Raw genomic sequence first — 56,360 nt, forward strand, 5'->3', positions numbered from 1 at the left:
CGACAAAGCCGAAGGCTTTGCGCTGGCGCGGGGTGGAGCAGCCCGGTAGCTCGTCAGGCTCATAACCTGAAGGCCGCAGGTTCAAATCCTGCCCCCGCAACCAAATCCTTATCTCCCAAAAGCACAACAAACCTAAGCCCTGTCGGCTCTCGGACTTATCCTGTAAATAAGACAGCATGAGCACGTCCTTCCTGTTTTCCGGTCCAGAGAATGCCCCTGTGACGATCCTTCTCGCGCACGGCGCCGGCGGGGCCATGGATTCGGCGGGTATGCAGCGGTTTTCCGAGGCGCTGGCTGCGGCCGGAATGCGGGTGGTTCGGTTCGAGTTCGGTTACATGGCCGAGCGGCGGCTGTCCGGTCGGCGTCCGCCGCCGCCCAAGGCGGAGACGTTGATCCCTGAATATCTGGCGGCGGTGCGTGACCTTGGCGCCAGCGGTCCGCTTGTCATCGGCGGCAAGTCGATGGGTGGGCGGATTGCCAGCATGGTTGCCGATGATCTTTATCGCTCGGGCGATATCGCGGGATTGCTTTGCCTTGGCTATCCGTTTCATCCGATGGGAAAGCCGGCGCAGTTGCGCACGGCGCATCTGAGCGCGATCGAGACGCCGACGCTGATCTGCCAAGGGACGCGGGATGCGTTCGGGACGCGCGAGGAAGTCGCGGGCTATTCGCTTTCGCCCACGACCGACATCTTCTGGCTCGAGGATGGCGACCACGATCTGAAGCCGCGCAAGGCTTTCTCCGGCTTCTCGGGGGCGGATCATATGGCGGCGATGGCATCGCGCGTCAGCGCCTGGGCTTCTGGCCTGCGGCGTTGATCTATCTTTCCTAAAACACTCTACGCTTGACTAACTGCGCCCGCTTCTGCATCTTGGCGTTGTAATATCAGCATGCGATCCGATCAGTGTCTGCCGAGGGGGAACATTGTGAGAGATGGTGCCGGTTGCGGCGTGTTCGTCGTTTTATTGTCCGTCTTGTTCTCCGTATTGGGGGCTGGGACGCCCGTCCTTGCGGATGACCTCAAGATCGCCATGCCGAACTGGCCGTCCGGTCAGGCTACGGCCTTTATTCTCAAGGTCGCGATCGAGAAAGAATTCAAACAGCCTGCTCTCGTCCAGGAAATGGGCACGCTCAACGCCTTTGCTGGGCTGGAGAAAGGCACTGTCGACATCCACCCGGAGGTCTGGCAGCCCAATCTCACCGATGTCATCGAAAAATTCGTGACCGAGAAGGGCGTGGTCGTTCTGGCCAAGCACACGGTTCCCGCGTGGCAGGGCATCTGCGCGACGCCTGAAGCGGCGGAGAAGGGGATCACTGATATCGCCGATCTCAGCGATCCCGACAAGACCAGTCTTCTCGATACGGATGGCGACGGCAAGGGGGAGATGTGGATCGGCGCGCCGACCTGGTCATCGACGGGGATCGAGCGTGTGCGGGCCAACAGCTATGGTTACGCCAAGGCGATGACGCTCGTGGAGGCCGAGGAAGAGGTGGCGATGGCCGGCATCGATGCCGCGGTCGCGACCGGCCAACCGGTGGTGTTCGCCTGCTACGCGCCGCATTTCGTCTTCGACCTGCACAAGATCGTCCGGCTTGAAGAGCCAAAGCATGATGCGGCCAAATGGTCGTTGGCAAGTGCGACCGATCCTCTCTGGATCAAGAAGTCGTCGGCTTCGACGGGCTGGGACACGGCGACCTTTCGCATCGCCTATTCAACAGCGCTTGCCAGCAAGCACCCGGAGATCGCGGCCTTCCTCGAAAAGGTCGATCTGACGCCGGAGGAGGCGACGGCGATGAGCTATGCGCTCGAGGTGGAGCGGCAGGCGCCGCTTGGCTATGCCAAGGCGTGGGTGGAGCGCAATGCGGCGCGGATCGATGGGTGGGCGAAGCCATGAGGGCGCGGTCTTCTTCTCTGATGAAATTCGGTTGGGTGACGCGGCGTTTGCGCAAGGGGCTGCCGGTTGCGGCGGCCGCGTTGCTGCTTGCGCCTGTTATCGTGCTGGCGCAGACGCAGATCTATGACGCCAAGACGCGAACATGGATCGATTATGACAGCAAGAAGGCCCGGCAATATTACGCGCGCAACAAGCAATCGCCGGAGGCCTTCCGCAGGCAGATCGTGACGTTCCGCACCGCGGAGCCGCCGGGGACGATCATCATCGACGGCAACCAGCATTTTCTCTATCTGGTGCAGCCCGGCGGGCAGGCGATCCGCTACGGCATCGGCGTCGGCCGTGACGGGTTCGGCTGGGCGGGGATCGTCCGGGTCGGGCGCACGGCGGAATGGCCGGTGTGGACGCCGCCGGCCGAAATGGTGGCGCGCGATGCCAATGCCGCCAAATGGGCGGCCGGCATGCCGGGTGGACCGGACAACCCGCTCGGGGCGCGGGCGCTTTATCTATACGCCGGCGACCAGGACACGATCTACCGCATTCACGGCACGGCCGAGCCGTGGACGATCGGTCTCGACGTGTCATCGGGGTGCATCCGGCTCAACAATGACGACGTGACAGACCTGCATTCTCGGGTGCAGATCGGCGCCAAGGTCATCGTGCTCATGCAGGGGGCCGCGCTCTACAAGGGTATCTGATCGATAGCGCCCGCATTTGGCCGGGGATTGATCAGGCCTGATATCATCAACGTCTGGAGGGGACAGATGTCGAGAGAAGAGTTGAAGCGAGGCGGTCGGGCTCTTCTGGGCCTGGCCGGACTGTTGTCGTTGGGCGCCTGCACACCGGCGCCGCCGCCACCTGAAGCGATGGCGCGCACAACGCTGATGACGGCGCCGGCCGATCTGCAATTGCTTTGCGCCAATGCGGTGACGAGCAGCGCCGGAGCCGGTGTCAAGGTCTTGCCGACCGGCTCGCGGCTGCAGCCGGATGGGACGTTCGCCGTTGATCTAGATGCAGGGGGTAAGAAATACTCCTGCATCGTCGACAACAACGGCAGCGTTCGCTCGGTGGCACCCGTCTGAGCGCCATAGGGAACGCGTCGAGCCTTGGCCTGTGAAGACCAAGGCTCTGGCCGCTGTCACACGGCGGCGAGCGTCAGCGTGACTTTACCGAAGCGGGGACAGGTGGCCTCGAGCGTGATCTCGCCGGTCAGGCCGGTGGTCTCGATCCAGAGACCGGCCGTGCCGCCCTGGAGCGGGATGGTGCTGGGGCCGACGATCTTCGCCGGGCCGGTGAGAGATATCGTCACCACTTCGTTCAGGAAGGGCAGGCGCTGGCCCTGCTGGTCAAGCGCGCGCAGAACGACGCGAGTGGTGTCGCGTTCGCGTGCCTTCAGCCGGGTGCTGTCGGCCACTACCTGCAGCGTCGTCGGCAGCGGATCGGCGACCAGCGTCAGCTGCGCCACAGGCGCGCCGTCGACATAGCCGGTGAAGCTGCCGTCGATCCATTTCTGGCCCCAGATGCCGAGTTCGTCGGCGGTGAAGTGGCGGTGGTCGAAGACGACAGGCGGATGCGGCAGGTGTGGGAAGTTCTCGTAGTCGGGGCCGACGCGCTTGGTCACCGAGCCATAGGTCAGCTCGACCTCGTCGCAATTGGTCAGCACGATCAGCGGGAGCACGCCGCCGATATTGCGTTCGCCGCGTGCCCAGAAAGTCACCGGCTTCATGATGACGTCTTCGGACGGTTCGCACTGGCTGGCATAAGCGTAAGCGGCGAATTTCGGTTCGCGGAACATGTCCATGACGCCGTGATAGCAGATGCGGTCGCCGGAGCCGAAATCCTTGTGGGTGTTGTAGTCGAACATGCACCAGCCGATGGCGCCCGCTATGTCGGGATCGCCATAGGCGGCGTTCAGAACTTCGAGGTGGCGGCGCACATGTTCGGCCTGGCGCGCTTCCTGGTCGTAGATCTTGGTCGGGTACATGTGACCGCCGAATTCGGTGATCATGTACGGCACCTTGTAGGAGAGGCCGGTGCTTTCCTGCTGCGGGCGCAGCGGCGTGCGCGGGCGGTTGGTGCCCGGCAGCTCCTCGTTGCCGAGGATGAAGTCGTTCATCGTGTAGACGTCCTCGAGCAACTCGCTATCGGTGATGTAGCGAACGCCGCCGGTCGGGCGGGTAGGGTCTAGCTCGCGGGCGAGCCGGTTGGTCTCGGCGTAGAAGTGGTGGCTGTCCTGGCTCTCGTTGATGCGCACGCCCCAGATGACGATCGACGGATGGTTCCAGTCGCGCTCGATCATCCGGCGGACGTTGCGGATCGATTCATGCTGCCATTCCTGGTCGCCGATATGTTGCCAGCCGGGAATCTCCTCGAACACGAGCAGGCCGATCTTGTCGCAGCGGTCGAGAAACCACTTCGATTGCGGATAGTGCGAGGTGCGGACCATGTTGCACTTCAGCACGGATTTCATGATGTCGGCGTCGCGTTCCTGCGCGGAGCGCCCGGCGGCGTAGCCGACATAGGGGAAGGATTGGTGGCGGTTCAGGCCGCGCAGCTTCAGCGGGCGGCCGTTCAGCCGGAAGCCCTCAGGGGTGAACTCGGCGGTGCGGAAACCGAAGCTGGTCGTCAGCCTGTCGGAGCCGTGGCTGGTCTTGAGCTCCACCGTCATCTGGTAGAGTTCCGGATTGTCGATATCCCAGAGCGCGATACCGGTGAGGCCGCTGAAATCAAGCGTGGCGTCGTCTCCGGTCGTGTCCGCTGATGCGGTGGCGAGCACGTTTCCATCGATATCGGCAAGCGAGGCCGTCAGCGTTCCCAGGAATTGCACGTTGCGGGGGTTAGAGAGATGGACGCGGACGGAGGCGGACTTCTCTTCCGAGAGCACATCAGTGGTCTCGATCTTGACGTTGTGGATCGAGACGGGATCGGTGACTTTCAGCCAAACCTCGCGGTAGATTCCGGCGTAAGTCAGGTAGTCGATGGCGCCGCCGAAGGGCGGGATGGCGGGGTTCTCGCTGCCATCGATGGTGACTGATATCAGGTTGTCGCCGCGTTGCAGGCCGTTGGTCAGGCGCGCCTCGAAGGGCGTGTAGCCATCCTTGTGGGCGATGACTTCCTCGCCGTTCAGATAGACCACGGCGTCGGCCATGGCGGCGTCGAACACGAGCGAGACCTCGCGGCCCTCGAATTCCGGCATCCAGCGCAGCAGTTTCTGATAGGTGAAAGCGCGCTGGTAGCTCGCTTCATCGAAATAGTTGAACGGGAGTTCGACCGCCGTATGCGGCAGGTGGACGGTGACCCGGCCGTCGAAATCGCGCAGCAGATGCTGGCCGGCACCCTCATGGAAAGCCCAGGATTCGTTATAGGGAACGATGGAACGCATGTCAGTCTCTCACGGCGGTAACGGTATCGGGGAGGGAGGCGCAACGGGACGCAGCAAGTGGCCCGACTGCGCTTTCAATGTCAGTTTTGGCTTACGGGTACTGGGCGCCGTTGGTCGTCGTGTAAATGGCGTAGACCGATTGCGTCGCGGTTATGAACAGGCGGTTCTTCTTCTGGCCACCGAAGGTGATGTTGGAGACCGTCTGCGGAACCTTGATCTTTCCGAGAAGGGTGCCGTCCGGCGCGAAGCAGTGAACGCCGTCGGCGGCACTGCTCCAGAGGTTGCCGGCAACGTCGAAACGGAAGCCATCGGGCACGCCGTTGTCGATCGAGCAGAAGTAGCGGCTGTTGGTCAGCTTGCGGTCGTCGACGACGTCGAAGACGCGGATATGGCGGGGCACCTCGTGGTTCGAGGAGCCAGAATCCGCGATATATAGCTGCTTTTCATCCGGCGAGAAGGCGAGGCCGTTGGGCTGGATGAAGTCGGTGGCGACCGCTTCGATTTCGCCGGTTCCGGCATCGATGCGGTAGACGTTTCTGGTTTCCTGCTCGGGCTCGGCCTTGTGGCCTTCATAGTCGGACATGATGCCGTAGCTCGGATCGGTGAACCAGATGGAGCCGTCGGAGCGGACGATGACGTCGTTGGGCGAATTCAGCCGCTTGCCCTTGTAGCGATCGGCAAGCACGGTGATGCGGCCATCAGGTTCCGTGCGGGTGACACGGCGGCCGCCATGTTCGCAGGATACCAGCCGGCCCTGGCGATCGCGGGTGTTGCCGTTGACATAGTTGGACGGGGAGCGGAAGACCGAGGCGCCGCCATCGGGCACCCAGCGCATGATGCGCTCGTTGGGGATGTCGCTCCAGAGCAGGCAGTTGAGATCGGAGAACCAGACGGGGCCTTCGGCCCAGCGGCATCCGGAATAGAGCTCTTCCAGCCTGGCGCTGCCCGCGATCAGGCGATTGAAACGATCATCACGGACGTCATCAAGCGCATCTTGCGACACAGGCTGCTCCTCCCAAAGCGATTTGATCTCCTTCGTAAACGTAAACGAAGCGACGTGCCAGAGCCCGGCCGCGCAAAAGGCCGAGGCTCCCGTATTTTTGGACCTGGCATGTTTCAGAGTGGGGCTTGCGGGTGCGGCGAGCCGTCGTAGGCGCCCCAGATCGATTGGTCGAAGCAGATCATCGAGCCGGTCATCAGGCCGGATTCCGGCGATGAGAGATAGGCGCAGGCGCGGGCCACTTCCGCGGGGTCGACGAGGCGACCGAAGGGCTGGGCGGCGGCGGCTTCGTCCAGCCAGTTGGCGGCGGCGCCGTGGAATTCGCGTTGAATGCGGTCCTCGCCTTCCGAGGCCATCCAGCCGATGTTCAATCCGTTGACGCGGATACGGTTGCGCAGCAGGGCGTAGGCGGTGTTCTTGGTCAGCGTTTCCAGCGCGCCCTTGGAGGCGCAGTAAGCGGCGATGAAGGGCTGGCCCGCCTTGGCCGACATCGAGCCGATATTGACGATGGTGCCCTCAGTCTTTTCGCGGCGCATGATTTTCACGCTTTCCTGGATCAGGAAGAAGGGCGCGCGCACGTTGATCGCGAACATGGCGTCGAAGAGCTCGGGGCTGGTGTCGAGAATGGTGCCTCGATCGGTGGTGGCGGCGGCGTTGACTAGCGCATCGACGCGGCCGAAAGCCCTGTCGCAGGCCTGTACGACCTTGCTGGCATCCTCCACCTTGGAGAGATCGGCCTGGACATAGACCACCTCGGCGCCGGTCGCGCTTGATATCTCCTCGGCCTTCGCGCGGCCCTTTTCGGCGTTGCGACCGCAGATGACGATGCCCTTGGCACCGCGCTCGGCAAAGAGCCGGGCGATGGTGGCGCCGAGGCCCTGCGTGCCGCCGGTGACGATGGCGATCTTGCCGTCGAGGCGGCTGTGGTCTGTGCTCATATATGTTCCTCCCTATGATCTGTGACTGATGATGCGCGAATGGCCCCTCGCGGTGCGAGAGGCCTTTTGTCGTTGTCGTTATTGAGTGCCGCGCTGCGTGCTCAGCTCAGCTTCTTCTCCGCCTGCTTCGCCAGCGCCTCGGCGAACATCTCGTCGCTCCAGCCAGCGGCCAGTGCCTCGTGCATCAGCTGCGCCTGCGTCTTCGGCGCGAGGCCGCCGAGCGGCGGGTCGCGGTCTAGGTTGGTGGGGAAGGAATAGCCTTCAGCGCAGGCCGCCACCGCATTGGCGATTTCGGCTTTCGAGAGCGTATCGGAAAGCCGCTTCAGCGCCGGGAAGAGGGTGGCGCTCATGCGCTGGCGGTCGACCGTTTCCATGGCGCGGCCGAAGGCGGAGGAGACCTGCAGCAGGTTGGCGACGCGCTTGATGTCAGCCGAGCGGTTTGTGCCGGCGGCATGGAAGAGCGCCGGGTTGAAGAAGACGACGTCGCCCTTCTTTAGCGGCAGCTGCACGTGGTGCTTCTCGAAATAGTCGCGGAATTCCTGGCGCTTGAGGGCGAGATATCCCGGCACATAGGTCTGGCTGTTCGGCAGGAAGAGCGTCGGCCCGCTCTCAAGCGGCATGTCGCAATGGGCGACCGCGCCCTGCAGCGTCAGCACCGGCGAGAGCCTGTGGACGTGGACGGGAAACTGCTCGATCACCTGAGAGGACTGGAAGCCGAGGTGATAATCGCGATGCGCGGATTGGGCGGCACCACCGGGGTTCACGCGGTTGACCTGCGCGGTCATCTGGTAGCTCGGGCCGAGCCAAGCCTGGCTTGCCAACGCCACGATCGGGTTGGCGTAGTATTCGGCGAAATTGTCGGCGTCGGCGAGGCAGTGCTTTTCGAGCGAGTTCCAGATGCGGTCGTTGGCGCCGGCCTTGGCGAAGTGATCGCCGCCGCCCGTCGATGTGCGGTGCTGCTCGGTAATGATGTCGTCGAACATCTTGCTGGCGCGGTCGATGACGCCGGTGTCCTCATAGGCGCCGGTGAAGACGACGACGCCGGGGCCTTCGGCGAAGGCTTCGCAGATCTCGGCCAAGAACGCGCGCTTGCCCTCGGGATCCGCGATGACAGCCCTGACATTGCGGCTGTCATAGATCAGCACGTTTTTCTCGACGGCGGCGGCGTTCGGATAATCGGCGAGCGACGTCGTCTTTTCGGCCAGCGCCCGGAAGTTGTCGAGATCGCAGGCATCCTCGGTGAGCCAGACGCGGTCGGCACGCAGCTTCTGCAGATTGTCGGTTTTCATCAGATGCTCCTCCATTCCTGATGAAGGCACTATACGGCGCGGCGAGGGCCGTGATAGATCAGAAAACCATCAAAAATACATCAGATTGGATCGGAAACTCACGGCATGGCGCATGTCTTTCTCGTCAAGGATATCGCCTTTCAGGCGGGCTTGAGCACGGCCACCGTGGACCGGGTGCTGAACGGCCGGCCCGGCGTGCGGCGGCAGACGGAACTGCGGGTGCGGGCGGCGATCGCCGAGCTCGAAAAGCAGCAGACGGAGGTGGCGGCAGGCGGGCGGACGATCGCGATCGATATCGTGATGGAAACGCCCGAGCGCTTCAGCACGACGGTCCGCGCCGCATTCGAGGCCGAAGTCGCGACCTTTCTGCCGACGGTGTTTCGCTGCCGCTTTCACTTCGCCGAGGTAATGAAGCCGGCGGAAATCGTCCAGCTTCTCGACCGGATACGGCTGCGTGGCACCAAGGCGGTCGTGCTGAAGGCGCCCGATGTGCCAGAGGTCGACGCCGCCGTGTCGCGGCTTGAGGAGGCGGGCATGCCCGTGGTGACGCTGGTGACCGACCTCCCCAATTCGGCGCGGATCGCCTATGCGGGAGCGGATAACCGGGCAGCGGGCGAGACCGCTGCCTATCTGATCGGCGAGCGGTTTGCCGGCGCGCCCGGGCGGGTGTTGGTGACGCTCTCGAGTGGGCGGTTTCGGGGGGAGGAGGAGCGCGAGATCGGCTTTCGCCGTGTCATCCGCGAGCGATACCGTGAGATAGGTATCACCGAGATCAGCGAAGGGCATGGAACGGATGCGGCAACCGGCATTCTGGCTGCGCGGGCGATTGCGGCCGACGAGACGATCGACGCGGTCTATTCGATCGGCGGCGGAAATCGCGCGGTGCTGGCGGCCTTCGAGTCGGCGGGGCGGCCGATCCGGGCGTTCGTGGCGCATGACCTCGATGCCGATAACCGCGCGCTCTTGAAAGCCGGCAAGATCGGCTTCGTGCTTCATCACGATCTGCGCTCCGATGCGCGCACCGCATTCCGGGCGGTGATGAGCCGTGGTGTTTCCGGACGTATCGCGCCGACGTCCTTGTCGGCGGTGGAAATCATCACACCTTACAATATGCCGGCATGAGACAATATGCCGGTATGAGATTGCGGCGGGACATGACGTTTGTCAGCTTTGCCGTTCCGCTGGCCGTCAAATCACGGTAAGGCTTGCGTATCAGACAAGGTGACTATGGCATGGAATACAGTGATATCGGTACGGTTGCGACGTGGCTGACGGAGCAGGGGCTGAATGGCGCGACTGAAACCGAGTTGCTGACCGGCTTCTGCGATACCTGCCGCAGGCTTGGCCTTCCGCTCGACCGCAGTCTGGCGCTGATGGATACGCTGCACCCGGTGCATGAGGGGCGCGCTTTTCGCTGGGATAGCGAGCAGGATGTCGAGCCCGAGTTTGCCTATGGCCCGATGGGCGGCGATGGGAACTCGCTGGAAAACTGGCAGCGCTCGGCATTCTACCATCTTTGGACGGGCCCCGAGAACGAGGTTCGCCGGCGGCTGGCGTTCGGTGATCCCGCCGATTTCTACATGCTGGATACGATGCAGGCCGAAGGCCATACCGATTTTGTCGCGATGGTGCGCAAGTTCGACAAGGCCGGGACGATCGGCGAGATGGATTGCTTTTTCGTGCATTTCGCCACGCGCCATCAGGAAGGGTTTTCCGATCATCACATGATGGTCCTGCGCAAGCTGGCGCCGGTTCTGGCACTGGCGATCAAGTGTATCGGACTCGGGCGTATCGCCCGCACGATCGCCGAGGTCTATCTCGGCGAGGATGCGGCGCGCCAGGTGCTGGATGGCAAGATCAGCCGGGGCAAGTCGGAGCGGATTTCGGCGGTGCTCTGGTTCTCTGATCTGGTGAACTACACGAAGATCTCCGACAGCGCCTCGCCCGAAGAAATCCTGCCGATGCTGAACGCCTACAGCGATCTCGTCATCACGGCGGTACATGAGGCCGGCGGCAATGTGCTGAAGCTGATCGGGGACGGGGTGCTGGCGATCTTCAAGGCCGACGCGCCGGCCGATGCCTGTTCGGCGGCGCTGAAGGCCGAACGGGTGTTGCACGAGAGACTGGTGACGCTGAACAACGAGCGCGCCTTCGAGGAGCGACCGACCACCGACGTCTATATCGGCCTGCATATCGGCGACGTTTTCTATGGCAATATCGGCAGCCAGGAGCGGCTCGACTTCACGGTCATCGGCCCCGCCGTCAACGAGGTCAGCCGCATCGCCTCGCTCTGCCGGTCGGTCGATTTCAACGTGCTGATGTCGTCCGATTTCGCCGCTGCCGTTCCCGAGGCCGAGCGTGGCGCGCTGGCCTGCGTCGGGCGCTACGCGCTGCGCGGCGTGCAGCGGCCGCAGGAGCTCTTCACGCTGGAGACCGCGGGCACCATCCGCTGATCAGCGCAGCACGGATGCAATCAAATTTTACAAGACTGTCGCCTTCCTGAATTAGAGACTTATATGCTCGGGCGAAGGGGTTTTTGCGCCTCTTGACCGGATGACGCGGCGGGTCGCTGCGTTGGAGAACACTCAGTCCAACAGGAGAACGGCATGCAGATCAATCGCACAGGTTCCGCACAGTGGTCGGGCGGCATCAAGGACGGCAAGGGTCAGATCTCGACGCAGAGCGGCGCGCTCAAATCGTACCCTTATGGCTTTGCCAGCCGCTTCGAAGGTCTCCCGGGCACCAATCCCGAAGAGCTGATCGGCGCCGCCCATGCCGGCTGCTTCACCATGGCGCTGTCGCTGATCCTCGGCGAGGCCGGCTTTACCGCAACCAGCATGGAAACGACGGCGAAGGTGACGCTCGAGAGCGTCGAGGGCGGCTTCGCGATCAGTGCCATCCTCTTGACGCTGCGCGGCACGGTTCCGAATTGCGACGAGAAGACCTTCATCGAGCTCGCGGGCAAGGCCAAGGCGGGTTGCCCGGTTTCCAAGGCGCTGGCCGCGGTGCCGATCACGCTGGATGCGCAGCTGGCGTAAGCGACTAATTTATCGATGGTTTGAGATGCCGCGGTGCTTTGTGCCGCGGCATTTTTTGTTTGCGGGTGTGGGAAGACCCCTCCCCAACCCCTCCCCACAAGGGGGAGGGGCTAAGCCGTGGCACCCACAGCGCCACCCTCTCTCGTTGGCGATTGTTGAGAGGCTTCAACTTGGCTGGGAGGGTGCGCCCAGCAAAGCCCCTCCCCCTTGTGGGGAGGGGTTGGGGAGGGGACTTTTGCAAAAGCGAGGAGGGGACTTCGCCGCAACGCAAAAGATTGACTTTCGCCTCCTGATGTCTTACGACTGACGAAATTCAAAAATCGTCAGTCGTAAATCAACACGGCAGAAATCATGAGCGACACCGCTGAAAGCATTCTCGAAGCGACAAGACAGGAGAATGCGACGCGCATTCTCGATGCGGCCGAGCGGCTGTTTCGTCACTATGGCTACGCCAAGACCACCGTCGCCGATATCGCCCGCGACCTCGGGATGTCGCCGGCCAATGTCTATCGTTTCTTCTCTTCGAAAATAGAAATCCACCAGGCGATCTGCGGGCGCATGCTGGCTGCGAGCTACCAGCAGGCCTATGAGATCTGCCATCTCCCGCTCAGCGCTTCCGAGCGGCTTGGCCGCTACGTGCGCGGGCAATACGAGATGACGGTCGAGACCATGCTCGATCAGGAAAAGGTGCACGAGATGGTGGTCGTCGCCATCGAGCGCGACTGGCATGTCATCGAGAGGCATGTCGACAGCATTCACGATCTGCTGGCCGAGGTGATCCGCGAGGGTATCGATTCAGGCGAGTTCGTCGATCAGGATCCCGCCGCCGCATCGCGCTGCTTTGGTGCCGCCACGGTGACGCTCTGCCACCCGATCATGGTGGCGCAATGTCTTGCCAAGACCAATCGAGCGACGGTGGACGAGCTGATCGACTTCTCCATCAGGGCTTTGAAGAGATAATCGGCCCGCGCGGCCGCCAACAATTCAACACACAAACATACCGGGAGTGCGAAAGATGATTTCGCTGAAGACAGTCAAGTTGCCGTCCGTTGCCAGTCTGGCCCTTGTCGGCGCCGTTTCGCTCGCGCTTTCGGGCTGCAGCGAGGAGAAGAAAGCGGAGACCAAGGAGATTCTGCGGCCGGTCAAGGTCGTGGAGATCGCCAAGGCGGGCGATACCCGCGCGCTTGATTATTCCGGTGCGGTTAAGGCACGCGTCGAGATGAACCTCGGCTTCCGCGTCGCCGGCAAGATCACCGAGCGCCGCGTGAATATCGGCGACCGCGTCCAGCCGGGCGATGTGATCGCGCGCATCGACGCGACCGACTACGAGCTCGCGACAAAGACGGCGGAAGCCAATCTGGCGGCGGCCGAAAAGGGCGTCGGCACGGCGGACCTTGCCAACAAGCGCGCCCAGCAGCTGTTCGACAAGAGCGTGACGGCGAAGTCGCAGCTCGAGCAGGCATCGCTCAGCTATGACCAGGCCGTCTCCACGCGCGATGCGGCTCGCTCCTCTCTCGACCAGGCGAAGAACCAGGTGAGCTATGCCGAGCTGAAGGCCGACCAGAGCGGGATCGTGACGGCGATCAGCGCCGATACCGGCACGGTCGTTGCCGCCGGCACGCCGGTTGCTACCGTCGCGCTCGACGGCGAAAAGGAAGTGCAGATCGCGGTGCCTGAGAACGACATAGCCGAGTTCAAGCCGGGCAAGACGGTCAAGGCGAGCTTCTGGTCTTCGGCCAAGCTGGTGCTCGATGGCAAGGTGCGTGAGGTCTCCGGCAGTGCCGATGCGCAGTCGCGCACTTTTGCCGTTCGTGTGAGCCTGCCGCATGACGATCGCGTCCTGCTCGGCATGACGGCGACGATCGAGGCCAGCGTCAGCAACGCCAACACCCATGTCGCCATCCCGCTAGCCGCACTTGCCGAGAAGGACGGTAAGAAGATCGTATGGGTGGTCGATCGCGACCAGCAGACCGTGCATGCCCGCGACGTCACGATTGCCGATTTCACCGGTGACGGCGTCAATATCGTCGACGGGCTGAAGACCGGCGATCTCGTGGTTGCCGCCGGCACGCAGTTCATGACCGACAATCTCAAGGTCAAGCTGCCGGGCCAGCAGTCGGCATCCGCCGAAACTGCGGCCGAGACCGGCGACGTCGTTCGCTAAGCGGTCAGGAGAGGGAACGGGACAATGGACAACTCCACCACCGAGAAGAAGCCCTTCAACCTGTCGCGCTGGGCAATCGGCCATCCGAGCATCGCGCGCTTCCTGTTCGGCCTGATCCTCATCACCGGCGTGCTTGGGCTGATGCGGATGGGGCAGAAGGAAGACCCCGATTTCACCTTCCGCGTCATGGTCGTGCAGGCCGTGTGGCCGGGCGCCTCGATCCAGGAAATGCAGGACCAGGTGGTCAACAAGATCGAGCGCAAGCTGCAGGAAACCCCGCATATCGACTGGGTGAAATCCTATACGCGCGCCGGCTCCGCCGTCATCACGCTGCAGATCAAGGGTGACACCAACGGGGCTGACGTCGCCGACGCCTTCTACCAGGTGCGCAAGAAGGTCGGCGATATCTCCAACGAGCTGCCATCCGGCCTGCTCGGTCCCTATTTCAACGACGAATTCGGCGATACCTTCATCACGCTGCAATCGATCAGCGGCGATGGCTACAGCTATCCGGAACTGAAGAAATTCGCGATCCAGGCGCGCGACATGCTGTTGACGACGCCGGGTGTCGAGAAGGCCGTAATCATCGGCGATCAGCCGGAGAAGATCTACATCGACGTGTCCTCGCAGGCGCTTGCCGAACGCGGGCTGACGATCGTCGGCTTGCAGAACGCCATTAAGGGCCAGAACAGCGTCGATCCGGCCGGTTCCGTCGATACGGGCACCCGCTCGGTGCGCATCGCCGTGGAAGGCGACGTGACCAAGGCCGCCGATATCCGCGAGCTCCGCCTCAAGGCCGGCAACCAGGTGACCCGCCTCGGCGACATCGCTACCGTCTATTCCGGTCTTGAAGATCCCTATCAGCGCAAGTACCGCTTCAATGGTCATGAGAGCGTCCAGGTCGGCGTCGTCATGGCCAAGGGCTACAAGGTCACCGATGTCGGCAAGGATGTCGAAGCGACTTACAAGCGCTTCGAGGAATCGCTGCCCTACGGCGTCTCGGTCGATCAGATCTCCAACCAGCCGGATGTCGTGACCGATGCGGTCAGCGAGTTCATGCATGCGCTGGGTGAAGCGCTGGCCATCGTTCTCGTCGTCTCGTTCCTGTCGATCGGCTGGCGTTCGGGCCTCGTCATCGCGATCGCCATTCCGCTGGTGCTGGCTGCGACCTTCGCCATCATGTACGAGCTTGGCATCGACCTGCAGCGTATTTCGCTCGGCGCGTTGATCATCGCCCTCGGGCTGCTCGTCGACGACGCGATGATCGTGGTCGAGTTGATGGAGCGAAAGCTTGAGGAGGGGCTCGTGAAGATCGAGGCGGCGAGTTTCGCTTATTCATCCACCGCCTTCCCGATGCTGACGGGCACGCTGATCACCACTGCCGGGTTCATTCCGGTTGGCTTCGCGGCCTCCACGGCCGGCGAGTATGTCCGCACGCTGTTCTACGTCGTCGGCATCGCGCTCGTGGTCTCGTGGTGCGTCGCGGTGTATTTCACGCCATGGCTCGGCTACATGATCCTGAAGCAGCGCCAGCATGCCGGCGGCGCGCATCATGATGCCTTCGACACCAGCTTCTATCGCCGGCTGCGGTCGACGGTGGGCTGGGCGGTGCGCCACCGGATCATCGTCGTCGCCATGACGTTGGTGACCTTTGCCACCAGCCTCTGGGCCTTCCAGTTCATTCCGCAGAACTTCTTCCCGCAGTCCTCGCGCCCCGAGATCCTCGTCGATCTCTGGCTGCCTGAAGGCACCAGCATCAAGGAAGTCGAGACGCAATCGAAGGCGCTCGAAGCCAAGATCATGGATGACAAGGACAAGAAGTTCGTCGCCACTTATATCGGCGAGGGCGCGCCGCGCTTCTTCCTGCCGCTCGACCAGCAGCTTCCGAACCCGAATTTCGCGCAGCTCTTGATCATGGCCAATGACGAGCCGGCCCGCGAACGGCTGATCGTCAAGCTCCGGACCATTCTCGCCGAAGACTTCCCCGATATCCGTGGGAAGGTCGATCGTCTGTTCCTCGGTCCGCCGACCGGCTGGCCGGTGCAGATGCGCGTCATGGGTCCGGATCGCCAGGAAGTCCGCAGAATAGCCGACCAGGTGAAGGCGAAGTTCCAGGAGAATCCGCTGCTCGGCGCCATTCATGACGATTGGCTGGAGCAGGTGCCGGCGATGAAGCTGGTGATCGACCAGGACCGCGCCCGTGCGCTCGGCGTCACTTCGCAACGCGTCCGCCAGATGCTGCAGACCGCGATGTCCGGCGCGCCGCTCGACGATTTCCGTGATGGCGAGGAGACAGTGTCGATCGTCGCCCGCGAACCGGAAGCCAATCGCTCGCTGCTGTCGGCCGTCAATTCGGTCTACGTGCCGACGGATTTCGGCGGCTTCGTCCCGGTCTCGCAGATCGCCAAGGTGGTGCCGGTGCTTGAACAGGGCATCGAATGGCGGCGCGACCGCCTGCCGACAATCAGCGTGCGCGCAACGCTGCCTGACGACGTGCAGTCGAACGACGTGGTCATGAAGATGTATGCCGACCTGCAGCCGCTGCGCGACAGCCTGCCTGCCGGCTACAAGGTCGAGATCCAGGGCGGTGCCGAGGATTCGGCCGAAAGCCAGGCCTCGATCGCCGCCAAGGCGCCAATCATGCTTGTCGTGATCGTGTTGCTTCTGATGGCGCAGCTGCAGCACTTCGGCAAGGCGATGCTGGTGTTGGCAACCGGTCCGCTCGGGATCATCGGTGCCGCGGCAGCCCTCCTGATCTCCGGCGCGCCCTTCGGCTTCGTCGCGATCCTCGGCGTCATCGCGTTGCTCGGCATCATCATCCGCAACTCGATCATCCTGATCGACCAGATCGACCAGGACATCAAGGCGGGCATGCACCGGCAGGAAGCGATCGTCGGCGCGGCCGTGCGCCGTTTCCGCCCGATCATGCTGACGGCGCTGACGGCTGTGCTCGCGCTGATCCCGATCTCGCGCGGCGTCTTCTGGGGCCCGCTCGCCTACGCCATGATGGGTGGCATCCTGGTCGCCACGGTGCTGACGATCCTAGTTCTGCCGGCGGCCTATGCGTTGTTCTTCGGCAAGGAGCCGAAGGGCAAGGAGGATGAGGCTGTCTCGTCCGGTGAGGATGACGCGGCAGATCACCGGCATCCGCCGGCGATTGCGGCGGAGTGAGAATGCAGACGGCGCGGTGAGAACCGCGCCGTTTTTGTGTAGGGTTATCTTTATAGGACTATCGATGAGAACTGAGGGTGTGCCCCCCTCATCCGACCCTTCGGGCCACCTTCTCCCCGTAGGGGAGAAGGGGAGGTTGAGCGAGCGGCCAGCTCCAGGTCTCTTCTCCCCAACGGGGAGAAGGTGCCGGCAGGCGGATGAGGGGGCCTCACCCGCTGACCTATCGAAAGCCGCGAGCTCCCCCAGCCACACTCAAGCGTGCGCCGACTCCCAGCCCAACATCGCCCGCTTGCGCGTCAGCCCCCAGTGATAGCCCGTCAGCGCGCCGCTCTTGCCGAGCGCGCGGTGACACGGCACCACGAAGGAGATCGGGTTGGCGCCCACCGCCGCCCCCACCGCCCGCATCGCCGTCGGGCGGCCGATGTCGCTGGCGATGTCGCTGTAGGTGACCGCCTTGCCGAAGGGGATCTTCAGCAGGCTCTCCCAGACCTGAACCTGGAAATCGGTGCCAATAAGCACCACACGCAACGGCTGCTCGGATGTCCAGCGTCCCGGCTCGAAGATGCGCGCGGCGTAGCCGACCGTCGCCTCCCGGTCCTCGACGTATTCGGCATTCGGCCAGCGGCAGGTCATATCCTCGAGGCAGGCCGCCTCGCCGCCGATATCGGCGAAGGCAAGGCCGGCAAGGCCGCGGTCGGTCGCCATGACCAGCGCGATGCCGAAGGGTGACGTGTGAAAGCCGTAGCGGATCGTCAGCCCGCCGCCGCGCGCCTTCCATTCGCCGGGCGACATCGCCTCGTGCGTGACGAAGAGATCGTGCAGTCGCCCGGGGCCGGAGAGACCGACCTCGAAGGAGGTCTCCAGCAAGGGCAGCTCTTCCTTGCGCAACAGCCGCTTGGCATGATCGAGCGTCACCGCCTGCAGGAAGGCCTTGGGCGAAAGCCCCGCCCAGCGGGTGAAGGTCTTTTGCAGCTGCGTCGGCGATTGATTGAGGCGCATGGCGATCGCTTCCAGCGACGGCTGCTCACGGTAATCCTCGGTGATCAGCTCGATCACCTGGCGGACAGTCTCGTAGTCGGGACCATCGGGCGTGATGTCTTGGTTCAGCTTGGCTACCATGTTCATGATCTTTCTCCTTGTCACAAGGAGATAGTCAAGCGGCTTCGCTGAAGCCACCCGATTCTTGCACCTGAATTAGATGATTGTCAGATACGCTGCTTGACCGTCGCCAGCGCCCGCTTGAACGCCTTGGCGAAACTTTCGCGATCGTCGGGGTTGAGAAAGCCGCCGATATCCGTCGCCCGCCCCTGTCCGTAAATATGCATGGACAGGATGCCGATCTCGTCGTCGCGGCGCACGGAAAAGCGTGTCCAGAACGGATTGAAGTGATGCTCGACCGTGCGCCCCGAAGGCGCGATCTTGCGCACCGCGATATCGGTGCGCGACACGGTCACCATCTCGCGTGCCCTGGCCGAGCGATAGTTCAACCGAAAGGCGCCGTAGAGCAGCAAGAAATCGAGGCCGAAGAAGAAGCCGATCGGCCAGGCGCCGGTGGCGATGAAGAACAGGCCGTAGAGCAGGCAAACGCCACCCGTCAGCAGCAGGAGCACCCTGAACCCCTTGCGGCCGAGAGACCGGTGGGGAAAGAGCTCGGCTGAAAACACGGGCTGGTCCAAAACCGCCGGCTGACCAGCGCTGTCGGCGTTGCTTTCCATCATGGCTGCCGAGTATAGATTGTCCATGTCCAGTCCGAAACTCAAATCCTCCGCCACATCGTCGCAGCCTGAAAAACCCGTCGTTCGCCGCAAGAAGAAAACGAGCGTCCGCTCCGTCTATAGCGAGGCCGAGCGCGAGGAGATGTTCCGCCGCTTCTCCGTGCAGCGGCCGGAGCCGAAGGGCGAGCTGGAGCACTCCAACCCGTTCACGCTCGTCGTCGCCGTGGCGCTCTCGGCGCAAGCGACCGACGCCGGTGTCAACAAGGCGACGCGCGCGCTCTTCAAGATCGCCGATACGCCCCAGAAGATGCTCGATCTCGGCGAGGAGAAGGTGCGCGACTACATCAAGACGATCGGGCTCTATCGCAACAAGGCGAAGAACGTGATTGCCCTGTCGCGCATGCTGGTCGATGTCTTCGGCGGCGTGGTGCCTCAGACGCGCGACGAGCTGGTGATGCTTCCTGGTGTCGGCCGCAAGACCGCCAATGTCGTGCTCTCCATGGCCTTTGGCCAGGCGACCATGGCGGTCGATACCCATATCTTCCGCATCGCCAACCGCATCAAGCTGGCGCCGGGCAAGACGCCCGACGAGGTGGAGGAGCGGCTGATGAAGGTGGTGCCCAAGCACTACCTCTACCACGCCCATCACTGGCTCATCCTGCACGGCCGCTACACCTGCAAGGCCCGCCGCGCCGAATGCGAGCACTGCGTCATCGCCGATCTCTGTCGCTCGCCGGAAAAGAGCTGCGACATCCCGGCGCCGCTCGTCGAGCTGCCGCCGCAGGTGATCGGCGAAGCCGTCGAGTAGGAAGGATCAGACCCGAACGCCGAGTTCCCTGCGCGACAGCAGCTTGTGCAGATGCACCATCATCCCCGCGGCAAACAGTGGCGTCAGCAGATTGACGATCGGGATAGCCAGGAAAGCGGTGATCACGAGGCCGGCGAGAAACACCGTCGGCGCATGTTTCTGGCGGAAGAGCCGCGCCTCGGCGGGCGGGCGGAAGCGCATGGCGGCGAACTCGAAGAATTCCCGGCCGAGCAGATAGCCGTTCACCAGGAAGAAGGCGACGAGGTTGACGCCGGGAATGAACAATAGGAACAGCGCCACGATGTTGCCGACGATGACGACGCCGAGGAACTTGATCGAGCTCAGCATCGCCGGGCCGAGCGGCATGGCGGTGCCGGGCACGTCTTCGGGATAATCGCGCTTTTCCACCACGTCGGCGACATCGTCGAGAAACAATCCGGCGATCAGCGCGGTGACTGGTGACAGCAGAAGCGCCAGCCCCAACGCCAGCCCGATTCCCGCCATGATGGCGAAGACGAAGCCCAGCCAGCCTGCCCAATCAGGCATCGCGGGAAAGAAGCTGGCGATCCAGGGAAAGACGAAAGCCATGAAAGCGCTGCGCAGCGCCAGCCACAGGCCGATCAGCGCGAGCACGGTCAGCCCGAGCACTTTCCAGAATACCGATCGCGTTTCCGGGGCGAAAAGGTTGGTGATGGAAAGGCGCGCCGCTTCGAGGATCATGGTGACGTCTCCGGTTGTGGCGATGATGTAGGAATCTGATCTTTGAACGGCAAGGCTGAAATTATTTCGCCGGATTGAGGGAATTGTTGTTCAAAAGCCTTTCATAATATATATTTAAATCAGCATCTAAGATTACTTGCAGGGCGCTCCGAATATTTGCGGACGCAAGGATTTGTTTCAAGCAGACAGGAAACATCACCCAAAATCGGGACAGCTGCCGTGGAAGACTTTGTTCAGAAGCTCCGCCAATACGCGAAATCCGGCACGCCCGCCGAACGTCGCATCGCGAAATATTTCACCGAACACTTGAGTGATCTTCCGTTCGAAACGGCAGCCTCGGTGGCCGACCGGCTGGACTTGAGCCCGATGACCGTCGGCCGCTTTCTGCGGGCGCTTGGCTATCAGGGGCTCGACAGCGTCAAGGTGCAGATCCGCGACGTCGCCGGCGTTTCGGCCACGCAGATGCAGGCCTCGATGTCGGAACTGCAGGTCGATGCCGCCGATGGAAAGCCGCTCGCCGTGCTCGTTGCCGAGCAGATCCAGGCGCTGCATCACATCTATCATCTCACCGGACAGCAGCACTGGACCGACGCCGTGGCGATGATCCGCGCGGCAAGCGAGGTGTTCATCGCCACCCATGTCTCGCAGGCAAGCTTCGCCACGCATTTCAGCCAGCGCCTGACGCAGGCGCGCGATGGCGTGCATGCGCTCGACGGCAGCGGAAATCGCTTCGCCGAACTCTTCGCGCGCGTCAGCGGCGAAGGCGCGCTGCTTGTGATCATCGACAGCCAGCGGTTCAAGAAAGCCCGCCTGCTGGCGCGCATCGCCCGGCGCTACGGATACAAGGTCGTGCTCATCAGCGCCCAGAGCGCCAACTGGGTGCTCGACCAAGCCAATCTCATCCTGCCGCTCCCGCCGACCCGGCCGGGAGAGCAGGACAACCTGCCGCCGGTGATCGCGCTTCTCGACTGTCTGTCCTCGGCGGTTGTCAGCGCTGTCGGCGACGAAGCCGTCGCGCGTGCGAGCCGCATGACCGAATTCAGCGTCATGCTGGGCGAAGAGCCAAACCGGTAGCGATCCGAAATCTATTCCATCGCCTCGAGCTCGGCGCGATGGCGATACATGGCGAGCAGCCGGCGGTAATCACGATCGTAAAGCGCGCGCTTGCTCTCGTCGGGAACATGCACGTCGCCACCGGGATACATCGCCGAACCCGCCGTGGCGAGATCCGCATGCAGGCCGCAGGCGACGGAAGCCGCCATCGCGGTGCCGAGAAGCACCGCCTCGTTCATCTTCGGCACCACGACCTTGCAGCCGGTCGCATCCGAATAGAGCTCCATCAGCACAGGGTTCTTCACATGCCCACCCGCCACATGCAGCGTGTCGGGCGCGTATCCATATTCCTTCATCCGCTCAAGGATATGGCGGATGCCGAGCGCGATCGCCACGCCGGTGCGCCAGTAGAGAGCGCAGAGCCCATCGAACGAGGTGTCGAGCGTCAGGCCGCTGACAGTGCCGACCGCGTGCGGGTCGGCAAGCGGCGATCGGTTGCCGTGAAAATCGGGCAGCACGAAAATCCGGGCGCCGAAGGCATCGCCCTCTTCCGCACGCAGCTGCGATATCCGCGACACGATCTTCTGGTGCAACGCCGCCGTCGGCTCGCCGCCGGCCGCATGCATCCTGACGACATGGTCGAGCAAAGCTCCCGTCGCCGATTGCCCGGCCTCTACCAGCCAGGTGCCGGGAAACACGGCTTCGTAGTACGGTCCCCACATGCCGTGGCTCGGGCGCCGCTTGCGCGAGAACGAGACGATGCAGCTCGACGTGCCGGCGATCAGCGCCAGCTGCCGTTCCAGCCGTTCCGGATCATGCGCGTCGCCGCCGAGCGTTCCGAGCGCGCCGGCATAGGCGTCGATCATGCCGGAAGAGACGTGACAGGCCGTGGTCAGCCCGAGCGCCGAGGCGGCCTCCTTCGTCAGCGTGCCGACGCTGCCGCCGACCGCAACGGTGTCATCGGGCAGCTGCCCCCGCGCTTGTAGGTCATCGAGGCCGATCTGCTCGAGAAAATCCTTGCGCCAGCCATCCTGGAGATGGGCCAGATAGTTCCACTTGGACGTCAGCGTGCAGCGCGATCGCGCCAGCGAGCCGGTGGACTTCCAGGTCATGAAATCGGCGAGGTCGAAGAGATAGCCGGTGTTCGCCCATGTGCCCGGCAGCTTCTTCTTCAGCCACATCAGCTTCGGCATTTCCATCTCGGGCGACATGAAATGCCCGGAATGCTCCAGCACCTCGTGGCCGGTCGCGGTGCAGAAATCCGCTTCCTTCAGCGCCCGGTGATCGAGCCAGACGATGGTGTCGAACCGGCGCTCGCCGCCGGTCGACACGCTGATCTGCCCGCCATCGATATCCCGGACCACAAGCGAACAGGTGCCGTCGAAACCGATCGCGCCGACGCTCTCGGGCGCGGCGCCCGATTGCTCCATCGCGCGGCGCACGGCGATGCACACCGCCGACCATATATCCTCGGAATCGTGCTCGGCGTGGTTTTCGCGGGGCCGGTTCATGATGATCGGATGATCGGCCTTGCCCAGCAGCTGGCCGCGCGCATCGAAGACGCCGGCGCGTGCGCTGCCCGTGCCGATATCAACAGCAACCACATGCTGAGGCATTAAAGGTCGTTCCCGTCCCGCTGATGTTTTTTGATAAGGTGGATCAAATCCGGCATGACGTCAAACGTAGCGTCGGGGGAAAGGCGGTCAAGCTCGTCGCGATAGCCGGCGAAATTGGCATGCGAGCCGCCGGTAAAGGCAAAGACGGTCATGCCGGCCGCCTTGGCGGCCTCGATGCCGGCGGGGCTGTCCTCGATCACCACGCAGTTGGCGGGATCGACCTGCATCTGGCTTGCCGCATGCAGAAAGAGATCCGGCGCCGGCTTGCCGTTCTTCACCATCGAGGCGCTGAAGATATTGGGCAGCCGGTCGATCAGCCCGGTAACGGTGAGCGACAGACGGATACGCTCCACCTGGCTGGACGAGGCGACGCAGCAGGGGATGTCGAGCGCGTCGATCGTATCCGCGATGCCTGCGATCGGCTTCAGCTCGGTGCGGAAGCGCGCGTAGAGATCGGTGCGGATCTGCTCCAGAAAGGCTTCGCCGGGATGGACGTTATATTCGGTCTTCATCGTCTCGATCACGGTCGCGAGGCTGCGCCCGAGAAAGCGGCCATACACCTCATCCTCGGTGATCGGCACGTTCAGATCGTTCATGGCCTTGACGAGAACGGTGACGGAGATCGGCTCGCTGTCGACGAGGACGCCGTCGCAGTCGAAGATCACAAGCCGTGTTTCAGCATCAGCCATGACACATCCAATCAGGGTTCAAGACATTGCAGGCAAAGATGGTTGGATAGCGGCGGGGAACGCCCGCCGCCTGATGCTTATGCCGCGAGCTTGTTGTCGAGGTAAAGCTGCAGCGTCTCGCGCGTGCCCTTTTCCCACAGCGTCTTCAGCGCATGCGCGAAGCGCTTGCGGAAGAGCTCGGACTTGGCGACCTCGCCGAAGATGTCGTCGAAGGCAAGGAACGCCATCGGGTCGTCCTTGGCCTTGATCGCCGCCGCATGCAGCCGGTCGGCGCTGGCATCGTTGAAGACGATGTCCTGGCCGGTATCGGTCTTGCCGGCGAAGTAGCGGCACCAGAGGGCGGAGACCAGCGACAGGCCGATCACGTCACGGCCCTGGTTCAGGTTGTCGAGCGTCGACGGCAGGATGAACTTCGGCTGGCGGTTGGAGCCGTCCTGCGCCAAGCGCGGGATGGTGTCGGCGATCTTCGGGTTGAGCAGGCGGTGCTCGATCAGCGCGAAATAGTCCGTCAGCGACGTATTCGGCACCGGCGGCACGATCGGGATGATCTCGTCCTTCTCGAGCTTGGCGAGGAAGGCGCGGATCAGCGGGTCTTCCATCGAATCATGCACGAAATGGATGTCCATCAGCGCCGCCGGATAGGCGATCGCCGCATGGCCGCCATTCAGGATGCGGATCTTCATGTGCTCGTAGGGCGTGACATCGGGCACGAAGGTGACGCCGACATTCTCCAGCGCCGGACGACCGGCGGTGAACTTGTCTTCCAACACCCACTGCTTGAACTCTTCGCAATAGACGGGCCAGTTGTCCTCGATATCGAAGACGTCCTTGAGCAAGTCGATCTCGCGCTGGCCGGTGGCCGGCGTGATGCGGTCGACCATGGCGTTCGGGAAGGCGACATTGGCCTTGATCCACTCGGCAAAGGCAGGATCCGACAGCGCCGCCGTGCCGACCACCGCGTTGCGGGTGACGATACCATTGTGCGGAATGTTGTCGCACGACATGACGGTGAACGGCACGAGGCCCTTGTCCTTGCGCGCCTTGAGACCGGCGACGATCAGGCCGAAGACGGTCTTCGGATCGGCGGGGTTCTTTCCGTCGGCTGCGATTGCCGGATGATCAGGATTAAACTTGCCGGATGCGTCGATGAAGTAGCCGCCCTCGGTGATCGTCATCGAGACGATGCGGATTTCGGGGTCGGCGAGCTTGGCGATGATGGTCTTGGCATCGCCAACCGGCAGGATGTCGATCATCGGCGCGGTGACGCGCGCCGAGGTCTTGTTGTTGTCCTGCTCGACGACGGTCGTGAGAAAGTCCTGGGCGGCGAGCTTGTCGCGCATGGCGGCATCGGACGGCAGGATGCCGGCGCCGATGATCGCCCAGTCGTGAGCCTCGCCCTTGTTGAACAGGTCGTCGAGATAGATTGCCTGGTGGGCGCGGTGGAAGTTGCCGACGCCGAAGTGCACGATGCCCGCCTTCAGCGACGCCCGCTCATAGGCCGGTACAGCGGCTGTCTTAGCCGCGTCGGAAAGCGTTGCCAGCGATAGTTTGCACGTCATGTCTCAGTCCTCTTGAAGGTCTTCAGGGTCTAACGACCCCGGTACTGGCGTGCCGGGCACCTCGTCCGGCACGCGCTCTCTTCCCCACCCCGGATGCCTCGCTCAGATGGCGAGGCCCTGCTCGTTGAACCTGTGAATGCGGGCCTTGTCTGCGGTCAGGTAGACGGTGTCGCCGGCCTTGGCCGGGAAGCTGCCGTCGCCGCGCGCCGTCATCTGGCCAATGCCCTCGACGTTGACATGCAGGAAGGTGTCGGAGCCGAGATGTTCGGCGACCACGACCTTGCCCTTCCACTCGCCGCTCTCCATCGAAAGCTGGATATGTTCGGGGCGCACGCCGAGCGTCTGCGAGCCCTGCGGCACGAAGTTCATCTTCGGCGAACCGATGAAGCCGGCGACGAAGAGGTTGCGCGGCTTGGAATAGAGTTCCATCGGCGAGCCCACCTGCTCGATATTGCCGCGGTTCAGCACCACGATCTTGTCGGCCATGGTCATCGCTTCGACCTGGTCGTGGGTGACGTAGATCATCGTCGTCTTCAGCTGCTGGTGCAGCTCGCTGATCTCGAGGCGCATGTTGACGCGCAGCGCCGCATCGAGGTTCGACAGCGGTTCGTCGAACAGGAAGGCTGACGGCTGGCGCACGATGGCGCGGCCGATCGCGACACGCTGGCGCTGACCGCCCGAAAGCGCGCGCGGCTTGCGGTCGAGATAGTCGGTGAGGTTGAGGACGCGGGCTGCGTCCGCCACCTTCTTGTCGATCTCGGGCTTTGCCATGCCCGCCATCTTCAGCGGGAAGGCGATGTTGCTGCGCACGCTCATATGCGGATAGAGCGCGTAGGACTGGAACACCATGGCGAGCCGGCGTTCGGATGGCGCGCTCTCGGTGGCGTCCTTGCCGTCGATGACGATCTTGCCGCCGCTGACATCCTCGAGGCCTGCGATCAGACGCAGCAGCGTGGACTTGCCGCAGCCCGACGGGCCGACGAAGACGACGAACTCGCCGTCCTTGATCTCGAGATCGATCGAAGGGATGACCTTGGCTTCGCCGAAGACCTTCGAAACTTTCTGAAGGGTAATGCTGCCCATGTTTCTCTCCCTTGTTTCTTATTTCACCGCGCCGAACGTCAGGCCGCGGACGAGTTGTTTCTGGCTGAACCAGCCGAGGATCAGGATCGGGGCGATTGCCATGGTCGATGCTGCCGAAAGCTTGGCGTAGAAAAGTCCTTCCGGGCTGGAATAGGAAGCGATGAACGTCGTCAGCGGCGCAGCCTTGGAGGCCGTGAGGTTGAGCGTCCAGAAGGCTTCGTTCCAGGACAGGATGATGTTGAGAAGAAGCGTCGAGGCGATACCGGGCACCGCCATCGGCGTCAGCACGTAGATGATTTCCTTGCTGAGCGAGGCGCCATCCATGCGCGCCGCCTCAAGGATCTCGCCGGGGATTTCCTTGAAGTAGGTGTAGAGCATCCAGATGATGATCGGCAGGTTGATCAGCATCAGCACCACGACGAGGCCGATGCGGCTGTCGAGGAGCCCGGTGTTGCGGAACAACAGATAGATCGGGATCAGCGCGCCGACCGCCGGCATCATCTTCGTCGACAGCATCCACATCAAGACGTCCTTGGTCCGCTTGGTCGGCGAAAACGCCATCGCCCAGGCGGACGGAACCGCGATGATCAGGCCGAGCAGCGTCGAGCCGAAGGAGATGATCACCGAGTTCAGGAAGTGGCTGAAGTAGTTCGATCGGCTCTGCACCTCCAGATAGTTCTCCGTCGTCCAGTGGAAGAACAGGAACTGCGGCGGCGATGCGATAGCGTCGGCTTCCGACTTGAAGCTGGTGAGGAAGGTCCACAGGATCGGGAAGAAGAGCACGATGCCGATGGTCCAGGCGACCGCCGTGACGATCACCTTGCGCTGGGTTGTGATGCGTCTGGCCATCTCAAGTCTCCAGGTTCTTGCCGACGATGCGGACGAGGAAGATAGCAACGATATTGGCGAGGATGACCGCGATGATACCGCCCGCCGACGCGCCGCCGATGTCGAACTGCAGGAGCGCCCTGTTATAGACGAGGTAGGTCAGGTTCGTGCTGCTCGTGCCGGGGCCGCCATTGGTGGTGACGAGGATTTCGGCGAAGACCGAGAGCAGGAAGATCGTCTCGATCAGGATGACGACGGTGATCGCGCGCGCCATGTGCGGCAGGATGATGTAGACGAACTGCGAGAAAAAGCCCGCGCCATCCATCTCGGCCGCTTCCTTCTGCTCTTCCGACAGCGACTGCAGCGCGGTCAAGAGGATCAGCGTGGCGAAGGGAAGCCACTGCCAGGCGACGATCAGGATGATCGAAAACAGCGGCATGTTGGCGAGCCAATCGACCGGCTGCGCGCCGAACAGGCGCCAGATATAGGCGAACAACCCGTTGACCGGGTTCATGAACATGTTCTTCCACACCAGCGCGGCAACGGTCGGCATGATGAAGAACGGCGCGATCACGAGAATGCGCACGATCCCCTGACCGAACATCGGCTGGTCGAGCAGAAGCGCCAGCGCGATGCCGCCGACGATGGTGATGACGAGGACGCTCAAGACCAGAACGAGCGTGTTGATCAACGCGTCGAAGAAGGCCGGATCCGTCAGGAAGAATTCGTAGTTGAGGAAGCCGAGGAAGCGATTGTCGCTCGGCATCAAGAGATTGTAGTCGATGAACGAGAAGTAGATCGTCATCACGAGCGGGACGATCATCCACGCGAAGAGCAGGAGCACCGAAGGTGCCATCATCATGCGCGCCGCGGAGCGGGTGTGTAACGTTGCCATGGTTCACCGTCTTTTCTGAAAGCGGATGGCTGCAAGGCCTTAGGGACAAAAAGGGCCGCCGATGCAGTTCGGGCAATTCGGCGGCCTAGGGGTGCGGCGTGCAGGCGCACGCCGCATGTCTCGGGAGGCTTACTTGGGGTAACCAGCCTTCGTCATTTCGCGGGTCGTCAGCTGCTGAGCGCTCTGCAGGGCCTGATCGACGGAGATCTGACCGGCGACGGCTGCCGAGAACTGCTGGCCGACGGCCGTACCGATGCCCTGGAATTCAGGGATCGCGACGAACTGGCCACCGGTGTAAGGCACCGGCTTGACGGTCGGCTTCTGCGTGTCGGCTGCCTTCATCGCATCAAGCGTCTTGGCGGCGAACGGAGCGGCCTTCTGGTAGTCGGCGTTTTCGTAGAGCGAGGTGCGCGTGCCCGGAGGAACGTTTGCCCAGCCTTCCTTGCTTGCGACCAGTTCGCCGTAAGCCTTGTCGGTCGCCCAGGCGACGAACTTCTGCGCGGCTTCAGCCTTGGTCGACGTCGCCGGGATGGCGAGGTTCCAGGACCACAGCCAATTGCCGTGGTTCTTCATCTCGCCCTTGGTCGGGAACAGAGCGTAACCGACCTTGTCGGCAACCTTCGATTCCTTCGGGTTGGAGACGAACGAAGCGGCGACCGTCGCGTCGATCCACATGCCGCACTTGCCGGTCTGGAAGAGCGCCAGGTTTTCGTTGAAGCCGTTCGAGGATGCACCGGGAGGGCCGGCTTCCTTCATCAGGTTGACGTAGAAGCCAAGTGCTTCCTTCCATTCCGGGCTGTCGAACTGGGGCTTCCAGTTTTCGTCGAACCAGCGGCCGCCGAAGGAGTTGTCGAGTGCGGTGACGAACGCCATGTTCTCACCCCAGCCGGCCTTGCCGCGAAGGCACATGCCGTAGACTTCCTTGTCCTTGTCGGTGATCTTCTTCGCCGCATCGGCGATGAAGTCCCAGGTCGGCGCGTCGGGCATCTTCAGACCGGCCTTTTCGAAGAGGTCGGTGCGATACATGATCATCGCGCTTTCGCCGTAGAACGGCACGGCGTAGAGCTTGTTGTCGACGGTCAGCGCAGCGCTGATCGCGGGCAGCAGATCCTTGGCGTCATACTTGTCGCCGAGGTTGTCGAGCGGCAGAAGCCAGCCCTGCTTGGCCCAGATCGGAACTTCGTAGTTGCCGATCGTCAGAACGTCGTACTGGCCGCCCTTGGTCGCGATATCGGTCGTGACCTTCTGGCGCAGCACGTTTTCTTCGAGCGTTACCCACTCGAGATCGATGCCGGGGTTCTTTGCCTTGAAGTCATCCGTGAGCTTCTGCATGCGGACCATGTCGCCGTTGTTGACGGTCGCGATCGTCAGCGTTTCAGCCGAAGCCATGCCCGCGAACGCCAGGACGGAGCAGGCGCCGAGCAGAAAAGTTTTAAATGTCATGATCTTCCTCCCAGAAGATGTTAGCGAGCATTCGCTTTGCTCATGGGCAATTACTCAATGGCAGGCGACAAATGTCAAGCTCCAATCGTTGCTGCAGCCGCGAAACGATGAGCTATCCTGCTGATTTAAAAAGAAATAAATTTTTGCCCACTATGTGAGCAAATACTCGGCCACCTCTTCATCGGTGATCAAACCGTTGATCTGATGACCGGTAACCGCTGCCTTGATGGCCTTCATCTTGCGCTTGCCCTTGCCTATCCCGATCACCACGGAGGTCTCGCGCGAGGGGATCGGAGCGGACGCGACGCGCTCGTTGATCGGGTTGTCGAGCAGCTTGCCCTCGCTGTCGAAAATCCAGCCGCAGATCTCGCCGACGGCGCCATTGTCCATCAGCTCCATCATCTCGGCCTTCTCCAGGAAGCCGTCGACGCAGAGCGGTCCGTCGATGCCGAGTTCGCCGATACCGACGAAGGTCACGTCGGCCTGCGCGCTCATGTCGAGCGTCGAGCGCACCAGCTGCTGGGCATGCAATGTCTCGCGCTCTTCGGCAGAGGTGACGAGAACCGGCAGCGGCATCGGGAAATGCCGCGCCTTGACGGCATCGGCCATGCTGAAGATGACGTTGTAATAGGCGGCCGATCCGTCGGGCGCGATGTTGCCGGTGAGCGAGACGATGCGGTGGTTGATGCATTCGATCGCCGGCAGTTGATCGACCGCGGCCTTCAGCGTTCGCCCGGTTCCGACCGCAAGAACGATCGGGTCGGTCTTCTTCAGCCAGCGCTCGATCTCGGCCGCCGCCGCCTCGGCGATGCCGACGGTTGCGGCACCGGCGCCCGGATCGCTCGGCACGATATCCACCTGCCGCAGCCCGTATTTGTTGCGCACGGCATTGGCAAGCTCCAGACAGGCGGCGATCGGGTGATCGAGCCGCACCTTGATAAGCCGCTCGGCCACGGCAAGCGACACCAGCCGCTGTGCCGATTGTCGCGAAATCCCCATGGACGAGGCGATCTCGTCCTGCGTGCGCCCGGCCACATAGTAGAGCCAGCCCGCGCGCGCCGCGTCATCGAGACGACCAGAAGTTTCGGACTTTTTCACCATCGACTATCCATTGCGCGCGACTGCGCCGGCTTTCGCCAGCAAAGCATGTGGTTGAAGCTATGTTCGCGCCAGATCAAAACAAAATTCGGGCAAATGTCGAGTGCATTGAGAAATTGCACAATCTATTTTAGCCTCGATGCAAGCAGTGGATGGTGCTCAGCCCCGCCATTGCGGCGCCATCTTTGCCCGCGAAGCCATGCTTGACCTGAGATCGAACGGCACGCTAACTATGTGCCAGAGGGAAAAATCGTGCGAATTCTGCTGGTTGAGGACGACAAGATGATTGGCGAGGCGGTGCGCGATCACGTCGCCGCGTCCTTCCATGCCGTCGATTGGGTGAAGAACCTCGCCGACGCGGAAGCCGCCACGGGTCCGGTCGAATATGGATTGGTGCTGCTCGACCTCAATCTTCCCGATGGCAGCGGCGTCGATTTCCTGCGCAAGCTCCGCGGCCGCGACATTCGCGCGCCCGTCATCATCCTCACCGCCCGCGACCAGATTTCCGATCGTATCGAGGGACTGAACGCCGGCGCCGACGACTATCTCGTCAAGCCCTTCAACCTGGGCGAGCTTGAAGCCCGCATCATGGCGGTTGCCCGCCGCTACGACGCCAACCCGCATCCGGTGGTGCAGATCGGCGATATCGAAATCAACCGGCCGCAGCACAAGCTCTCCGTCGACGGCGCCTCCGTCATTCTCACCAGCCGCGAATGGGCGGTGCTTGACCTCCTGACCGCGCGCCCCGGCGCGATCGTCTCCAAGGATCGTATCGAGGAGGCGCTCTACGCCTTCGGCTCGGAAATCGAGAGCAACACGGTCGAGGTCTATGTCAGCCGCCTGCGCAAGAAGATCGGCAAGGATCGCATCCGCACAGCTCGCGGCATCGGCTACACACTCGGATCACAATGAAGCGCGAACGCAGTATCACCCGCCCGCTCATCACCGCGCTGACGACTGTGATGGTCGTCTTCTGGCTCATCGCCATCGGCCTCAGCATCCGCGTGATGCAGCATGAGTTCGACGAAATCTTCGACAGCGCCCAGCAGGAAACCACCGAGCGCCTGCTGGCGCTCATCCTCGACGATATGGACCAGCGCGGCATCAGCGATCCGCATGGCATCGCGATGCTCAACACAGCCGCCAACCGGGAATACCTGACCTATCAGGTTCGTGACCCATCCGGAAAGATCGTGCTGCGCTCCAACGACGCCCTGTCGGAGCCTTTCCCCGCCCCGCTCGAGCCGGGCTTCTACGACAGCGACACGGCGCGCATCTACACGGAGAAGACGTCGGACGGCACGCTCTTCCTGCAGGTCGCGGATCGCTTCAAGAACCGGCGGGAGGCTGTGCGCGAAAGCGCCGTCACCTTGCTCATTCCGCTGATCGCGCTTATCCCGGCCAGCATCTTCGCCATCTGGTTCATCGTCGGCCGGGCGCTGAAGCCGCTGGATACGCTGCGCCAGGATATCGGCACCAAGGACGGCGGCAATCTCGCTGCCTTGGAGAGCACCGGTCTGCCGAAAGAGCTGAAGCCGATCGCCCGCTCCGTCAACCTTCTGCTCGGACGCCTGCGTTCCGCGCTGGAGGCCGAGCGCGAGTTCACCGCCAACAGCGCCCATGAACTCAGAACGCCGATCGCCGGCGCGCTGGCGCAGACGCAGCGTCTTGCCGAGGAGCTGCCCCCAGGACCAACCAAGGCCCGCGCCCATCAGGTCGAGAGCTCGCTGGTCAATCTAGGGCGCCTCGCAGAAAAGCTGCTGCAGCTTGCCCGCGCCGAGGCCGGCATCGGCGGCAGCGCCACGGCCACGGACCTTCGCCCGGTGCTCGACATGATCGTCACCGATTACGAACGTGACAGCCGCTCGCAGGGTCGCCTGCGCTACACGGCCGCGCCTGCGACAAAGCTGGTCCGTAACGCCGACATGGACGCCTTCGGCATCATCCTGCGCAACCTCATCGAAAACGCCCTGGTTCACGGCGACCCGGAGCTACCGGTCGATGTCAGCCTTGACGAGAAGGGCGTGGTCCGTGTCGTCAATGGTGGACCTTTGGTAGCGGAAGGCGATATCGCGACGCTGAAGAAGCGCTTCCGGCGCGGCAATACCAGCGCATCGGGATCCGGCCTTGGCCTGGCGATCGCCGAGCGCATCGTCTCGCAGATGGGTGGAACGCTCGACCTGATCTCGCCGGCCAGCGGCCAAAATTCAGGCTTCGAGGCCCGCATCACGCTGCCTGCCTGATCAGGGTTTGGGCTTGCAAATCGCACCGAACGGTGCGAGCAGATTCTAACCGTTTGGAACAAGCAGAATACGAATGATCATCTCCTTCGACATCGGCGGCTCGGCGATCAAGGGTGGCGTTGCCCTTTCCGAAACCGAGATCACGCCGCTCGGCCGCCGCCCGACCCCCCTCGATGATTTCGGCGCCTTCGTCGATACGCTGCGAACCTTCATCGCGGAAGCCGGCGGCACGCCGACGCTGCTGTCGATCTCGATCGCCGGCGTCGTCGATCCGGATACGCAGCTGCTCACCTGCGCCAACATTCCCTGCATCCACCAGCGCACCATCGCAGCCGATCTTCAGGCCGAGCTCGGTGTGCCGGTTCTGGTCGCCAACGACGCCGACTGCTTCGCCATGGCCGAAGCCGGCCTCGGCGCCGGTCGCGGCCACCGCATCGTGCTGGGCGTCATCCTGGGCACCGGCGTCGGCGGCGGCGTGATCGCCAATGGACGGCTGATCAACGAGGCGGGCGGCTTTGCCGGCGAATGGGGCCACGGCCCCATCGTTGCGCTGCGCGCCGGCCACCCGCCGGTCGAGATCCCGCATTATGCCTGCGGCTGCGGCCAGAGCGGCTGCGTCGATTCCGTCGGTGGCGCGCGCGGCATGGAACGCCTGCACAAGACCCTCCACGGCCTCGACTTCACCAGCGAGGAGATCATCGGCCAGTGGCTGGGCGGCGAGGAAAAGGCCACCCGCACGATCGACGTCTACATCGATCTCCTTGCTTCGCCCCTGGCGCTGACCGTCAACATCACCGGCGCCACCATCGTGCCGGTTGCCGGCGGCCTCTCCAATGTGGAGCCGCTGCTGGATGAGCTCGACAAGGCAGTGCGCCAGCGCATCCTGCGCAAATTCGACCGCCCGCTCGTCGTGCGCAGCGAATGCCGCGTCGAGCCGGGGCTGATTGGCGCGGCGTTGCTGGGATTGAAGGCGGAAGCGGAGATGTTGGGGTAGCCCCCCGCAGAGGCGGAGCTAGCAGCCCCCTCATCCGCCTGCCGGCACCTTCTCCCCGCTGGGGAGAAGAGACTCGGGGCGGGCCGCTTGCTCCATTTCCCTTCTCCCCCGCGGGGAGAAGGTGGCCCGAAGGGTCGGATGAGGGGGCCTCACCCGCCCGACGGTTCTATTCAATCAACGGCACACCCGCCGACGCTTCCAATCAATACTTCGACGGAACGTACAACTCCGGCGGCAGAACCTTGCGTTCATAATCCGGGTTGAACACGCGCTCGGGCAAGGCGATCTCCTCGTGCGGCACGTCCTCGTAGGGGAACTGCGACAGCAGATGGTCGATGCAGTTCAGGCGGGCGCGCTTCTTGTCGTTGCCTTCGACGATGTGCCAAGGGGCTTCCGGGATGTTGGTGCGGGCGAAGGTTTCTTCCTTGGCCTTGGTGTAGGCTTCCCAGCGGATGCGCGACTGCAGGTCCATCGGCGACAGCTTCCACTGCTTCAGCGGATCGTGGATGCGCACGAGGAAGCGCAGCTGCTGTTCCTCGTCGGTGATCGAGAACCAGTATTTGACGAGGCGGATGCCGGAACGGACCAGCATGCGTTCGAATTCGGGCACGTCGTTGAAGAACTGCTCGACCTGATCCTCGTCGGCAAAGCCCATGACGCGTTCGACGCCGGAGCGGTTGTACCAGGAGCGGTCGAAGAGCACGATCTCGCCGCCAGCAGGCAGATGCGGCACGTAACGCTGGAAGTACCACTGCGACTTCTCGCGGTCCGACGGAGCCGGAAGCGCCACGACGCGGGCGACGCGCGGGTTGAGGCGCTGGGTGATGCGCTTGATGACGCCGCCCTTGCCGGCGGAATCGCGACCTTCGAAGATCACGACCACCTTTTCCTTGTGATAGGTGACCCAATCCTGCAGGCGGATCAGCTCGGACTGCAGCGCGATCAGCGAACGGAAGTATTCGATGCGCGGCATCGATGGCGGGTGTGCCTTGCGGTAGATCTTGCGGATTTCCTCGGACAGCGCCGGCTCGGAGAGCTCGAGCTCATAGTCTTCATCCAGCGTATCGGCCAGTTCGGCCTCGAGCCAGTCGGTTGAAGGCGTGCCTCTCATGGTGGTCATCTCGATCCCTGTTCAGATTTGTCGCTTCGGACGCTTGCGGAGGTGTCTTGCTTTGCGCCGCATGACGATATCATGAAAGCACGCACGGCAAGGCCACTCATGGCGCCAAATAAGCAGCGTGTCATGAAGGATATATGACGCTTCGGCCGGACGCGGAGATGCGTGCGCAAAGTGGTCGGCAGGTGAGCGTGCTGCCGGCCTCTCGGATCAGCTCAGCGCGTCGGGGCGGTTGGCCTCTTTGACGTGGTCGTCGCTGTGCTTGCTGCGAATGCGGCGCACCGTGAGCCAGACGCCGAGGACGACGAAGGGCACGGCGGCGCCGGTCAGTGTCTCCGGCGCGATCTCGACGCCGACGCCATGCAGAAGCTTGGCGAGATAGCCGACGAGGCCGATGACGTAATAGGAGATGGCGGCGACCGACAGGCCTTCGACCGTCTGCTGCAAGCGCAGCTGCAGATGGGCGCGCTTGTCCATCGAGGCCAGGATCTCGGTGTTGAATTTTTCCAGCTCGACATCGATCCAGCTGCGCAGAAGGGCCGTGGCGCGGGCGAGCTTGCGCGACAGGTCCGCCTGCCGCTCCTCGACCGACTGGCAGGTGCGCATGGCGGGCGCGAGGCGACGTTGCAGGAAGGCGCCGAGCGTCTCGTTGCCGGGGAGCGCCTTTTCGGCCAGCATGGCGACGCGCTCGAGCACGATGTTGTAATAGGCGCGGCTGGCGCCAAAGCGATAGAGGCTGAGGGCGGCATTGGCCTCGAGCTCGGCGGCGAGTCGGGTGATCTCCGAGAGCGTGGCGTCGGCTTCGGCGCGCGCATGCTGCTTCATGCCCTGCGTGATGGCGGTGAAGCTCGTCTCGATCTGGCGGATCTCGGGCGACAGCGTCTGCGCCAGCGGCAGGCCCATCATCGCCAGCGTCCGGTAGGTCTCGATGTCGAGCAGGCGCTGGGCGAGCATGCCGCGGGCGCCATCCGTCATGCCATGGTCGAGCACCAGGAACTTGGTCAGCCCATCGCCGTCCTGGCGGAAATCGGTGATCACGGTCGCCTGGCTGTCGGCCACCATGCTCTGGCAGAGGCTGGTCGGATCGAAGTTGGCGATGACGTCGGCGACATCCTCGCTATCGGGGCGGATCTCGATGCGAACGCCGGAGATGAAGGGGCCGGGTGCCGCGAAGCTGGCGCCGAAGGGATTGACCGGGATCTCGGCGCCGAACTCCGCCGGCGCCGGCGTGTCCCAGAAATAGGTCGAGAATTCCGTGTGGCGCTCCCAGCGCAGCGTGCCGCTGCCCCAGCTCATCGTGTGATGGCTGGTGTCGGCTGCGGGCGCCGGAACACCCTGGGCGAGCGAGAGCGCCTTCAGGATCGCCTGGTCGGCGACGAAGTTGGCCTCGGTGAGGAAGGCGACCTGGAAGATGACGCGGGAGACGGGGATGAGCTTATAGGGGCGCGAATGGATTTCGCCGAGCGCGCGGGCACGGACATCGGCTACGGGAAACGAAAAGCTACGCTTCGACAAATCTTGCCTCCTGACTGTGCCCCCACGGCCAGTTCTTCCCTTGGCTATTATCAAATGGCCCGGCGCGTACGACGTGGCGGTTTGACGCAGAACGATCATGCGCCGGCCAATCACGCCATGTCGAGCGTTTCAGTTCCGCCCGCTGGACCGATATCAGTGCGATGCCGGCAATGGCCAGCGCGTCACCTTGCCGGCAAGCAGCGCCCACCAGACGATGACCGGCTGCAGGGCGAGGCGCGGCAGATGATACCAGCAGCCCAAGGTGGCCGTGGTCGAGCCGAGATCGTCGATGGCGTGCTTTATGTTGGCCGGGAACACACAGACGGCATAAAGCGCCAGGCAGATACCGGCCGAGCGGCGTAACCGTTCAGTCGTCAGGCCGATCGCGCCGGCAATTTCGCAGAGGCCGGTGAACGCGATCACCTCGGCCGGGAAGGGAACCCAATCCGGGGTGATCGACAGGAAAGCGGCTGGAAAGAGCAGGTGCGCGCAGCCGGCGATCATGTAGAGGCCGGCCAGGACAAATCTGCCGGTTGGGCTTTCCGCGCGGTCGGTGGAGGCATCGTCTGCGGCTTTGGTCATGCAGCGTTTACGCAAATGACCGGCGTCTGGATGATGCGACGTATGTCCGCCGATGCGCTCGATGCGTCAGGCGGCGTCGGCGAGCTCGATCAGGGCGCGGGCGGCGCTTTCGTCTGTGATCAGCGTGTTGCAGCCGATCCGCTTGATGGTGGCGCTGATGGCAACCGCGCGGTGGGCGCCGCCGGAGGAGAGCACGATGTGCTTGGCCTTCTTCAGCGTATCGAGATCGACGGACATCACCCGGCTGTTGATCGAATGATCGACCGTGTTGCCGTCCTTGTCGAGGAAATTGAACATGGTGTCGCAGACGCAGCCGGCATCGATCAGCTCCTGCAATTCGCCCTTGGAGATCCATCCCTCCGACAGCGAGGTCGAATGCGGGCCGATATCGCCGCAGCTGACGATGGCGAGATCAAGCGTCTCGGCGAGCCGGTAGATGGTGTCGAGGCCGCATTTTTCGATGAGGTTGCGCTTGGTCTCGGTGGAATCGACCAGAAGCGGCGCGAGGAACATGTAGCACTCGGCGCCGAGCTGGCTTGCGAGCCGCCAGGTGTAGTCGATCGGGTTGGTCTGGTGGACAGCGACGATGCCGCCGAGCAGCGAGACGACCTTGCAATTGTCGCGGCGCGGCGGGCGGAAGCTCGACAGCGAGGCCGTCATGGTGCGGCCCCAGCCGACGCCGATCGTGTAGTTGTCGGGAATGGCTTCGGACAGAAACTGGCCGAGCGCCAGGCCGACGCTCTTGGCGAGCGCATTCGGATCGGAGGTGACGGGCGCGGGCACCACGATCGCCTCGTCCAGGCCATAGGCGCGTTCCAGCTTCACCGACAGCTCGACGCAATCGCCGATCGAATCGTTGATCCAGATCTGCACCTCGCTGCGCTTCATCGCCTCGTCGAGCAGCCGGATGACGGTCGTGCGGCTGATGCCGAGTTGCTCAGCGACATCTTTTTGCGTCAATCCCTGGTTATAATAGAGCCAGGCAGCGCGCAGTCTGAGCGAGGAGGCTTCCGAATAGGCGGTGTGCGTGCCGCGTTTTAGCTTGACCACATCTCCTCCAAAGGCAAAGGCGCCCTAGATCCTGCTCAAGACAGGGCATGGTTTGTCGCCGCGATAATGACCGGTGTGACACTTATGTCAATTGAAATGCACAAATGTCCTTGACATTATGGCCCTGGAATAGCGATAGTCTTGGTAACTGGTCGTTCCGTCCATTGTAGGAGGCACTGTGCGGGCATATGGCAAATCGCAGCGGTCTTGCGCCGGGGCTGGATTGCCCTTGGACGTCTTCGTTGCGGCAGCCCGAGACGGGAACGATGGAGTACTCGCCGACGTTTATGATGTAAGCCAAACGCGCGGGCACGATTTCACAGACAGCGACTTCAAAGACAGTACGGGCAATCCGTAGATCACCTCATTCGCCGGGCCTCAAGTGCTCCGGCTCGCAGCTCAAGTCAAAAGGACACGTGACCATGACATCCAAGCTTGACCAACTCCGCGAGATCACCACCGTCGTCGCCGACACCGGTGACATCGAAGCCGTTGCCCGCCTGAAGCCGGTCGATTGCACGACCAACCCGAGCATCGTTTTGAAGGCACTCGGCACGCCGATGTTCGCCGACGCGATCAAGGAAGCCGTTTCCTGGGGCAAGAAGCAGGGCGGCAATTCCGAAGCCGTTGCTTCCGCCGTTGCCGACCGTCTCGCCGTTTCCGTCGGTGCAGCGCTCTCCAAGCTCGTTCCCGGCCGCGTTTCGACCGAAGTCGATGCCGACCTCTCCTTCGACACCAAGGCGTCGGTTGAAAAGGCTCACGGCATCATCGCCGGCTACAAGGAACGCGGCATCGAGAAGGATCGCATCCTGATCAAGCTCGCTTCCACCTGGGAAGGCATTCGCGCCGCCGAAATCCTGCAGAAGGAAGGCATCGACTGCAACCTGACGCTCCTGTTCTCGCAGGCCCAGGCGATCGCTTGCGCCGACGCCAAGGCGTTCCTCATCTCGCCCTTCGTCGGCCGTATCCTCGACTGGTACAAGAAGTCGACGGGCAAGGAATTCACGCCTGAGGAAGATCCCGGCGTACTCTCCGTTCGCGAGATCTACAACTACTACAAGGCCAACGACATCAAGACGATCGTCATGGGCGCCTCGTTCCGCAGCGCCGGCGAGATCGAAGCACTGGCCGGTTGCGACCGCCTGACGATCGCGCCGAACCTGCTCGACGAACTCTCCAACGACCAGGGCAAGCTGGAGCGCAAGCTGTCGCCTGAGGCCGCCAAGCCGATCTCCAAGATCGCCGTCGACGAGAAGACCTTCCGCTGGATGATGAACGAAGATGCCATGGCGACCGAAAAGCTCGCCGAAGGCATCCGTGCCTTCGCCAAGGACCTCGGCACGCTGCGCGCCATGGTCACCAAGGAACTGCAGCTCGCAGCCGCCTAAGGGTTTCGGGTTCGTGAATGAGGAAAGGGCGGTGCCGGTGGCGCCGCCCTTTTTTGTGTTGTGGGCACCTCTCCACCCTCATTCCTGTGCTTGTCACAGGAATCCAGCCACGGCGCGTCCGCGCCGTGAATGACCCTTTGCGGTGTCTCTGGCAGAAAAGAGTCCTTTCGCCGCGCAGACGCGCGTCGGCTGGATTCCCGCCACAAGGGCGAGAATGAGGGAGGGTGGGGTGCGCTTGCCGTATCAAAGCAGGCGTAGAGGGGGCGGCGATGGGCGACGGCGCCGCCCGACATCCGTTACTCCACCGCCCAGATCCGCTTGGCATTCCCTTGGTACAGCTTGTCGCGTTCTTCGACGCTGCAGCCTGATGTCAGCGCGTGCGTGGCCGCCACCCAGGGCGTCAGGCCGCCGCCGAGCGTGCAGACGGGCCAGTCGCTGCCCCAGACGATCCGGTCCCAGCCAAAGCTTTCGATCGTGTGCTCGACATAGGGGCGCAGGCTGTCGACCGACCAGCGTTCGAGATCGCCGTAGGCAATGACGCCGGAGATCTTGGCGGTGATGTTGGGGCGGCGGGAGAATTCGGTGATGCCGCGATGCCAGACCGCGCTCATGCCCGACTTGATCGGCGGATTGGCGCAGTGGTCGAGGATGAAGCGGACACCGGGGTTAAGGTCGACAAGATCGAGAATGCGTTCGAACTGATGCGGGAAGACGCAGAGATCGAAGGTTAGCCGGGTATCAGCCATCCGCGCGACGTTCTCGCGAAACAGCGGCCGCTCGGAAGTGTCGTCGGGCGCCACATGCAGCACGCGGCGGAAGCCCTTGATGAAGGGGTCGGCGAGGCAGCGTTCGAGATAGGCCGGAAAGCCCTCTTCCTCCGGACGACAGGCGGCGATGGCGCCGCGCACGAGGCTTTTGGGTCTCTCGGCGATCTCCTTGATGAAGGCTGTTTCCTGCTCGATCGCATCACCCGATACATCGACTTCCATGTGCAGCACATTGGTGATGCCGCAACGAAGCGCGTCGCGGGCGTAGTGCTCGTAGAGGCTGTCGCGGTTCAGATCCGGCACGTCGGGGAGCCAGGGATAGTGCAGGCGGTTACGATCGATGACGTGCAGATGTGTGTCGAAGAGCATGCGGTTCCTCCCCCTTCATGCAGGCTTTTCTTGCCGTCCTTCAGTCTCCCGCCGGATTTTTGATCGATGACGCGGGCCTCGGCCTCCCACCCGTGTCAGCGTCCGGCGTCGGACAATGTGATTGACGACATAATGAATATAATGTTTGCATATGAATGAATGCGCCGCAAGCGCCACGCATAATGGGAGGAATTATGAGCCACGGTCTGGAAGGCAAGAAGGTCGTCGTCACGGCGGCCGGTCAGGGGATCGGTCGCGCCAGCGCGGAGCGGTTCATTTCGCTCGGCGCCCATGTCTACGCCACCGACATCAACCAGGCGTCGCTGTCGACGCTCGCGGGCGCGACGACCACGGTTCTCGACGTGCTCGACGGAAACGCGGTGCGCGCCTTCGCAGACGAGATCGGGCCGATCGACGTGCTCTTCAATTGCGCCGGCTTTGTGCATGCCGGATCGATCCTCGATTGCGAGGAGAAGGACTGGGATTTCTCCTTCAACCTCAACGCCAAGGCGATGTACACGACCTGCCGCACCTTTCTTCCAGGGATGCTCGACAAGGGCAAGGGCTCGATCGTCAACATGGCGTCGGTGGCATCAAGCGTGAAGGGCGTGCCGAACCGCTTTGCCTATAGCGCATCGAAGGCCGCCGTGATCGGGCTCACCAAGTCGATCGCTTCCGATTTCGTCGCCAAGGGCATCCGCGCCAACGCCATCTGCCCGGGGACCGTCGACAGCCCCTCGCTGCACGAGCGGCTGCGCGCCACCGGCGATTACGACAAGGCGCTCAGCGACTTCATCGCCCGCCAACCGATGGGCCGGATCGCCACCGCTGAGGAGATCGCGGCGCTCGTCACCTATCTCGCCGGAGACGAGGCCGGGTTCACGACAGGCCAGATCCATGTGGTCGATGGCGGCTGGACCGGCTGAGATGATATTGCTCTTGCCGGTATCAAGCTGATATCGTTGGTGATCTCGCAGCGGCGGAGCATTTGATGGCAGAGGTTACGTCAGGCGGCAGCGGCCGTCCCCTTCGGTTGCTGCGCAAGCACGCGATCTTCGTGATCGCGGTGCTCGTCGGCCTTGCGGTCTTTCTGCTTCTGACGACGCGCGAGGTGACGGCACGCAATCTGTTGGCCGGCTGGAACGTGGCCGCGGTGATGTTCATCGTAGCCACATGGCGGCGGATGCTGAAGGCGAGCGTGGCAACGATCCGCAAGCGTTCGGCCGATCTCGATTTCTCGGATTCGCTTCTGATGTTCCTGTCGATCTCGGCGGCCCTTGCCAGCATCGCCGGCATCGGGCTGGAGCTGCATCAGGTCAAGGAGGCAGCGCCCAGTGTCGCGCTCGGCCGGGCCTTGGCGGCCGTCGTCACCATCCTGATCTCCTGGGTGTTCCTGCACACGCTGTTTACCGTGCATTACGCGCACCGCTTCTACGGCGGCGACGATGATGGCGACGGCGTCAAGGGAGACGGGCTGAAGTTTCCCGAGGGGCTGGACGAGCCCGTCTACTGGGACTTTCTCTACTACTCCTTCACGATCGGCGTCGCCTCGCAGACGGCGGATGTGGCGACGAGCTCGACCGTTATGCGCAAGCTGACGCTGCTGCATTCGGTGCTGTCGTTTCTCTTCAACACCACCATCCTGGCGCTCGCCATCAATGTCGGCGCAAGCCTCCTTTAGAGGTAGGCGCGCGCGATAGAGCCGCTTGGCAATCTGGTGTAAGAGAGGTTTTCTTCACCTGGGGTTGTTTTGGGGGCTTCATGGGGTCGTTGTCGCGCGAGAGATTGGCGGCGCTTGCCGGTTGCGATGCCGAGCAGCTGGATGCCGTAGCGCGGCTTCAGATCATCGAGGCCGGGCCGGATGGCTATGCGGCGAGCGATGTCAGCCGGCTGCGGCTGGTGCTGGCGCTGAATGCCGCCGGCATCGCGCTGGAGACGCTCGCCACCGGTCTCAGGCAGCAGATCGTCTCGCTCGATTTCGCCAGCCAGCTGATGTTTGAGCCGGTCACCATGTCGGACAAGTCGCTTGCGGACGCGCTCGTTGGTGCGTCGCTCGATCTTGGCCGCGTCAACGCGCTGCATTCCAGCGCCGGGCTTTCGCCGATGTCGCCGAAGCGGGCGCTGCGGGAGGATGACGAGGAGTTCATCCGGCTGATCACCGAATGCACCGGGCTCGGTGCTTCCGACGAGGGCATGCAGCGGGTGCTCAGGGTCTTCGGTCAGTCGATGCGGCGCTGCGTGGATACGATGCGCGATCTCTTCCGCGCCGAAGTTGAGGAGCCGATGCTGGCGGCAGGGCTCAGCCATCGCGAGGTGCTTGCGGCGGGTGCGGCCACGCGGCTTTCGCTGCAGCGCATCGGCATCCGCATGCTTTTCCTGCTGCAGCGGCGAATGCTCGAGGAGGCGGTGTTCGACAATGTGGTCGGGCGGCTGCAGGACGCCTTGCGCGGGCTTGGTGCCGAGGCCGAGGGCGATCAGGCGCTGCCGGCGGTGGCTTTCGCCGATCTCACAGGCTTCACGGCACTGACGCGCGATATCGGCGATGTCAGGGCGGCCGAGAAGGCGGCGAGCTTCGAGGCGCTGGCGCAACGTCTCGCCAACCTTGCCGGCGGGCGTATCGTCAAGCCGCTGGGCGATGGGGTGATGATGCTGTTTCCGGATGCGGAGGCGGCGCTGAAGGCGTCACTGTCGCTCATCGCCGAGAGTGCGGCGCATCAGTTGCCGGAGGTGAGAGTGGGTGTTGCGACCGGTCAGGTGGTGCCGCGCGATGGCGACATTTTCGGCCACACGGTCAACCTGGCGGCGCGGATCGCATCGGTCGCCGCACCTTCGCAGGTGCTTGTCTGCGGCGGCACGCATGATGCCGCCACAGACGAGAGTTCGGAAATGGATTTCGAGGCGCTGGAACCGGTATCGCTCAAGGGCGTCGCCGATCCCGTGTCGCTGTTTTCGGTCAAGGCCGGGCTATAAGATTGCTTGGCCGGCCATCAGCGCCAGGATCAGGAAGATCACGAAGATGATCAGCGCGATACCGAAGAGAACGCGCGCGATCGTCGCCGTCGCCGCGGAAATTCCGGAAAAGCCGAAGAAGCCCGCAATCAGCGAAATCACGAAAAAGATAAGAGCCCATTTCAGCATGGAGGCGTTCCTTCTAGTTGGTCCGATAGAAGACGCGCCAGAGCGAAAAAGGTTCCATATCCAATGAGATAGCGGTTCGATTTATCCGCTTCGGATAAAATGACGCCGGCACAATTGCTCGCGCCGGCGTTGCTCTCGAAAACCGGGTCGCGCTTATCCGTGGTTGATCATCACGTGGCGGACGGCGGTGTAGTCTTCCAGTGCGTAGACGGACATGTCCTTGCCGTAGCCCGATTGCTTCAGGCCGCCATGCGGCATCTCGTTGGTGAGCATGAAGTGGGTGTTGATCCAGGTGCAGCCATATTGCAGGCGGGCGGCGGTCTTCATGCCGCGGCTGATGTCCCTGGTCCAGACCGACGAAGCCAGGCCATAGTCGCTGTCGTTGGCCCAGGTGACGGCATCCTCGACATCGGTGAAGCGGGTGACGGAAACGACGGGGCCGAAGACCTCGCGGCGAACGATCTCGTCTTCCTGCGTGGCGCCGGCAATGACAGTCGGCGTGTAGAAGAAGCCCTTATCGCCCGATGTCTTGCCGCCGGTGGTGATCTCCATGTGCTTGTGCTCGCCGGCACGCGCCACGAAGCTTTCGACGCGGTCGCGCTGGCGCTTGGAGATCAGCGGGCCGATCTCGTTTTCCGCGTCGTCGGCGAGGTTGAACTTGATCGAGGAGACAGCCGAAGAGAGGTCGGCGACGAACTTGTCGTAGACCTTGGCGTCGGCATAGATGCGGCAGGCGGCGGTGCAGTCCTGGCCGGCATTGTAATAGCCGAAGGTGCGGATGCCTGACACGACCGCATCGATATCGGCATCGTCGAAGACGATGACCGGGGCCTTGCCGCCGAGCTCCAGATGGGTGCGCTTGACGGTCTTTGCGGCCGCCTGCAGCACCTTCTTGCCGGTTGCGACATCGCCGGTGATCGATAGCATCGAGATCTTCGGATGGTTGATCAAGGCGTTGCCGACGCTTTCGCCACGGCCGAGGATGACGTTGACGACGCCCTCGGGCAGGATGTCGGAGAGGAGCTTCGCCATCTTCAGCGCCGTCAGCGGCGTTTGCTCGGAGGGCTTGAAGACGACGGTGTTGCCGCCGGCGATTGCGGGCGCCAGCTTCCAGGCCATCATCATCAGCGGGTAGTTCCATGGCGCGATCGAGCCGACGATGCCGACGGCGTCGCGGCGGATCATCGAGGTGTGACCGGGCAGATATTCACCGGCGACCGGGCCGTGCAGGTTGCGCACCGCGCCGGCGAAGAAGCGGTAGCAATCGACGATGGCGGGGATCTCGTCGTTCAGCACCGCGTTGATCGGCTTGCCGCAGTTCAGCGCTTCCAGCGTCGCGAAGCCTTGGGCGTCCTTCTCGATCGCGTCGGCGATCTTGAGCAGATAGCCGGCGCGCTCGCCGGGTGTCGTCTGCGACCATGCGGAGAAGGCTTTCTCGGCGGCATCGACGGCGGCGTCGATCTGGCCGAGCGAGGCCTCGGCAAGGCTCAGCACGGTTTCGCCGGTCTTCGGGTTCAGGATGTTTTCTTCGATCTCGGTGCCCGCTTCGAAGCGGGATCCAATCAGCATCGCGGTGTCCATGATGTTCTCCCTTGTTATCGGTGGGGCGGGATGGGGGTATCCCGCGCTCCGGTTATTTTCCTGCTCCGGCGACCTGATCGCCATCGCGCGTGAGGTAGTAGGCTGCCAGGATCGGCAGGAATGTGACGAGCACCACGACCATGGCGACCACGTTGGTGACGGGGCGCTGGCGCGGGCGGATCAGCTCTTCCAGCATCCAGATCGGCAGCGTCGATTGCTGGCCGCCGGTGAAGGTGGTGACGATGACCTCGTCGAAGGAGAGCGCGAAAGCCAGCATGCCGCCGGCCAGAAGCGCCGTGCCGATATTCGGCAGGATGACGTGGCGGAAGGTCTGGAAGCCATCGGCGCCGAGATCCATCGAGGCCTCGATCAGCGAGCCCTGGGTGCGGCGGAAGCGGGCGACGGCGTTGTTATAAACCACCACGACGCAGAAGGTGGCGTGGCCGAGCACGATCGTCCAGACAGAAAAAGGGATGTCGAACAGGCTGAAGGCCGAGCGCAGCGCGATGCCGGTGATGATGCCAGGCAGCGCGATCGGCAGGATGACGAGCAGCGAGATCGCCTCGCGGCCGAAGAACTTCGTCTGGCTGACGGCGGCGGCGCAGAGCGTGCCGAGCACCAGCGCGATCGCGGTGGCGATGCAGGCGACCTGCACGGAAAGCCCAAGGGCCGCCCAGACATCCGGCCGGTTCCAGGCGATGCCGAACCACTGCAGCGTCAGCCCCGGCGGCGGCCACTGGTAGCTCTTTTCCTCCGTCGTGAAGGCGTAGACGAAGATCAAAAGGATCGGCAGGTGCAGGAAAAGCAACCCGCCGGCGGCGGCGATTTTCAGCGCGATCGGCGCGCGTTGGCCACGGTCAGAGCGCATCGAAGGCTCCCTGTTTCTTGGCCAGCCACAGATAGGCGGCCATGATGACGATGGGGACGACGGAGAAGGCGGCGGCGAGCGGCACGTTGCCGGCCGTTCCCTGCTGCGCGTAGACCGCCTGGCCGATGAAGAGGCGCGAGGAGCCGATGATCTGCGGGATGATGTAATCGCCGAGCGTCAGCGAGAAGGTGAAGATCGAGCCGGCGACGATGCCGGGCAGCGCCAGCGGAAAGAGCACGGTGCGGAAGGTCTGGCCCGGCGTGGCGCCGAGATCGGACGAGGCCTCGATCAGATTGCCCTGCACGCGCTCGAGTGCTGCCTGCGTCGGCAGGATCATGTAGGGCAGCCAGACATAGACGAAGACGAGGAAGGTGCCGATATAGCTCACCGACAGCGAGTTGCCGCCGATGACGGGCAGGGCCAGCACGCCGTCGAGCAGCCAGGCGAGATGCAGCTTGGCGAAGAACCAGGTGAGAATACCCTCCTTGGCAAGGATCAGCTTCCAGGCGTAGATCTTGACCAGATAGCTCGACCAGAGCGGCAGCATGACGCCGAGATAGAAGAGCGCCTTCCATTTCCCCTTGGCGTAGCGGGCCGCGTAGTAGGCGATCGGGAAGGCGACGACGGCGGAAGCGAGCGTCACCAGCGCTGCCATCAGCACGGTTCTGACGATGATGTCGAAATTGGTCGGCGACAGCAGCTGCGCATAGGTTGCCAGCGTGAATTCGTAGTTCACCAGTCCGGAGAAATCGTCGATCGAAAAGAAGCTCTGCAGCAGAAGCGCCAGGAGCGAGCCGATATAGATGATGCCAAGCCAGAGCAGCGGCGGCGTCAGCATCAGAAAGAGCAGCAGCTTGGGGCGGCGCCAGAACATGTCGGAGAGGCGGCCGAAGAAGCCGCCGCGTCCGGGCAGGATCGAGGTCGCCGTCTCCTCGTGGGTGAGCGCAATCGCGGTCATGCGGCGTCGTCCATGTAGTGTACGTCGACCGGCTGCCACGACAGGCGGACATCGGCGCCGACTTCGGGCACGGCGATACCTGCTGGCAGCATGACATGCAGGCGCGTGCCCCTGGCCGCAACGGTGAGCCGCGTGGCGGCGCCGAGGAAGCTGGCGTTTTCGACACGGGATTCGACGCCATCGCCGGTGAGGCGGATCGCTTCCGGGCGAAGGCTCGCCCAGCGTTTCTCGCCGCCGAGCGCGGTCATCAGCTCGGGGGCGATCACATTGGAGGAGCCGACGAAATCGGCGACGAAGCGAGTTTTCGGCCGGTTGTAGATATCCTGCGGCGTGCCCTCCTGGACGATGCCGCCATCGTTGAAGACGGCGACGCGGTCGGCCATGGAGAGTGCCTCACCCTGGTCGTGGGTGACGAAGACGAAGGTGATCCCCAGCGCCCGCTGCAGGCCCTTCAGCTCCTCCTGCATCTGCTCGCGCAGCTTCAGGTCCAGCGCGCCGAGCGGTTCGTCGAGCAGCAGCACGCGCGGCTTGTTGACCAGCGCCCGGGCGAGCGCCACGCGCTGCCGCTGGCCGCCTGACAGTTGTCCGGGCTTGCGGGCGCCATAGCCGGGGAGTTTCACCAGTTCCAGCGCCTGTTCGGCGGCCTTGGCGCGCTCCGTCTTGCCGACACCCTTGACCATCAGCCCGTAGGCGACGTTGTCGAGGATGTTGAGATGCGGGAAGAGCGCATAGTCCTGGAACACGGTGTTGACGTTGCGCCTATAGGGCGGCACGCCCTCGGCGGTCTCGCCGAAAATCTCGATATGCCCCGCCGTCGGCTGCTCGAAACCGGCGATCAGGCGCAGGCAGGTGGTCTTGCCCGAACCCGACGGCCCCAGCATGGCGAAGAACTCGCCCGGCGCGATCTCGAGATCGACGCCATCGACGGCGCGAACGGCTCCGAAATGGCGGGAGACCTTCTGGAAACGGACGGCGGGTGTCATTTTGGGGGCTCCGATGTTTGCGGTGTTCCCTTCTCCCCCACGGGGAGAAGGTGGCCCGAAGGGTCGGATGAGGGGGCGGCACGGCAGGCGTCGTCTTCGCTTGTCGCTCAGACGCTCGCTCCCTCGTCGCTCACCCCCTCATCTGTCCTTCGGACATCTTCTCCCCGTTGGGGAGAAGAGAGGCCGAGGCTAACGCTAGAGCTAAAGCCTACCGCCCGCCAATCACGCCAATATAATCCGACACCCAGCGATGATAGGGCACGCACTCGCCCTGTTCGCACTTGGCGGTGGGCGTGCGCCAGAACTTGATCTTGTCGAAGTGATCATAGCCGTTGGTGGCGCAACCGGTGTCGGTCATCAGTTCGTTGCCCTTACAGGCAGCCGGAACGGAGGGGACGGCGCCGAACCAGGCGGCGGCGTCGCCCTGGACCTTGGCAGACAGCGAATGCTCCATCCACATGTAGGCGCAGTTCGGGTGCTCGCTGTCGGCATGCAGCATGGTCGTGTCAGCCCAGCCGGTGACGCCCTCTTCGGGGAAGGTGGAGGCGATCTTCTGCTTGTCCGCCTGCATCAGGTTGACCTGGAAGGGCCAGGAGCCGGAGGCGACAACGCCTTCGTTCTTGAAATCGTCGATCTGGATCATCGCGTCATGCCAGTAGCGCGAGACGAGCTTGCGCTGGCCGCGCAAGAGATCGAGGGCGGCCTTGTACTGGTCCTCGTTCAGCTCGTAGGGGTTCTTGATGTTGAGTTCCGGCTTGTGGGCCATGAGATAAAGTGCTGCGTCGGCGATGTAGATCTGGCCGTCATAGGCCTGGACGCGGCCCTTGTTGGACTTGCCGTCGGGGAGCGTCTCTTCCTCGAACACCACCTTCCAGCTCTTCGGCGCCTCGCCCTTGAAGGCGTCGGTGTTGTACATCAGGACGTTCGGTCCCCAAAGATAGGGAACGCCGTAATGCACGCCGCCCACTGTATACCAGGGCGCTTCCTGCAGGCGCTTGTCGACGTTCTTGAAGCTCGGGATGAGATCGGTGTTGATCGGCTGGACGCGCTTGCCGGCCACGAGGCGGAGCGAGGCGTCGCCGGAGGCGGTGACGAGGTCGAAGCCGCCTTCGTTCATCAGCGACACCATTTCATCGGAGGTGGCGGCGGTCTTGACCGAAACCTTGCAGCCGGTTTCCTTCTCGAAGCCGGTGACCCAGTCGTAATTCTTGTCGCTTTCGCCGCGCTCGATATAGCCGGCCCAGGCCACGATGCTGACGGCGCCCTCGCCCTTGCCCAATTCCTTCAGCGGCTCGGCGGCCACGACCTGCGTCACGAAGCTCAGGGTCGCAAGCGCAGCCGTGCACGATTTCAGAAGATATTTCATCTGATGTCTCCCGGTTTTGGTGCCACTTCGTGGCGTTTTGTTCCCGCCGGAAAAGGTGACGCGAAAAAGCCGCTTTCGCAAATTCATTTATCAGAATGGCGATATCGGAATTTCCGATAGGTAGGCTTTTGTCAGCGCGGCCGCCCGCTTCTCATAGCCTCGGCGATGCCGACGAAATCCCTTGCTGCCTGCGGCAGGCTGGAGCCCTTGCGCCAGACCATGCCGACCTGAACGACCGGAAGCGAGCCGGAGACGTCGCGACTTTCGATGCGGTCGCCTTCCAGCGACCATGGGCGGTAGACGAGATCGGGGAGCAGCGCCACGCCGGCGCCTGTCGCGACCAGGCTGCGCACGGCCTCGACCGAACGCGTGCGGAAAGCGACGTGCGGGCGGGCGCCGAGGGCGGAGAGGAGCTTGCCGGTGTTCTCCTCGATTTCGTCGACGGTCAGCATGATCAGCGGCTCGCGGGCGATATCGGCGATCGAGATGATGTCGGCGGACACAAGCGGATGGCCCATGGGGAGCCAGAGGCGGTACGGCGAGGTCTCCAGGATCTCGGCCTGCAGCGCCATGCGGTCGCGCAGGTTGGAGATGACCATGACCGCGACATCGAGCTCGCCGCCGACCAGCAGATGTTCGAGATAGCCGCCATTGTCCTCGATCGCGGAGACCTCGACGCCGGGGCAGGCGCGGCGGTAGCGGGCGAGCAGGTCGGAGAGCACGTAGCCAGCGACCAGCGAGGTGACGCCGATGTTGAGGGTGCCTGAGGGCTGGTTGCTGTTGTTAGAAAAGCTGGCGCGGGCGTCGGAGACGCTGGCCAGGATCTTGGTGGCATGGCGCAGGAACTGGTGGCCGTTGTGGGTGATCGTCAGCCCGCGCGGATGGCGATCGAAGAGCTCGACGCCGAGGTCGGTCTCCAGCTCCTTCAGCGCTTCCGTAACCGAGGATTGCGAGATCGACAGGTTCTGCGCGGCCCGCGTGATCGAGCCCTGCTCGGCCACTGCGATGAAGTATTGAATCTGGCGAAGCGTGAAGGCCATGGCATCTTAGAGCATGGCGCCCGAGGCCATTGCAAGCGTGCACCATGCTGGACCTTTTTTGGGATAAGTCTCTTTGTGGCACAAACTTCTTGCCCGCATTTAAGTATTCCGAAACGTCATTTCTCTAGCGTCCAGACCAGTTTATTGCGTTGGAGTGACTTGATGGCGGAGCAGTTGGCGTGAAGGCCTTACTGCGCATCTTCCGGCCTTCCCGGAAATTGGTGCTGATCATCGGCGGAATTGCCCTTCTCGGGGGCGTTTCCGGCGGCGCAGCGCTGTATATCGGCAAGGACACCCTGCTCGGTCCTCCCGCGGAGACCGTGAACGGCGCCGCGTGCACCGACGTCAATCTCGTCACCATCAAGAAGCAGAAGCGGGTCTGGATCCGCAAGTATATCAAGACCGAGCCGACCGACGGCATGACCCGCGTCAAGACGGCGCTGAGGGTGGCCAAGGCCGTCTACGACGCGCAGAAGCCGGATCTGGTGCAGGTCGTGGTTCTCGACGCCAACGGCCCGACGCTGCGCTCCGATATCCGCGGCCGTGCCATCGGCGCCGACGTGGTCTATATCCCGCATCCCGATCCGATCGTTGAAAGCATCGACGGCAACAAGGTCTTCACCGCGCGCTACTACGACGGCACGGCGGCGGCCAACGGCCTGTTCTTCGGCGAACGCGTCGACCTGCCCGAGGACGAGATCACCACGCTCAACGCGTCGTTCAAGGACGTGTCCGATTGTATCGACCCGATCGCGGTTGCCGCGACCGAGGGCGGCGAGGGCAAGCCGACTGCCAAGGGCGAGAAGCCTGCTGCCGGAGGCCACGGCGCTGCACCGGCCGAAGGTGAGGCAGCCCCGGCGGCGGCGCCTTCAGGCGGGCATTGATTGGTTGCTTGCGGTGCGCGGGTACCGAGCCTTTCAGCGTGACGCGACGTTAGTGAGTTAGCGAGCGCGGTCCCCACACTCTCCCTCATCCCTGTGCTCGTCACAGGGATCCAGCGCGATCAAGTCCTTGATCGCAATAGACTCTCTTCGCCGCGCAGACGCGCGTCGGCTGGATTCCTGTGACAAGCACAGGAATGAGGGTGGGGAGGTGTTGGCGCGTCGTTCTCGACGTCAGTGGGAGGTTTGCTCATTTCCGAACGGCGGTGAGAAGAGCCAACGTCGAAACAAACAAAAAAGGCGGCCAACCCCTTCGGGCGGCCGCCTTTTCTTGTGTCCGTAACCCGCCTTAGTCAGCCTTGGCCTTGCGGGCCGGGAAGAGGATGACGTCGCGGATCGAGGGGGCGTTGGTCAAGAGCATGGTCAGGCGGTCGACGCCGATGCCCAGACCACCTGCGGGCGGCATGCCCTGGTCGATGGCGTCGAGGAATTCGTCGTCCAGCTGCTTGTCCTTCTCGCCGCGGGCATGGGCCTGCTCGAGCTGCTCGACCATGCGGCGGCGCTGTTCTTCCGGATCGTTGAGTTCCGAGAAGGCGTTGCCCAGTTCCCAGGCGTTGCAATAGGTCTCGAAGCGCTCGACGAGGCGCGGCTCGCCCGGCACTTCCTTGGCGAAGGGCGAGATGTCCTTCGGGAAGTGGGTGACGTGGCTCGGCTGGATCAGCGTGCCCTCGACCTTCTCCTCGAAGATGAAGGCAAGGCACTCGCCCCAGGTCCAGTCCTTCTCGACCTCGAAGCCTGCGGCCTTGGCGGCGGCGCGGGCTTCCTCGTCGGTCTTCATGGCGAGGAAGTCGATACCGGTCGCTTCCTTGACGGCGTCAGGCATGGGAACGCGCTTGAACGGGCCCTTGAAGGAAATCTGCTTGTCGCCGAAGGGGAATTCGGTGGTGCCGTGAACCTGTAGCGCCAGCTTCTCGAACAGGCGCTCGACGAGGTCCATGATGTCCTCGTAATCGGCATAGGCCCAGTAGCACTCCATCATGGTGAACTCGGGATTGTGCCTTGTGGAAACGCCTTCGTTGCGGAAGTTGCGGTTGATCTCGAAGACCTTGTCGGTGAGGCCCGACACCAGCGTGCGCTTCAGGAAGAGTTCCGGCGCGATGCGCAGGTACATGTCCTGCTTCAGCGTGTTGTGGTGCGTCTTGAACGGATCGGCGGTGGCGCCGCCGTAAACCGAGTGCAGCATCGGCGTCTCGACTTCCATGAAGCCGTCGTCTTCCATGAAGCGGCGGATGCCGGAGAGGATCTTCGAGCGCTGCTGGAAGCGGAGCTTGGATTCGTCGTTGCTCATGATGTCGAGGTGGCGCTTGCGGTAGCGGATCTCGATATCGGCGATGCCGTTCCACTTCTCCGGCATCGGGAGAAGCGACTTGGTGAGCATGGTGATCTCTTGCGCGTTGATCGACAGCTCGCCGCGCTTGGTGCGGCGCACGGTGCCGGTCACGCCGATGATGTCGCCGATGTCGATCATGGCGAGCATCTCGCGGGCGGCCTCGGGCGTCACGTCCTTGTGGCTGAAGATCTGGATTTTGCCGCCGGCGTCATGGATATCCATGAACATGCCGGAATTGCGCGAGGAATAGACGCGGCCGGCAACGGTGACGACGTCAGTCGTCTCGATGTCGGATTCCAGATCCTTGTACTTCTCGGCCAGCTCGGCATTGGTGATGGTACGGTGGAAATGCGCCGGATAGACGTCGCCGATCTTTTCGCGCAGCAGCTTCAGCTTCTGGGCGCGAACCTCAGTCGCGTCGGAGGAGAGGGTGGCGGTTTCGGTCTTGTCGGTCATGTCATGTGCCTCATCGATGGGCATGGAATCTTGTCGGTTCAGGTGGCTTGCGCCGGGCTCGGCTTAACCCTCCCCCTTGTGGGGAGGGTCGGAGCGAAGCGGAGGGGAGGGGTTTTCTGGCGAAGACCCTCCCCAACCCCTCCCCACAAGGGGGAGGGGCTTCTCCGCAAATTACTTCGGCCCCACCAGCGAGGCCACGGCCTGCGCGGCCAGTTTGAGGCGCTGGCGGACGACCGAGCGGCCGAGGATGGCCATACTGTCAAACAGCGGCAGCGAGCGCGACGAGCCGGAGACGGCGACGAAGAGCGGGGCGACGATGACCTTGAGCTTCTTGCCCATGCGGTCGCCGATGGCGCGCAGTTCGGCTTCGATGGATTCGACGTTCCACTCGAGGATCTTTTCCAGATCCGGCTGCACCGTGTTCAGGATCTCGAGGATCTCTTCCGGCGGCGACTTGATCTTGGCGAAGGCGGACGGATCGAGGTTGAGGTCCGACTTCAGGAGGAAGCCCATCAGCTCCGGCAGTTCGCCGAGCTTGGAGATGCGCGACTGCGACAGCGCCATGCCGGCCTTCAGGCGATCGTTTTCCATCGCCCAGGTGAGAACGCGGCTCTGAAACTCTTCTTCCGACATCTTCTCGCGGATCCACCGGCCGTTCAGCCAGTCGAGCTTCTGGATGTCGAAGATGGCGCCGGCCTTGGAGAGGTTTTCCGGGTCGAACTTGCCGGCCAGTTCCTCGATGTCGAGCAGTTCCTCGCCTTCGGCGATCTGCACGAAGAACAGGCCGAGGAAGTTCATCAGCGCTTCCGGGATATAGCCGAGCGCGGAGTAATAGCTGATCGAGGTCGGGTTCTTGCGCTTCGAGAGCTTCGACTTGTCGGCATTTCTCATGAGCGAGAGATGCATGAAGACAGGCTGTTCCCACTCGAAATAGCGATAGAGCAGGATGTGCTTCGGCACCGATGCCAGCCACTCCTCGCCGCGGGCGACGTGGGTGATCTTCATCAGATGGTCGTCGATGACGTTGGCCATGTGATAGGTCGGCATGCCGTCGCCCTTGATCAGGACCTGCATGTCGACCGAATCCCACGGGATCGAGACGTCGCCATAGACGCCGTCGGTGAAGTCGCAGGAACCCTCGGTCGGGATCTTCATGCGGATGACGGAGCTTTCGCCGGATGCGAGCTTGGCGGAGACTTCCTCGGCGGAATACTTCAGGCAGAGACCGTCATATTTCGGCGGCTTGCCGGAGGCGCGCTGAGCCTCGCGCATTTCGGTCAGGCGCTCGGGCGTGCAGAAGCAGCGGAAGGCATGGCCCTTGTCCAGCAGTTCCTGGGCGTAGGGCTGGTACATCTCCTTGCGGTCGGACTGGCGATAGGGGCCGTAGGGGCCGCCGATGTCGGGGCCTTCCGACCATTCCAGGCCGCACCACTTCAGCGCGTCGAGCACCTTGGTTTCGAATTCGGGCGTCGAGCGCGTGGCATCGGTGTCTTCGATACGCAGGATGAACTCGCCGCCGTGCTTCTTGGCGAAGAGATAGTTGAAGAGTGCGATGTATGCGGTGCCGACATGCGGCTCGCCGGTAGGCGAGGGAGCAATGCGGACGCGGACGCCGGAAGCTGTCATTTTATGTGCCCGTCAAATAAATGCCGGAAGGCTTTCTGAGGGAAAGCAACGCTCGGCCTGAAGAATGCAGATAACTGGATCAGGAAACCGGCCGGAAAAGGGCATTTCGCCCGCTTGTCCGGCCAATTGTCCGTTTGGCTGGCTTTAAGGCCATATTCGGCTGCACACGTCAAGGAAAATGCCGCCCGCGCCGTCGCTTGCGCCAGTTCGGCACGCCCATCCGGTCACGTGTCAGGTAACCGGCCAGACCCAGAGCAGCAGCGGCACGCTGACGAGGATGATCAGGAAGGAGAGCGGCAGGCCGAGGCGAGGGTAATCGCTGAAGCGATAGCCGCCGGGGCCGAAGACCAGCGTGTTGCACTGGTGGCCGATCGGGGTCAGGAAATCGCAGCCGGCACCGATCGCCACTGCCATCAGGAAGGCGTCGGGCTTGTAGCCGAGCGTCTGGGCGAAGCTTGCCGCAATGGGCGCCATGACGAGCACGGTGGCGGCGTTGTTGAGGAAAGGCGTGACCGCCATGGCGGTGATCAGGATCAGCGCCAGCGCGCCGTAATGCGGCATCTGGGCTGCCAGATGGCCGAGCCAGCCGGCGATCAGTTCGCTGCCGCCTGTCGTCCTCAGCGTATCGGAGACCGGGATCAGCGTCGCGAGCATGATCAGGATGGGGGCGTCGAGCGCTTTGTAGACATCGACCAGCGGGATGACGCGGAAGACGACCATGGCGAGCGCGGCGCAGAAGAAGGAGGTGGCGACGGGCACGACGCCGGTGGCGGTGGCGGCCATGGCGGCGAGCAGGATCAAAAGCGGCAGGTAGGCGCGGCGTGAGGTGCCGAGCATGATGTCGCGCTGGGCGAGAGGAAGGCAGGCGAACTCCTGCAGGAAGGCAGGAAGGTTGCGGCGGTTGCCCTGCAGCACCAGCACGTCGCCGGCGCGCAGACGAACTTCGCTCAGGCGCTCGTTCAGCCGGTGACCCTTGCGGGAGACGGCGAGCAGGTTGACGCTGCGGCGGTTCGAGAGCGACAGCTGCCGCGCCGACCAGCCGACCAGCTGCGATTCCGAGGCGACGATCGCCTCGATCGATATGAGGTCGTTGCGCTCGGCGGGGTCGGCGATCGGCTTGCCCGAGAGTTTGAGCTTGGCGTTGGAGACGATGCGGTCGAGCGCGTCGGGGCTTCCCTCAAGCAGCAGCGTGTCGCCGCTTCTGAGCTCCACATCGGGGAAGGGCGAGAGGCGGGTGTGGCCGCGCAGGATCGCGGTTGCCACGGCGTCGCCGTCGCCGAGTTTCAGGAGATCGCTGAGCGGCTTGCCCTCGACGGTCGATTCCTCCGCGACGGTGGCTTCGGAGAAGTAGGCCTTGGCGTCGAGCGCTTCCTCGAGCGAAGGGTTCTCATTCTTTCGTTCAGGGACCAGCCAGTGGAAGAAGATCAGGAAGACGACGCCGACCAACGCCAGCGTGGCGCCGACGGGGGTGAAGTCGAACATGGTGAAGGGCGTGCCTGTTATCTCGCCGCGCAGGCGCGAGACCACGATGTTGGGCGAGGTGCCGATCTGCGTCATCAGCCCGCCGAGAAGGGCCGCGAAACTCATCGGCATCAGGTAGAGCGAGGGCGACTTGCCGCTCTTGCGGGCGAACTGGAAGGCGACGGGGATCATGATCGCCAGCGCGC

50 protein-coding genes and 1 tRNA gene (1 of these 51 running past the window's edge) are annotated in these 56,360 nt (G+C 63.1%); 21 read left to right on the top strand and 30 right to left on the bottom strand.

Annotated features, from left to right (window positions below; translation table 11 throughout):
- Positions 1–26: 26 nt before the first annotated feature.
- From QTL96_RS25090 to QTL96_RS25110, 5 genes are all read left to right on the top strand, one after another.
- Positions 27–103 (top strand) — tRNA-Met (locus tag QTL96_RS25090).
- Between the two features lie 73 nt (positions 104–176).
- Positions 177–818, top strand: a complete 642-nt coding sequence (locus QTL96_RS25095) for an alpha/beta fold hydrolase (RefSeq protein ID WP_289729632.1) — start codon at positions 177–179, stop codon at positions 816–818.
- 132 nt (positions 819–950) lie between these two features.
- Positions 951–1,895 carry a glycine betaine ABC transporter substrate-binding protein gene (locus QTL96_RS25100; RefSeq protein WP_289729848.1) on the top strand — a complete coding sequence of 315 codons (945 nt, stop codon included), beginning with the start codon at positions 951–953 and terminating at the stop codon, positions 1,893–1,895.
- A 20-nt stretch (positions 1,896–1,915) separates the two neighbouring features.
- On the top strand, positions 1,916–2,590 hold the full coding sequence (locus QTL96_RS25105; RefSeq protein WP_289729633.1) for a L,D-transpeptidase: 675 nt from the start codon (positions 1,916–1,918) through the stop codon (positions 2,588–2,590).
- A gap of 168 nt (positions 2,591–2,758) precedes the next feature.
- Positions 2,759–2,974, top strand: coding sequence for a hypothetical protein (locus tag QTL96_RS25110; protein ID WP_026283721.1), 216 nt, complete (start codon positions 2,759–2,761; stop codon positions 2,972–2,974).
- Between the two features lie 56 nt (positions 2,975–3,030).
- On the opposite strand, the gene QTL96_RS25115 is transcribed toward QTL96_RS25110, so the two are convergent.
- From QTL96_RS25115 to QTL96_RS25130, 4 genes are all read right to left on the bottom strand, one after another.
- A complete protein-coding gene (locus tag QTL96_RS25115; protein WP_289729634.1) occupies positions 3,031–5,274 on the bottom strand; it encodes a glycoside hydrolase family 2 TIM barrel-domain containing protein in 2,244 nt (747 codons plus the stop codon).
- A 91-nt stretch (positions 5,275–5,365) separates the two neighbouring features.
- The gene (locus tag QTL96_RS25120; RefSeq protein ID WP_289729635.1) at positions 5,366–6,277 is read right to left on the bottom strand and encodes an SMP-30/gluconolactonase/LRE family protein; all 912 of its coding nucleotides are present in this window, start codon (positions 6,275–6,277) and stop codon (positions 5,366–5,368) included.
- 113 nt (positions 6,278–6,390) lie between these two features.
- Positions 6,391–7,212: an SDR family oxidoreductase gene (locus QTL96_RS25125; protein ID WP_289729636.1), complete on the bottom strand. Its 822-nt coding sequence runs from the start codon at positions 7,210–7,212 to the stop codon at positions 6,391–6,393.
- 101 nt (positions 7,213–7,313) lie between these two features.
- Positions 7,314–8,501 (bottom strand): phytanoyl-CoA dioxygenase family protein, encoded by a 1,188-nt coding sequence (locus tag QTL96_RS25130; protein ID WP_289729637.1) that lies wholly within the window; start codon positions 8,499–8,501, stop codon positions 7,314–7,316.
- Between the two features lie 105 nt (positions 8,502–8,606).
- Between QTL96_RS25130 and QTL96_RS25135 the strand changes: the two genes are divergently transcribed.
- The 6 genes from QTL96_RS25135 to QTL96_RS25160 all read left to right on the top strand — a co-directional run bounded on the left by QTL96_RS25135 (position 8,607) and on the right by QTL96_RS25160 (position 16,874).
- A complete protein-coding gene (locus tag QTL96_RS25135) occupies positions 8,607–9,623 on the top strand; it encodes a LacI family DNA-binding transcriptional regulator (protein WP_289729638.1) in 1,017 nt (338 codons plus the stop codon).
- A 110-nt stretch (positions 9,624–9,733) separates the two neighbouring features.
- On the top strand, positions 9,734–10,954 hold the full coding sequence (locus QTL96_RS25140; RefSeq protein WP_289729639.1) for an adenylate/guanylate cyclase domain-containing protein: 1,221 nt from the start codon (positions 9,734–9,736) through the stop codon (positions 10,952–10,954).
- A gap of 153 nt (positions 10,955–11,107) precedes the next feature.
- On the top strand, positions 11,108–11,539 hold the full coding sequence (locus QTL96_RS25145) for an OsmC family protein (RefSeq protein WP_018902456.1): 432 nt from the start codon (positions 11,108–11,110) through the stop codon (positions 11,537–11,539).
- A gap of 351 nt (positions 11,540–11,890) precedes the next feature.
- On the top strand, positions 11,891–12,499 hold the full coding sequence (locus tag QTL96_RS25150; protein ID WP_289729640.1) for a TetR family transcriptional regulator: 609 nt from the start codon (positions 11,891–11,893) through the stop codon (positions 12,497–12,499).
- Between the two features lie 55 nt (positions 12,500–12,554).
- The gene (locus tag QTL96_RS25155) at positions 12,555–13,703 is read left to right on the top strand and encodes an efflux RND transporter periplasmic adaptor subunit (RefSeq protein WP_289729641.1); all 1,149 of its coding nucleotides are present in this window, start codon (positions 12,555–12,557) and stop codon (positions 13,701–13,703) included.
- A 24-nt stretch (positions 13,704–13,727) separates the two neighbouring features.
- Positions 13,728–16,874, top strand: a complete 3,147-nt coding sequence (locus QTL96_RS25160) for an efflux RND transporter permease subunit (RefSeq protein ID WP_289729642.1) — start codon at positions 13,728–13,730, stop codon at positions 16,872–16,874.
- A 252-nt stretch (positions 16,875–17,126) separates the two neighbouring features.
- On the opposite strand, the gene QTL96_RS25165 is transcribed toward QTL96_RS25160, so the two are convergent.
- Both QTL96_RS25165 and QTL96_RS25170 read right to left on the bottom strand, forming a co-directional pair.
- Complete coding sequence (locus tag QTL96_RS25165) at positions 17,127–17,999, bottom strand: bifunctional helix-turn-helix domain-containing protein/methylated-DNA--[protein]-cysteine S-methyltransferase (protein ID WP_289729643.1); 873 nt, start codon at positions 17,997–17,999, stop codon at positions 17,127–17,129.
- 80 nt (positions 18,000–18,079) lie between these two features.
- Positions 18,080–18,592, bottom strand: coding sequence for a DUF2244 domain-containing protein (locus QTL96_RS25170; RefSeq protein ID WP_289729849.1), 513 nt, complete (start codon positions 18,590–18,592; stop codon positions 18,080–18,082).
- 22 nt (positions 18,593–18,614) lie between these two features.
- Here QTL96_RS25170 and nth point away from each other — a divergent pair, with 22 nt between their 5' ends.
- A complete protein-coding gene (nth, locus tag QTL96_RS25175; RefSeq protein ID WP_289729644.1) occupies positions 18,615–19,397 on the top strand; it encodes an endonuclease III in 783 nt (260 codons plus the stop codon).
- Between the two features lie 6 nt (positions 19,398–19,403).
- Here the strand turns inward: nth and QTL96_RS25180 are convergent, their stop codons facing one another.
- Positions 19,404–20,117, bottom strand: coding sequence for a sulfate transporter family protein (locus QTL96_RS25180; protein WP_018902440.1), 714 nt, complete (start codon positions 20,115–20,117; stop codon positions 19,404–19,406).
- Positions 20,118–20,336: 219 nt separating this feature from the next.
- On the opposite strand from QTL96_RS25180, the gene QTL96_RS25185 reads away from it, so the two are divergent.
- Positions 20,337–21,191, top strand: a complete 855-nt coding sequence (locus tag QTL96_RS25185) for a MurR/RpiR family transcriptional regulator (RefSeq protein WP_289729645.1) — start codon at positions 20,337–20,339, stop codon at positions 21,189–21,191.
- A gap of 11 nt (positions 21,192–21,202) precedes the next feature.
- Here QTL96_RS25185 and QTL96_RS25190 read toward each other — a convergent pair whose 3' ends face one another.
- The 8 genes from QTL96_RS25190 to QTL96_RS25225 form a co-directional block, all read right to left on the bottom strand.
- Positions 21,203–22,786 (bottom strand): FGGY-family carbohydrate kinase, encoded by a 1,584-nt coding sequence (locus tag QTL96_RS25190; protein WP_289729646.1) that lies wholly within the window; start codon positions 22,784–22,786, stop codon positions 21,203–21,205.
- Positions 22,786–23,475: an HAD family hydrolase gene (locus QTL96_RS25195; protein WP_018902443.1), complete on the bottom strand. Its 690-nt coding sequence runs from the start codon at positions 23,473–23,475 to the stop codon at positions 22,786–22,788. The genes QTL96_RS25190 and QTL96_RS25195 overlap by 1 nt, the downstream gene beginning before the upstream one ends.
- A gap of 77 nt (positions 23,476–23,552) precedes the next feature.
- On the bottom strand, positions 23,553–25,034 hold the full coding sequence (locus QTL96_RS25200) for a mannitol dehydrogenase family protein (RefSeq protein ID WP_289729647.1): 1,482 nt from the start codon (positions 25,032–25,034) through the stop codon (positions 23,553–23,555).
- 102 nt (positions 25,035–25,136) lie between these two features.
- Positions 25,137–26,117, bottom strand: coding sequence for an ABC transporter ATP-binding protein (locus QTL96_RS25205; protein ID WP_047509790.1), 981 nt, complete (start codon positions 26,115–26,117; stop codon positions 25,137–25,139).
- Between the two features lie 18 nt (positions 26,118–26,135).
- The gene (locus QTL96_RS25210; RefSeq protein ID WP_047509791.1) at positions 26,136–26,966 is read right to left on the bottom strand and encodes a carbohydrate ABC transporter permease; all 831 of its coding nucleotides are present in this window, start codon (positions 26,964–26,966) and stop codon (positions 26,136–26,138) included.
- 1 nt (position 26,967) lies between these two features.
- Positions 26,968–27,840 carry a sugar ABC transporter permease gene (locus QTL96_RS25215; protein WP_047509793.1) on the bottom strand — a complete coding sequence of 291 codons (873 nt, stop codon included), beginning with the start codon at positions 27,838–27,840 and terminating at the stop codon, positions 26,968–26,970.
- A gap of 129 nt (positions 27,841–27,969) precedes the next feature.
- Entirely contained in the window at positions 27,970–29,283 is a 1,314-nt protein-coding gene (locus tag QTL96_RS25220; protein ID WP_289729648.1) for a sugar ABC transporter substrate-binding protein, read from the bottom strand.
- Positions 29,284–29,433: 150 nt separating this feature from the next.
- Positions 29,434–30,384: a sugar-binding transcriptional regulator gene (locus tag QTL96_RS25225; protein ID WP_289729649.1), complete on the bottom strand. Its 951-nt coding sequence runs from the start codon at positions 30,382–30,384 to the stop codon at positions 29,434–29,436.
- A 249-nt stretch (positions 30,385–30,633) separates the two neighbouring features.
- Between QTL96_RS25225 and QTL96_RS25230 the strand changes: the two genes are divergently transcribed.
- The 3 genes from QTL96_RS25230 (at position 30,634) to QTL96_RS25240 (ending at position 33,618) form a co-directional block, all read left to right on the top strand.
- On the top strand, positions 30,634–31,293 hold the full coding sequence (locus tag QTL96_RS25230) for a response regulator (RefSeq protein ID WP_289729650.1): 660 nt from the start codon (positions 30,634–30,636) through the stop codon (positions 31,291–31,293).
- A complete protein-coding gene (locus QTL96_RS25235; RefSeq protein ID WP_289729651.1) occupies positions 31,290–32,624 on the top strand; it encodes an ATP-binding protein in 1,335 nt (444 codons plus the stop codon). Before QTL96_RS25230 ends, QTL96_RS25235 begins: the two co-directional genes overlap by 4 nt.
- Positions 32,625–32,697: 73 nt before the next feature.
- Positions 32,698–33,618, top strand: a complete 921-nt coding sequence (locus QTL96_RS25240) for an ROK family protein (RefSeq protein WP_289729652.1) — start codon at positions 32,698–32,700, stop codon at positions 33,616–33,618.
- Positions 33,619–33,820: 202 nt separating this feature from the next.
- Here QTL96_RS25240 and ppk2 read toward each other — a convergent pair whose 3' ends face one another.
- The 4 genes from ppk2 to QTL96_RS25260 all read right to left on the bottom strand — a co-directional run bounded on the left by ppk2 (position 33,821) and on the right by QTL96_RS25260 (position 37,882).
- Positions 33,821–34,738, bottom strand: coding sequence for a polyphosphate kinase 2 (ppk2, locus tag QTL96_RS25245; RefSeq protein WP_018902013.1), 918 nt, complete (start codon positions 34,736–34,738; stop codon positions 33,821–33,823).
- A gap of 207 nt (positions 34,739–34,945) precedes the next feature.
- Positions 34,946–36,250, bottom strand: a complete 1,305-nt coding sequence (locus tag QTL96_RS25250) for a DUF3422 family protein (protein WP_289729653.1) — start codon at positions 36,248–36,250, stop codon at positions 34,946–34,948.
- 153 nt (positions 36,251–36,403) lie between these two features.
- Positions 36,404–36,832: a DoxX family protein gene (locus QTL96_RS25255; protein WP_289729654.1), complete on the bottom strand. Its 429-nt coding sequence runs from the start codon at positions 36,830–36,832 to the stop codon at positions 36,404–36,406.
- A 66-nt stretch (positions 36,833–36,898) separates the two neighbouring features.
- Positions 36,899–37,882 carry a sugar-binding transcriptional regulator gene (locus QTL96_RS25260; protein WP_047509771.1) on the bottom strand — a complete coding sequence of 328 codons (984 nt, stop codon included), beginning with the start codon at positions 37,880–37,882 and terminating at the stop codon, positions 36,899–36,901.
- Positions 37,883–38,304: 422 nt separating this feature from the next.
- On the opposite strand from QTL96_RS25260, the gene tal reads away from it, so the two are divergent.
- A complete protein-coding gene (gene tal / locus QTL96_RS25265) occupies positions 38,305–39,270 on the top strand; it encodes a transaldolase (protein ID WP_111564954.1) in 966 nt (321 codons plus the stop codon).
- Between the two features lie 296 nt (positions 39,271–39,566).
- Here the strand turns inward: tal and QTL96_RS25270 are convergent, their stop codons facing one another.
- A complete protein-coding gene (locus tag QTL96_RS25270) occupies positions 39,567–40,406 on the bottom strand; it encodes an amidohydrolase (protein WP_289729655.1) in 840 nt (279 codons plus the stop codon).
- A 194-nt stretch (positions 40,407–40,600) separates the two neighbouring features.
- On the opposite strand from QTL96_RS25270, the gene QTL96_RS25275 reads away from it, so the two are divergent.
- The 3 genes from QTL96_RS25275 to QTL96_RS25285 all read left to right on the top strand — a co-directional run bounded on the left by QTL96_RS25275 (position 40,601) and on the right by QTL96_RS25285 (position 43,376).
- A complete protein-coding gene (locus QTL96_RS25275) occupies positions 40,601–41,332 on the top strand; it encodes an SDR family oxidoreductase (protein ID WP_112944194.1) in 732 nt (243 codons plus the stop codon).
- Positions 41,333–41,397: 65 nt separating this feature from the next.
- Positions 41,398–42,087: a DUF1345 domain-containing protein gene (locus tag QTL96_RS25280; protein ID WP_112944193.1), complete on the top strand. Its 690-nt coding sequence runs from the start codon at positions 41,398–41,400 to the stop codon at positions 42,085–42,087.
- Positions 42,088–42,167: 80 nt separating this feature from the next.
- Positions 42,168–43,376: an adenylate/guanylate cyclase domain-containing protein gene (locus tag QTL96_RS25285; protein WP_289729656.1), complete on the top strand. Its 1,209-nt coding sequence runs from the start codon at positions 42,168–42,170 to the stop codon at positions 43,374–43,376.
- Here QTL96_RS25285 and QTL96_RS25290 read toward each other — a convergent pair.
- The 7 genes from QTL96_RS25290 to QTL96_RS25320 all read right to left on the bottom strand — a co-directional run bounded on the left by QTL96_RS25290 (position 43,371) and on the right by QTL96_RS25320 (position 50,340).
- Positions 43,371–43,544 carry a DUF1328 domain-containing protein gene (locus QTL96_RS25290; protein WP_047509759.1) on the bottom strand — a complete coding sequence of 58 codons (174 nt, stop codon included), beginning with the start codon at positions 43,542–43,544 and terminating at the stop codon, positions 43,371–43,373. The genes QTL96_RS25285 and QTL96_RS25290 overlap by 6 nt on opposite strands.
- 153 nt (positions 43,545–43,697) lie before the next feature.
- Positions 43,698–45,125, bottom strand: coding sequence for a gamma-aminobutyraldehyde dehydrogenase (locus tag QTL96_RS25295; protein WP_289729657.1), 1,428 nt, complete (start codon positions 45,123–45,125; stop codon positions 43,698–43,700).
- Positions 45,126–45,177: 52 nt separating this feature from the next.
- A complete protein-coding gene (locus QTL96_RS25300; RefSeq protein WP_037179553.1) occupies positions 45,178–45,993 on the bottom strand; it encodes an ABC transporter permease in 816 nt (271 codons plus the stop codon).
- Positions 45,983–46,951: an ABC transporter permease gene (locus tag QTL96_RS25305; RefSeq protein WP_289729658.1), complete on the bottom strand. Its 969-nt coding sequence runs from the start codon at positions 46,949–46,951 to the stop codon at positions 45,983–45,985. Before QTL96_RS25305 ends, QTL96_RS25300 begins: the two co-directional genes overlap by 11 nt.
- Positions 46,948–47,934, bottom strand: coding sequence for an ABC transporter ATP-binding protein (locus QTL96_RS25310; protein WP_289729659.1), 987 nt, complete (start codon positions 47,932–47,934; stop codon positions 46,948–46,950). Before QTL96_RS25310 ends, QTL96_RS25305 begins: the two co-directional genes overlap by 4 nt.
- Before the next feature lie 208 nt (positions 47,935–48,142).
- Positions 48,143–49,300, bottom strand: a complete 1,158-nt coding sequence (locus QTL96_RS25315; RefSeq protein ID WP_289729660.1) for an ABC transporter substrate-binding protein — start codon at positions 49,298–49,300, stop codon at positions 48,143–48,145.
- A 131-nt stretch (positions 49,301–49,431) separates the two neighbouring features.
- Complete coding sequence (locus tag QTL96_RS25320; protein WP_047509743.1) at positions 49,432–50,340, bottom strand: LysR family transcriptional regulator; 909 nt, start codon at positions 50,338–50,340, stop codon at positions 49,432–49,434.
- 179 nt (positions 50,341–50,519) lie between these two features.
- On the opposite strand from QTL96_RS25320, the gene QTL96_RS25325 reads away from it, so the two are divergent.
- Positions 50,520–51,224, top strand: a complete 705-nt coding sequence (locus tag QTL96_RS25325; protein ID WP_289729661.1) for a hypothetical protein — start codon at positions 50,520–50,522, stop codon at positions 51,222–51,224.
- 346 nt (positions 51,225–51,570) lie between these two features.
- Here the strand turns inward: QTL96_RS25325 and lysS are convergent, their stop codons facing one another.
- The 3 genes from lysS to QTL96_RS25340 form a co-directional block, all read right to left on the bottom strand.
- On the bottom strand, positions 51,571–53,067 hold the full coding sequence (lysS, locus tag QTL96_RS25330) for a lysine--tRNA ligase (protein WP_289729662.1): 1,497 nt from the start codon (positions 53,065–53,067) through the stop codon (positions 51,571–51,573).
- Positions 53,068–53,238: 171 nt separating this feature from the next.
- Positions 53,239–54,693 (bottom strand): glutamate--tRNA ligase, encoded by a 1,455-nt coding sequence (gene gltX / locus QTL96_RS25335; RefSeq protein WP_112944181.1) that lies wholly within the window; start codon positions 54,691–54,693, stop codon positions 53,239–53,241.
- Positions 54,694–54,924: 231 nt separating this feature from the next.
- Positions 54,925–56,360: the 3' portion of an SLC13 family permease gene (locus QTL96_RS25340; protein ID WP_209215375.1), read on the bottom strand. 334 nt of this gene lie beyond the right edge of the window; the window shows 1,436 of its 1,770 coding nt (coding positions 335–1,770); the start codon falls outside the window, past its right edge; the stop codon is at positions 54,925–54,927.

The sequence above is a fragment of the Rhizobium sp. S163 genome (assembly GCF_030380805.1).
Lineage (GTDB): Bacteria > Pseudomonadota > Alphaproteobacteria > Rhizobiales > Rhizobiaceae > Rhizobium.

What these genes read in the sequence shown, in the direction of transcription:
- QTL96_RS25095 (WP_289729632.1), top strand. Translation starts at nt 177, where the DNA reads ATGAGCACGTCCTTCCTGTTTTCCGGTCCAGAGAATGCCCCTGTGACG.
- QTL96_RS25105 (WP_289729633.1), top strand. Translation starts at nt 1,916, where the DNA reads ATGAAATTCGGTTGGGTGACGCGGCGTTTGCGCAAGGGGCTGCCGGTT.
- QTL96_RS25110 (WP_026283721.1), top strand. Translation starts at nt 2,759, where the DNA reads ATGGCGCGCACAACGCTGATGACGGCGCCGGCCGATCTGCAATTGCTT.
- QTL96_RS25115 (WP_289729634.1), bottom strand. Translation starts at nt 5,274, where the DNA reads ATGCGTTCCATCGTTCCCTATAACGAATCCTGGGCTTTCCATGAGGGT.
- QTL96_RS25125 (WP_289729636.1), bottom strand. Translation starts at nt 7,212, where the DNA reads ATGAGCACAGACCACAGCCGCCTCGACGGCAAGATCGCCATCGTCACC.
- QTL96_RS25130 (WP_289729637.1), bottom strand. Translation starts at nt 8,501, where the DNA reads ATGAAAACCGACAATCTGCAGAAGCTGCGTGCCGACCGCGTCTGGCTC.
- QTL96_RS25135 (WP_289729638.1), top strand. Translation starts at nt 8,607, where the DNA reads ATGGCGCATGTCTTTCTCGTCAAGGATATCGCCTTTCAGGCGGGCTTG.
- QTL96_RS25140 (WP_289729639.1), top strand. Translation starts at nt 9,734, where the DNA reads ATGGAATACAGTGATATCGGTACGGTTGCGACGTGGCTGACGGAGCAG.
- QTL96_RS25145 (WP_018902456.1), top strand. Translation starts at nt 11,108, where the DNA reads ATGCAGATCAATCGCACAGGTTCCGCACAGTGGTCGGGCGGCATCAAG.
- QTL96_RS25150 (WP_289729640.1), top strand. Translation starts at nt 11,891, where the DNA reads ATGAGCGACACCGCTGAAAGCATTCTCGAAGCGACAAGACAGGAGAAT.
- QTL96_RS25155 (WP_289729641.1), top strand. Translation starts at nt 12,555, where the DNA reads ATGATTTCGCTGAAGACAGTCAAGTTGCCGTCCGTTGCCAGTCTGGCC.
- QTL96_RS25160 (WP_289729642.1), top strand. Translation starts at nt 13,728, where the DNA reads ATGGACAACTCCACCACCGAGAAGAAGCCCTTCAACCTGTCGCGCTGG.
- QTL96_RS25165 (WP_289729643.1), bottom strand. Translation starts at nt 17,999, where the DNA reads ATGAACATGGTAGCCAAGCTGAACCAAGACATCACGCCCGATGGTCCC.
- QTL96_RS25170 (WP_289729849.1), bottom strand. Translation starts at nt 18,592, where the DNA reads ATGATGGAAAGCAACGCCGACAGCGCTGGTCAGCCGGCGGTTTTGGAC.
- nth (WP_289729644.1), top strand. Translation starts at nt 18,615, where the DNA reads ATGTCCAGTCCGAAACTCAAATCCTCCGCCACATCGTCGCAGCCTGAA.
- QTL96_RS25180 (WP_018902440.1), bottom strand. Translation starts at nt 20,117, where the DNA reads ATGATCCTCGAAGCGGCGCGCCTTTCCATCACCAACCTTTTCGCCCCG.
- QTL96_RS25190 (WP_289729646.1), bottom strand. Translation starts at nt 22,786, where the DNA reads ATGCCTCAGCATGTGGTTGCTGTTGATATCGGCACGGGCAGCGCACGC.
- QTL96_RS25195 (WP_018902443.1), bottom strand. Translation starts at nt 23,475, where the DNA reads ATGGCTGATGCTGAAACACGGCTTGTGATCTTCGACTGCGACGGCGTC.
- QTL96_RS25200 (WP_289729647.1), bottom strand. Translation starts at nt 25,034, where the DNA reads ATGACGTGCAAACTATCGCTGGCAACGCTTTCCGACGCGGCTAAGACA.
- QTL96_RS25205 (WP_047509790.1), bottom strand. Translation starts at nt 26,117, where the DNA reads ATGGGCAGCATTACCCTTCAGAAAGTTTCGAAGGTCTTCGGCGAAGCC.
- QTL96_RS25210 (WP_047509791.1), bottom strand. Translation starts at nt 26,966, where the DNA reads ATGGCCAGACGCATCACAACCCAGCGCAAGGTGATCGTCACGGCGGTC.
- QTL96_RS25215 (WP_047509793.1), bottom strand. Translation starts at nt 27,840, where the DNA reads ATGGCAACGTTACACACCCGCTCCGCGGCGCGCATGATGATGGCACCT.
- QTL96_RS25220 (WP_289729648.1), bottom strand. Translation starts at nt 29,283, where the DNA reads ATGACATTTAAAACTTTTCTGCTCGGCGCCTGCTCCGTCCTGGCGTTC.
- QTL96_RS25225 (WP_289729649.1), bottom strand. Translation starts at nt 30,384, where the DNA reads ATGGTGAAAAAGTCCGAAACTTCTGGTCGTCTCGATGACGCGGCGCGC.
- QTL96_RS25235 (WP_289729651.1), top strand. Translation starts at nt 31,290, where the DNA reads ATGAAGCGCGAACGCAGTATCACCCGCCCGCTCATCACCGCGCTGACG.
- QTL96_RS25240 (WP_289729652.1), top strand. Translation starts at nt 32,698, where the DNA reads ATGATCATCTCCTTCGACATCGGCGGCTCGGCGATCAAGGGTGGCGTT.
- ppk2 (WP_018902013.1), bottom strand. Translation starts at nt 34,738, where the DNA reads ATGACCACCATGAGAGGCACGCCTTCAACCGACTGGCTCGAGGCCGAA.
- QTL96_RS25255 (WP_289729654.1), bottom strand. Translation starts at nt 36,832, where the DNA reads ATGACCAAAGCCGCAGACGATGCCTCCACCGACCGCGCGGAAAGCCCA.
- tal (WP_111564954.1), top strand. Translation starts at nt 38,305, where the DNA reads ATGACATCCAAGCTTGACCAACTCCGCGAGATCACCACCGTCGTCGCC.
- QTL96_RS25270 (WP_289729655.1), bottom strand. Translation starts at nt 40,406, where the DNA reads ATGCTCTTCGACACACATCTGCACGTCATCGATCGTAACCGCCTGCAC.
- QTL96_RS25275 (WP_112944194.1), top strand. Translation starts at nt 40,601, where the DNA reads ATGAGCCACGGTCTGGAAGGCAAGAAGGTCGTCGTCACGGCGGCCGGT.
- QTL96_RS25280 (WP_112944193.1), top strand. Translation starts at nt 41,398, where the DNA reads ATGGCAGAGGTTACGTCAGGCGGCAGCGGCCGTCCCCTTCGGTTGCTG.
- QTL96_RS25285 (WP_289729656.1), top strand. Translation starts at nt 42,168, where the DNA reads ATGGGGTCGTTGTCGCGCGAGAGATTGGCGGCGCTTGCCGGTTGCGAT.
- QTL96_RS25290 (WP_047509759.1), bottom strand. Translation starts at nt 43,544, where the DNA reads ATGCTGAAATGGGCTCTTATCTTTTTCGTGATTTCGCTGATTGCGGGC.
- QTL96_RS25295 (WP_289729657.1), bottom strand. Translation starts at nt 45,125, where the DNA reads ATGGACACCGCGATGCTGATTGGATCCCGCTTCGAAGCGGGCACCGAG.
- QTL96_RS25300 (WP_037179553.1), bottom strand. Translation starts at nt 45,993, where the DNA reads ATGCGCTCTGACCGTGGCCAACGCGCGCCGATCGCGCTGAAAATCGCC.
- QTL96_RS25305 (WP_289729658.1), bottom strand. Translation starts at nt 46,951, where the DNA reads ATGACCGCGATTGCGCTCACCCACGAGGAGACGGCGACCTCGATCCTG.
- QTL96_RS25310 (WP_289729659.1), bottom strand. Translation starts at nt 47,934, where the DNA reads ATGACACCCGCCGTCCGTTTCCAGAAGGTCTCCCGCCATTTCGGAGCC.
- QTL96_RS25315 (WP_289729660.1), bottom strand. Translation starts at nt 49,300, where the DNA reads ATGAAATATCTTCTGAAATCGTGCACGGCTGCGCTTGCGACCCTGAGC.
- QTL96_RS25320 (WP_047509743.1), bottom strand. Translation starts at nt 50,340, where the DNA reads ATGGCCTTCACGCTTCGCCAGATTCAATACTTCATCGCAGTGGCCGAG.
- lysS (WP_289729662.1), bottom strand. Translation starts at nt 53,067, where the DNA reads ATGACCGACAAGACCGAAACCGCCACCCTCTCCTCCGACGCGACTGAG.
- gltX (WP_112944181.1), bottom strand. Translation starts at nt 54,693, where the DNA reads ATGACAGCTTCCGGCGTCCGCGTCCGCATTGCTCCCTCGCCTACCGGC.